At 71.1% G+C, this 54955-nt stretch carries 60 protein-coding genes (2 of these 60 running past the window's edge); 18 read left to right on the top strand and 42 right to left on the bottom strand.

Going from position 1 to position 54955, the window contains the following annotated elements:
* The 3 genes from AB0P18_RS01575 to AB0P18_RS01585 form a co-directional block, all read left to right on the top strand.
* Positions 1-407: the 3' portion of a peptidase M23 gene (locus AB0P18_RS01575; protein ID WP_363358604.1), read on the top strand. 160 nt of this gene lie to the left of the window's left edge; only the last 407 of its 567 coding nucleotides appear in the window; its start codon lies off the left edge, out of view; it ends in the stop codon at positions 405-407.
* 128 nt (positions 408-535) lie between these two features.
* On the top strand, positions 536-1507 hold the full coding sequence (locus AB0P18_RS01580) for an alpha/beta hydrolase (RefSeq protein WP_363358606.1): 972 nt from the start codon (positions 536-538) through the stop codon (positions 1505-1507).
* A 63-nt stretch (positions 1508-1570) separates the two neighbouring features.
* Positions 1571-2617, top strand: coding sequence for a hypothetical protein (locus AB0P18_RS01585; RefSeq protein ID WP_363358607.1), 1047 nt, complete (start codon positions 1571-1573; stop codon positions 2615-2617).
* 5 nt (positions 2618-2622) lie between these two features.
* Here the strand turns inward: AB0P18_RS01585 and AB0P18_RS01590 are convergent, their stop codons facing one another.
* The 3 genes from AB0P18_RS01590 to AB0P18_RS01600 form a co-directional block, all read right to left on the bottom strand.
* The gene (locus AB0P18_RS01590; protein WP_363358608.1) at positions 2623-3498 is read right to left on the bottom strand and encodes an EamA family transporter; all 876 of its coding nucleotides are present in this window, start codon (positions 3496-3498) and stop codon (positions 2623-2625) included.
* Positions 3499-3508: 10 nt separating this feature from the next.
* Positions 3509-4795: a serine hydrolase domain-containing protein gene (locus AB0P18_RS01595; RefSeq protein WP_363358609.1), complete on the bottom strand. Its 1287-nt coding sequence runs from the start codon at positions 4793-4795 to the stop codon at positions 3509-3511.
* Positions 4796-4896: 101 nt separating this feature from the next.
* Entirely contained in the window at positions 4897-6255 is a 1359-nt protein-coding gene (locus tag AB0P18_RS01600; protein ID WP_363358611.1) for an AAA family ATPase, read from the bottom strand.
* A 112-nt stretch (positions 6256-6367) separates the two neighbouring features.
* On the opposite strand from AB0P18_RS01600, the gene AB0P18_RS01605 reads away from it, so the two are divergent.
* Positions 6368-7414, top strand: a complete 1047-nt coding sequence (locus AB0P18_RS01605; RefSeq protein WP_363358612.1) for a hypothetical protein — start codon at positions 6368-6370, stop codon at positions 7412-7414.
* 9 nt (positions 7415-7423) lie between these two features.
* Here the strand turns inward: AB0P18_RS01605 and AB0P18_RS01610 are convergent, their stop codons facing one another.
* The 19 genes from AB0P18_RS01610 to AB0P18_RS01700 form a co-directional block, all read right to left on the bottom strand.
* Entirely contained in the window at positions 7424-9391 is a 1968-nt protein-coding gene (locus AB0P18_RS01610) for a cytochrome c oxidase assembly protein (protein ID WP_363359098.1), read from the bottom strand.
* A gap of 187 nt (positions 9392-9578) precedes the next feature.
* On the bottom strand, positions 9579-9866 hold the full coding sequence (locus tag AB0P18_RS01615) for an HU family DNA-binding protein (protein WP_344050741.1): 288 nt from the start codon (positions 9864-9866) through the stop codon (positions 9579-9581).
* Between the two features lie 266 nt (positions 9867-10132).
* A complete protein-coding gene (rpsN, locus tag AB0P18_RS01620) occupies positions 10133-10438 on the bottom strand; it encodes a 30S ribosomal protein S14 (protein ID WP_344050743.1) in 306 nt (101 codons plus the stop codon).
* A 4-nt stretch (positions 10439-10442) separates the two neighbouring features.
* Positions 10443-10613, bottom strand: a complete 171-nt coding sequence (gene rpmG / locus AB0P18_RS01625) for a 50S ribosomal protein L33 (protein WP_018173550.1) — start codon at positions 10611-10613, stop codon at positions 10443-10445.
* A complete protein-coding gene (rpmB, locus tag AB0P18_RS01630) occupies positions 10613-10849 on the bottom strand; it encodes a 50S ribosomal protein L28 (RefSeq protein WP_344050745.1) in 237 nt (78 codons plus the stop codon). Before rpmB ends, rpmG begins: the two co-directional genes overlap by 1 nt.
* A 142-nt stretch (positions 10850-10991) precedes the next feature.
* Positions 10992-11678, bottom strand: a complete 687-nt coding sequence (locus AB0P18_RS01635; RefSeq protein ID WP_363358613.1) for a DNA-3-methyladenine glycosylase — start codon at positions 11676-11678, stop codon at positions 10992-10994.
* Entirely contained in the window at positions 11675-13081 is a 1407-nt protein-coding gene (locus AB0P18_RS01640) for a hypothetical protein (RefSeq protein ID WP_363358614.1), read from the bottom strand. The genes AB0P18_RS01635 and AB0P18_RS01640 overlap by 4 nt, the downstream gene beginning before the upstream one ends.
* Entirely contained in the window at positions 13071-13832 is a 762-nt protein-coding gene (locus AB0P18_RS01645) for a TIGR03943 family protein (protein WP_363358616.1), read from the bottom strand. Before AB0P18_RS01645 ends, AB0P18_RS01640 begins: the two co-directional genes overlap by 11 nt.
* Before the next feature lie 10 nt (positions 13833-13842).
* A complete protein-coding gene (locus AB0P18_RS01650) occupies positions 13843-14781 on the bottom strand; it encodes a permease (protein ID WP_363359099.1) in 939 nt (312 codons plus the stop codon).
* A gap of 70 nt (positions 14782-14851) precedes the next feature.
* Positions 14852-15262, bottom strand: coding sequence for a transcriptional repressor (locus AB0P18_RS01655; protein WP_344050753.1), 411 nt, complete (start codon positions 15260-15262; stop codon positions 14852-14854).
* 96 nt (positions 15263-15358) lie between these two features.
* Entirely contained in the window at positions 15359-16249 is an 891-nt protein-coding gene (locus tag AB0P18_RS01660) for a metal ABC transporter permease (RefSeq protein WP_344050755.1), read from the bottom strand.
* A complete protein-coding gene (locus tag AB0P18_RS01665) occupies positions 16246-17088 on the bottom strand; it encodes a metal ABC transporter ATP-binding protein (RefSeq protein ID WP_344050757.1) in 843 nt (280 codons plus the stop codon). The genes AB0P18_RS01660 and AB0P18_RS01665 overlap by 4 nt, the downstream gene beginning before the upstream one ends.
* Positions 17085-18074, bottom strand: a complete 990-nt coding sequence (locus AB0P18_RS01670) for a zinc ABC transporter substrate-binding protein (protein WP_363358617.1) — start codon at positions 18072-18074, stop codon at positions 17085-17087. Before AB0P18_RS01670 ends, AB0P18_RS01665 begins: the two co-directional genes overlap by 4 nt.
* Positions 18075-18198: 124 nt before the next feature.
* Positions 18199-18861 (bottom strand): DUF2461 domain-containing protein, encoded by a 663-nt coding sequence (locus AB0P18_RS01675; RefSeq protein ID WP_363358618.1) that lies wholly within the window; start codon positions 18859-18861, stop codon positions 18199-18201.
* Between the two features lie 34 nt (positions 18862-18895).
* Positions 18896-19660 (bottom strand): cation-transporting ATPase, encoded by a 765-nt coding sequence (locus AB0P18_RS01680; protein WP_363358619.1) that lies wholly within the window; start codon positions 19658-19660, stop codon positions 18896-18898.
* 176 nt (positions 19661-19836) lie between these two features.
* On the bottom strand, positions 19837-21189 hold the full coding sequence (locus AB0P18_RS01685; protein ID WP_363358620.1) for a dihydrolipoamide acetyltransferase family protein: 1353 nt from the start codon (positions 21187-21189) through the stop codon (positions 19837-19839).
* A 113-nt stretch (positions 21190-21302) separates the two neighbouring features.
* Positions 21303-22289, bottom strand: a complete 987-nt coding sequence (locus AB0P18_RS01690) for an alpha-ketoacid dehydrogenase subunit beta (protein ID WP_344050767.1) — start codon at positions 22287-22289, stop codon at positions 21303-21305.
* The gene (locus tag AB0P18_RS01695) at positions 22286-23437 is read right to left on the bottom strand and encodes a thiamine pyrophosphate-dependent enzyme (RefSeq protein ID WP_363358621.1); all 1152 of its coding nucleotides are present in this window, start codon (positions 23435-23437) and stop codon (positions 22286-22288) included. Before AB0P18_RS01695 ends, AB0P18_RS01690 begins: the two co-directional genes overlap by 4 nt.
* Positions 23438-23442: 5 nt before the next feature.
* Positions 23443-24555, bottom strand: a complete 1113-nt coding sequence (locus AB0P18_RS01700; RefSeq protein ID WP_363358622.1) for a histidinol-phosphate transaminase — start codon at positions 24553-24555, stop codon at positions 23443-23445.
* Positions 24556-24607: 52 nt separating this feature from the next.
* Here AB0P18_RS01700 and AB0P18_RS01705 point away from each other — a divergent pair, with 52 nt between their 5' ends.
* Complete coding sequence (locus AB0P18_RS01705) at positions 24608-25000, top strand: phage holin family protein (protein ID WP_344050773.1); 393 nt, start codon at positions 24608-24610, stop codon at positions 24998-25000.
* Here the strand turns inward: AB0P18_RS01705 and AB0P18_RS01710 are convergent.
* Together AB0P18_RS01710 and AB0P18_RS01715 are read right to left on the bottom strand one after the other, a co-directional pair.
* Positions 24972-26333, bottom strand: coding sequence for a hypothetical protein (locus AB0P18_RS01710; RefSeq protein ID WP_363358623.1), 1362 nt, complete (start codon positions 26331-26333; stop codon positions 24972-24974). The genes AB0P18_RS01705 and AB0P18_RS01710 overlap by 29 nt on opposite strands.
* The gene (locus tag AB0P18_RS01715) at positions 26330-26641 is read right to left on the bottom strand and encodes a hypothetical protein (protein WP_363358624.1); all 312 of its coding nucleotides are present in this window, start codon (positions 26639-26641) and stop codon (positions 26330-26332) included. Before AB0P18_RS01715 ends, AB0P18_RS01710 begins: the two co-directional genes overlap by 4 nt.
* Positions 26642-26755: 114 nt before the next feature.
* Here AB0P18_RS01715 and AB0P18_RS01720 point away from each other — a divergent pair, with 114 nt between their 5' ends.
* A complete protein-coding gene (locus tag AB0P18_RS01720) occupies positions 26756-27265 on the top strand; it encodes a low molecular weight protein-tyrosine-phosphatase (protein ID WP_344050779.1) in 510 nt (169 codons plus the stop codon).
* A 16-nt stretch (positions 27266-27281) separates the two neighbouring features.
* On the opposite strand, the gene AB0P18_RS01725 is transcribed toward AB0P18_RS01720, so the two are convergent.
* Positions 27282-29969, bottom strand: coding sequence for an ExeM/NucH family extracellular endonuclease (locus tag AB0P18_RS01725; protein WP_363358625.1), 2688 nt, complete (start codon positions 29967-29969; stop codon positions 27282-27284).
* A gap of 153 nt (positions 29970-30122) precedes the next feature.
* On the opposite strand from AB0P18_RS01725, the gene purB reads away from it, so the two are divergent.
* Complete coding sequence (gene purB, locus AB0P18_RS01730; RefSeq protein WP_363358626.1) at positions 30123-31511, top strand: adenylosuccinate lyase; 1389 nt, start codon at positions 30123-30125, stop codon at positions 31509-31511.
* Positions 31512-31544: 33 nt separating this feature from the next.
* On the opposite strand, the gene AB0P18_RS01735 is transcribed toward purB, so the two are convergent.
* The 3 genes from AB0P18_RS01735 to AB0P18_RS01745 all read right to left on the bottom strand — a co-directional run bounded on the left by AB0P18_RS01735 (position 31545) and on the right by AB0P18_RS01745 (position 33221).
* Positions 31545-31877, bottom strand: coding sequence for an amino acid transporter (locus AB0P18_RS01735; protein WP_344050786.1), 333 nt, complete (start codon positions 31875-31877; stop codon positions 31545-31547).
* A complete protein-coding gene (locus AB0P18_RS01740; RefSeq protein ID WP_363358627.1) occupies positions 31874-32551 on the bottom strand; it encodes an acyl-CoA synthetase in 678 nt (225 codons plus the stop codon). Before AB0P18_RS01740 ends, AB0P18_RS01735 begins: the two co-directional genes overlap by 4 nt.
* A gap of 82 nt (positions 32552-32633) precedes the next feature.
* Positions 32634-33221 (bottom strand): AAA family ATPase, encoded by a 588-nt coding sequence (locus AB0P18_RS01745; RefSeq protein WP_363358628.1) that lies wholly within the window; start codon positions 33219-33221, stop codon positions 32634-32636.
* A gap of 56 nt (positions 33222-33277) precedes the next feature.
* Here AB0P18_RS01745 and AB0P18_RS01750 point away from each other — a divergent pair, with 56 nt between their 5' ends.
* On the top strand, positions 33278-34519 hold the full coding sequence (locus AB0P18_RS01750) for an NAD(P)/FAD-dependent oxidoreductase (RefSeq protein WP_363358629.1): 1242 nt from the start codon (positions 33278-33280) through the stop codon (positions 34517-34519).
* 82 nt (positions 34520-34601) lie between these two features.
* Here AB0P18_RS01750 and AB0P18_RS01755 read toward each other — a convergent pair whose 3' ends face one another.
* Positions 34602-35996 (bottom strand): GMC oxidoreductase, encoded by a 1395-nt coding sequence (locus AB0P18_RS01755; protein WP_363358631.1) that lies wholly within the window; start codon positions 35994-35996, stop codon positions 34602-34604.
* A 72-nt stretch (positions 35997-36068) separates the two neighbouring features.
* On the opposite strand from AB0P18_RS01755, the gene AB0P18_RS01760 reads away from it, so the two are divergent.
* Positions 36069-37106: an alcohol dehydrogenase catalytic domain-containing protein gene (locus AB0P18_RS01760; protein WP_363358632.1), complete on the top strand. Its 1038-nt coding sequence runs from the start codon at positions 36069-36071 to the stop codon at positions 37104-37106.
* Here AB0P18_RS01760 and AB0P18_RS01765 read toward each other — a convergent pair.
* The 5 genes from AB0P18_RS01765 to AB0P18_RS01785 form a co-directional block, all read right to left on the bottom strand.
* Positions 37103-37534: an SRPBCC family protein gene (locus AB0P18_RS01765; RefSeq protein ID WP_344050800.1), complete on the bottom strand. Its 432-nt coding sequence runs from the start codon at positions 37532-37534 to the stop codon at positions 37103-37105. The genes AB0P18_RS01760 and AB0P18_RS01765 overlap by 4 nt on opposite strands.
* Positions 37531-38292 (bottom strand): DUF2071 domain-containing protein, encoded by a 762-nt coding sequence (locus AB0P18_RS01770; RefSeq protein ID WP_363358633.1) that lies wholly within the window; start codon positions 38290-38292, stop codon positions 37531-37533. The genes AB0P18_RS01765 and AB0P18_RS01770 overlap by 4 nt, the downstream gene beginning before the upstream one ends.
* A 5-nt stretch (positions 38293-38297) precedes the next feature.
* Complete coding sequence (locus AB0P18_RS01775) at positions 38298-39065, bottom strand: hypothetical protein (protein WP_363358634.1); 768 nt, start codon at positions 39063-39065, stop codon at positions 38298-38300.
* A gap of 170 nt (positions 39066-39235) precedes the next feature.
* The gene (locus tag AB0P18_RS01780; protein WP_363358635.1) at positions 39236-40522 is read right to left on the bottom strand and encodes a hemolysin family protein; all 1287 of its coding nucleotides are present in this window, start codon (positions 40520-40522) and stop codon (positions 39236-39238) included.
* A gap of 222 nt (positions 40523-40744) precedes the next feature.
* Complete coding sequence (locus AB0P18_RS01785; protein WP_344050808.1) at positions 40745-41764, bottom strand: TerC family protein; 1020 nt, start codon at positions 41762-41764, stop codon at positions 40745-40747.
* A 207-nt stretch (positions 41765-41971) separates the two neighbouring features.
* On the opposite strand from AB0P18_RS01785, the gene AB0P18_RS01790 reads away from it, so the two are divergent.
* Complete coding sequence (locus AB0P18_RS01790; RefSeq protein ID WP_363358636.1) at positions 41972-42553, top strand: N-acetyltransferase; 582 nt, start codon at positions 41972-41974, stop codon at positions 42551-42553.
* A 3-nt stretch (positions 42554-42556) separates the two neighbouring features.
* Here the strand turns inward: AB0P18_RS01790 and helR are convergent, their stop codons facing one another.
* The 3 genes from helR to AB0P18_RS01805 form a co-directional block, all read right to left on the bottom strand.
* Positions 42557-44773: an RNA polymerase recycling motor ATPase HelR gene (helR, locus tag AB0P18_RS01795; protein WP_363358637.1), complete on the bottom strand. Its 2217-nt coding sequence runs from the start codon at positions 44771-44773 to the stop codon at positions 42557-42559.
* A 112-nt stretch (positions 44774-44885) separates the two neighbouring features.
* The gene (locus AB0P18_RS01800; protein ID WP_363358638.1) at positions 44886-46133 is read right to left on the bottom strand and encodes an RNA polymerase sigma factor; all 1248 of its coding nucleotides are present in this window, start codon (positions 46131-46133) and stop codon (positions 44886-44888) included.
* Positions 46134-46140: 7 nt separating this feature from the next.
* Positions 46141-46563, bottom strand: coding sequence for a YciI family protein (locus AB0P18_RS01805; protein WP_344050815.1), 423 nt, complete (start codon positions 46561-46563; stop codon positions 46141-46143).
* Positions 46564-46816: 253 nt separating this feature from the next.
* Here AB0P18_RS01805 and AB0P18_RS01810 point away from each other — a divergent pair, with 253 nt between their 5' ends.
* The 5 genes from AB0P18_RS01810 to AB0P18_RS01830 all read left to right on the top strand — a co-directional run bounded on the left by AB0P18_RS01810 (position 46817) and on the right by AB0P18_RS01830 (position 50768).
* Complete coding sequence (locus tag AB0P18_RS01810) at positions 46817-47146, top strand: hypothetical protein (RefSeq protein WP_363358639.1); 330 nt, start codon at positions 46817-46819, stop codon at positions 47144-47146.
* Positions 47147-47174: 28 nt separating this feature from the next.
* On the top strand, positions 47175-48386 hold the full coding sequence (locus tag AB0P18_RS01815; RefSeq protein WP_363358640.1) for an MFS transporter: 1212 nt from the start codon (positions 47175-47177) through the stop codon (positions 48384-48386).
* 20 nt (positions 48387-48406) lie between these two features.
* Complete coding sequence (sigJ, locus tag AB0P18_RS01820) at positions 48407-49285, top strand: RNA polymerase sigma factor SigJ (protein WP_363358641.1); 879 nt, start codon at positions 48407-48409, stop codon at positions 49283-49285.
* A 76-nt stretch (positions 49286-49361) separates the two neighbouring features.
* A complete protein-coding gene (locus AB0P18_RS01825; protein ID WP_363358642.1) occupies positions 49362-50117 on the top strand; it encodes an NAD-dependent epimerase/dehydratase family protein in 756 nt (251 codons plus the stop codon).
* 33 nt (positions 50118-50150) lie between these two features.
* Entirely contained in the window at positions 50151-50768 is a 618-nt protein-coding gene (locus AB0P18_RS01830) for a hypothetical protein (protein ID WP_363358643.1), read from the top strand.
* 12 nt (positions 50769-50780) lie between these two features.
* On the opposite strand, the gene AB0P18_RS01835 is transcribed toward AB0P18_RS01830, so the two are convergent.
* Genes AB0P18_RS01835 through AB0P18_RS01850 form a run of 4 tightly spaced genes read right to left on the bottom strand, consistent with a single transcriptional unit; the run spans position 50781 to position 52887 of the window.
* Positions 50781-51353 carry a YdeI/OmpD-associated family protein gene (locus AB0P18_RS01835; RefSeq protein WP_363358644.1) on the bottom strand — a complete coding sequence of 191 codons (573 nt, stop codon included), beginning with the start codon at positions 51351-51353 and terminating at the stop codon, positions 50781-50783.
* A gap of 38 nt (positions 51354-51391) precedes the next feature.
* Entirely contained in the window at positions 51392-51619 is a 228-nt protein-coding gene (locus AB0P18_RS01840; protein WP_344050827.1) for an RNA-binding S4 domain-containing protein, read from the bottom strand.
* Positions 51620-51628: 9 nt separating this feature from the next.
* A complete protein-coding gene (locus tag AB0P18_RS01845) occupies positions 51629-52180 on the bottom strand; it encodes a thermonuclease family protein (protein WP_363358645.1) in 552 nt (183 codons plus the stop codon).
* 32 nt (positions 52181-52212) lie between these two features.
* Positions 52213-52887, bottom strand: coding sequence for a TetR/AcrR family transcriptional regulator (locus AB0P18_RS01850; protein WP_363358646.1), 675 nt, complete (start codon positions 52885-52887; stop codon positions 52213-52215).
* 124 nt (positions 52888-53011) lie between these two features.
* On the opposite strand from AB0P18_RS01850, the gene AB0P18_RS01855 reads away from it, so the two are divergent.
* Positions 53012-53479, top strand: a complete 468-nt coding sequence (locus AB0P18_RS01855; RefSeq protein ID WP_363358647.1) for a DUF6326 family protein — start codon at positions 53012-53014, stop codon at positions 53477-53479.
* A 53-nt stretch (positions 53480-53532) separates the two neighbouring features.
* A complete protein-coding gene (locus tag AB0P18_RS01860) occupies positions 53533-53829 on the top strand; it encodes a hypothetical protein (protein WP_363358648.1) in 297 nt (98 codons plus the stop codon).
* A 42-nt stretch (positions 53830-53871) separates the two neighbouring features.
* Here the strand turns inward: AB0P18_RS01860 and AB0P18_RS01865 are convergent, their stop codons facing one another.
* Positions 53872-54435 (bottom strand): XRE family transcriptional regulator, encoded by a 564-nt coding sequence (locus AB0P18_RS01865; protein ID WP_363358649.1) that lies wholly within the window; start codon positions 54433-54435, stop codon positions 53872-53874.
* A 66-nt stretch (positions 54436-54501) separates the two neighbouring features.
* On the opposite strand from AB0P18_RS01865, the gene AB0P18_RS01870 reads away from it, so the two are divergent.
* A protein-coding gene (locus AB0P18_RS01870; RefSeq protein WP_363358650.1) for an FAD-dependent oxidoreductase crosses the window boundary here: on the top strand, positions 54502-54955 show its start. It continues 1130 nt past the right edge of the window; only the first 454 of its 1584 coding nucleotides appear in the window; the start codon lies at positions 54502-54504; its stop codon lies beyond the right edge, outside the window.

Below are 54955 nucleotides of genomic sequence, written 5' to 3' on the forward strand. Positions count from 1 at the left end.
CGGTGGGCGCGGGTCTGGGCATGTCGACCCGGGACCAGACGATCGCCGTCATGACCGCGATGGGCGAGTCGTCGCTCCGCAACCTCCCCTACGGCGACTGGGAGACCAGCGGCGTCCGCAATCCCGACGGCTCACCGACCACGTCGATCGGCCTCTTCCAGCAGCAGGACGACTGGGGAACCCGCGAGCAGCGCCTCGATCCGCCGACCGCCGCCACCCTGTTCTACAACGCGATGGCCGAGAGCGTCCCCCAGCCCGAGCGCGACGCTCTCGAGCCGACGCTCGTCGCCCACCGCACGCAAGTCAACGACGATCCTCAGCACTACGAGCGCTTCTGGCCGGCGGCCGTGGCCGTCGTGGAGGAGATCACGACAACGGATGCCGCCACTGCGGCCCCCTGCACCTGATCGGCCAACCGCCATCTGGCGGAACGACGAACCGGATCTGCGCCCCGGTGGCGGTTCACCCCACCCCTCACCAACCCGATCATGGAGTCAGGTCACGACGCCGTGACCCCCGACCAACGGAGGTCCACATGACGCACACCCACCCCGCTCCGCCGTTCGACGTGGAGCTCGGCGCGGTCCTGGCCGCGCTCGGCGAGATGCTTCCCCCGACGCTCACGCCGGAGATGATCGCGCCGATGCGCCAGGGAGGACTGCTCGCGACGCCGATCGACGAGCTCATCGGCGATCGACCGATCCGGCACGAGGAGCACCGTGTGCCCGGTCCCGCTGGTGCACCCGACATCACGCTGTCGATCTTCACGCGCACCGACCACGTCGCGCCGGGCCCGGGCATCTTCCACACCCACGGCGGCGGGATGATCCTCGGCGACCGCTTCACCGGCGCCGAGGAGTACCTGAACTGGGTCGTGGAGCTCGATGCCGTCGTGGTGTCGGTCGAGTACCGGCTCGCGCCGGAGAACCCCGACCCCGCGCCCGTGGACGACTGCTATGCGGGTCTGGTGTGGACCGCGGCGCACGCCGACGAGCTCGGTATCGACCCGGACCGGATCGTGATCGGCGGCGCCAGCGCCGGCGGCGGGCTCGCCGCGGGCGTCACCCTCACGGCGCGCGACCTCGGCGGACCTGCGCTGGCCGGACAGCTGCTCATCTACCCGATGCTCGACGACCGCAACGAGACGGCGTCCAGCCACCAGGTCGACGGGTTCGGCGTGTGGGATCGCGGCAGCAACGACACCGGCTGGGACGCCTTGCTCGGCGACCGCCGCAAGACGGATGCCGTCTCGATCTACGCCGCCCCCGCCCGAGCCGCCGACCTGACGAACCTGCCGCCCGCCTTCATCGACGTCGCCAGCGCCGAGGTGTTCCGCGACGAGGACGTCGCCTACGCCGTGAGGATCTGGGAGCAGGGCGGCGTCGCCGAACTGCACGTCTGGCCCGGCGGCTTCCACGGCTTCGACGCGATGGCCCCCCAGGCGGCCCTGTCGCTCCGCGCCCGCGCGGCGCGCCTGGACTGGCTCCGCCGCATACTCGGCGCGTGAGCCCGCTTCTGCCCCATCCGCCACGGGCTAAGGTGGGGCAGAAGTCCACTCGAGGCGGCGAAGATGCAGGAACTCGTCGGGCGCCTCACGGCGGTTGACGCCGAGGCCACCGAGACGCTCAAGGTCATCGCGTACTTCGACGCGCTCGTCAACGGCCACGCGACGACCGAAGTTCTGCTGCGGGGCGCCGCGATCCTGAGCGGCTGCGCGGCGGGGCAGACGGTCGGCGGCAAGACCATGCGGGTCGACGCCACCGGCGCCCGCATGGTGGCTCCCCCCGGCGACTGGCCGTCGCGCTCGTTCGAGGACGGCGGCGTCGTCTGGATCGAGCGCACGGGCCCCGCGCACGCGAACGATGAGATGATCCTCGAGCGCCTCGCGATCGCCGCGGGAATCGCCTACGAGCGCACGTCCCCGGCAGCGGCGTCCCGCCGCGCCCTTCAGACGATCATCGACGACCAGGCTTCCGCGGAGGCCCGCTCGGATGCCGCGAAGCGGCTCCACGTGGACGTGCGGGCGCGCTACCGCATCGTCGCGACTCCGGATGCCGAGCCCGCCGTCCCCACCGGCCGAGTGCCCGTCGTCGTGGTCGGAACCCCCTACGGTCCGGTGCGCGCCATACTCGCCGCCGACAGCGACGGCACGGCCGACTGCGACGACGCGCGCGACGGGGACAAGAGACAGCGGCAGCCGCGCACGGGGATAGGCATCCCGACCGCGCCCGCTTGGTTGCCCGAATCGTGGGCGTCCGCGCTCGTCGCGCTCCGTCTGTCCTCGCCGCGCGAACCCGTCGTCGACGCCGCCGAGCTCGGTGCGCTGCTGCCGCTGGCACGGGTCGCGGACGAGGCATCGCACACGATGCCGGACGCCGCGGCGCTGTCCGATCTCGTCGCCGCGCACCCCGGTGCTGCCGCGCTGCTCGATGCGATCGCCACGACCGAGAGCCTCCGCGCGGCAAGCGTCGAGACGGGTCTCCACCACTCGACCGTCCAGGCGCGCGCGGGTCAGTACTCCGACGTCCTCGGCTTCGACATCCGCTCCCCGCGCGGGAAGGTGCGTCTCTCGCTCGCCCTGGCCCTCCACCGCCTCGCGACGAGCCGCTTCGACTGAGCCGGCTACGCGAGCGGCTCCTGCTGCCGCGCCGCCGCGCGCGACGAGGCCCGCACCGCGCCGATGCTCGCCGTGATCACGAGCGCGATCCCGCAGACCTCCAGCAACGTCAGGTCCTGACCCAGCAGCAGCCAGCCCGCCAGGGCCGCGGTCGCCGGTGACAGGCTCATCAGGATCGCGAACACCGCGGCCGGCAGTCGCCGCAGGGCGATGAGCTCGAGCGCGTACGGGATCGTGGAGGACAGCACGGCGACGGCGGCTCCGAGCGCGAGCAGGTCGGGGCGCAGGAGCGCGGATCCGGCGGTGAGGATGCCGAACGGCAGCGCGATGAGCGCGCCGGCGCTCATCGCGAGGGCGAGGCCGTCGAGCCCGCGGAACTCACGCCCGACCCGGGCGGAGGCGAGGATGTAGAACGCCCAGCTCGCTGCGGCACCCAGGGCGAACAGGACGCCGAGCGGATCGAGCCGGTCCCATCTCCCGCCGGCGAGCGCGACGACTCCCGCGAAGGCCAGGACCGCCCACAGCCACGCCGAGCGCCGCTTGCTGGCGACGATCGAGAGCACGAGCGGACCGAGCACTTCGATCGTGACGGTCACTCCGAGCGGAAGACGGGCGAGCGCGAGGTAGAACAGGGCGTTCATGAGCGCGAGGACCAGGCCGAAGCCGAGCACGGCGAGCCAGCCGTCGCGCGTGTGTCCACGCAGACCGGGCCGGGCGATGAGAAGCAGGAGGACCGCGGAGAAGACGAGCCGCAGCATCACCATGCCGAGCGGGCCGACCTCGGGGAAGAGCAGGACCGCGAGCGCTGCCCCGACCTCTTGGCAGGCCAGGCCCACCACGACGAGCGCGATCGCGGGCGTCGTCCCCGAGCGGATGGTCACCGCCGCGAGGTCACGCCGCGGGCGCGGCGCAGATCGCGGCGGCGGCGATCTGGTCGTGGTACTGCTGAGCGGTCCACGGGAGCCCCGCGTCGGGCGCGGTCGCGCCTCCGGACGCGGGCGCCTTCGAGGCGATCGCCGCGAGCTCCCACGCGAGGTATTCGGCGAAGCCGCCGCCGCCACCGGAGTTGTTCAGCACGACCGCGACGGTCAGGCCCGACGACGGGTCGGAGAACGCGGCGGTGGCATAGCCGGGCACCGAGCCGAACTGCCCGATGAGTGTGCCGGCCTGCAGCGTTCCGCCGTCCGCCGTATACCAGGACGGCGCCCCGCCGTAGACCGGCAGCGGGTTCTCGATGCGGTCGACGCCCTCCGGCAGCAGCGCGCCGGTCGCGAGCGCCTGCGCGTACCGGCCGAGGTCGCGGATGTCGGTGACCACGCCGGCATCGGTGTAGCCGATGCTCGCGGACAGCGACGTGATGTCCATCGGCTCGGTGCAGTTCATCGCCCCGTCCGCGCCGGGCGAGGAGTGGTGACCCTTCAGCACGGATCCCGACGTCGAGGGGGCGGCGGCCTTCTCGCCGGGCAGCCGCGTCGCGGTCAGATCCAACGGCTCGGCCACGTAGTCCTGCAGAAGCTGCGCGGCGCTCTTGCCGGTCGCGCGCTCGAGCGCGAGGCCGAGAAGCACGTAGCCGGCATCGGAGTCGCGGTAGGCGGCGCCCGGCTCGCCTTGACGAGGCTGGCCGACGCCATAGCTCGCGAGCTCGCGCGGGTTCCACACCCGCGCCGGGTTGGCCAGGAACAGGCCGGAGAGCTGGCTGCTGTACGACCCGATGCCGGACGTTCCGTCGCACAGCTCGCCGAGGGTCACATCCGAGAGGTCGGGGAAGCCCGAAACCCACTTCGACACCGGGTCCTTCAGCCGCACGAGACCTTCATCGGCGACGGAGTACAGTACGTCGCACGTCATGGCCCGCGTGACCTGCGCCGCCCGGAACTGCATGTCGTCGGTGACCGGCTTCGAACTCGTCGCCGATTCGACGCCGACGCCGGTGACGAGCGACCCGCTCCACGGCGCCCAGACCCCCACGATCGCGCCTGAGGAGCGCGATGCCGTCATCGCCTGAGCGATCGCGTCCTGCAGCTGCTGCGCCGTCTCCTCGGGGAAGGCGGCATCGACCTGGGGCGGCAGATCGAGCGTCACCTTCTCATCGGCGGTGCAGCCCGCGACCGTCAGGGTGAGCGCGGCGATCGCCGCGACGGCGAGCGCGACACGCCCTCGTGTGGGTCGAACCCGCATCCTTCACCCCCAGATAGCTGCATTGAATTCAAACACACGGATGCCGCGCTTCCCTCACTGCCCGCCGTGGTGTCTGCGAGCTTTCAGCCTGCGGCGGGCCGTCACGACGCCGAGGCGCGGACGCCGGCCATGAAGCGCTGCACGTCGGGGTCGACGCGGATGTCGCTCGGGCGCAGCGGCCTGCTGAGGTAGAGGCCGTCGAGCGAGGTGAGTCGGGAGAGCGCGACATAGGTCTGTCCGGGGGCGAACGCGCCCGACCCGAGGTCGACGACGGCGCGGTCGTACGTCTTGCCCTGGCTCTTGTGGATCGTCACGGCCCACGCGAGGCGGAGGGGGAACTGGGTGAATTCGGCCACGATCTCGCGGGTGAGCTGCTTGGAGCCGGGGTCGTAGGCGTAGCGGAATCTCTCCCACACCGCCGGTTCGACGTCGAACTGCTGCCCGTCGACCTCGACCCGCACCGTTCCGCCGGCGATCCGCACGACCGTTCCGATCGTCCCGTTGACCCAGCGCGGCGGCTCGCCGAAGGATCCGGTGTCGTTGCGCAGGAACATGACCTGGGCGCCGACCTTGAGCTTGAGGTCGACATCGGCCGGGTAGGACGCGTCCCCGCGCCCGAAGTCACCGCTGATCTCGGCCGACGCGGTCTGCTCGCGCCCGACCAGTTCGCCCAGGTGCCTCCGGTTGATGCTGTTGACGATGTCGTTGCGGGTCGCGAGCGTGATCACGGGGTGTTCCCCGTCGGCGGGGTCGGGCGGTGTGCGGGCCCCGGTGTCGTTCAGGATCTGCGCGATGTCGGCCGTCACGCGTCCGTAGCGCACGGCGTTGAGCATCGCCTTGAACGCCGGGTCCGCCTGCCGGTGGATGTCCACGAGTTCGCGGATGTTGAGGTCGGCCCCGTACGCGCCGATGTCCATCAGCCCGTCGCCGCCGACGCTGCCGACCCACACTTTCGCGTCGAAGAACCAGAACGACCGGTAGTGGTCGCTGATGTAGCGCGCCTCGTCCCCCCGCGGCGGCACCGGCGCGAGCTGGTACGGATCGCCGAACATGACGATCTGCACGCCGCCGAAAGGCTCGGCACGACGCCCGCGCGCCTGCCGCAGCGACCGGTCGATACCGTCCATCAAATCGGCGTTGACCATCGAGATCTCGTCGATCACGAGCGTGTCGATCGCGTTGAGGATCTTGCGCGTCGCGTCGGTCTGATCGATCTGCCCGTTCGCGATCAGTCCGATCGGAAGGCGGAACAGCGAGTGGATCGTCTGCCCCTCCACGTTGAGGGCGGCCACGCCGGTCGGCGCGCAGACCGCGATCTGCTTCGACGTGTTCCAGGCGAGGTGCTGCAGGAGCGTGGACTTGCCGGTGCCGGCGCGGCCGGTGACGAACACGTGCTCGCGGGTATCCTCGATCAGGCGGAACAGAGCCTCCTGCTCGGCGGAGAGCGGCGGCGTGTTCACTGATTCATGCTAACGACCCGCCGCCGCACGGGGGCACGCCGTGCACAGTCCCCGCGCGACGGCGGATGACGGCATCCGTGATCGTCGCAGCCGGCCTTCTTAGACTGGGGGCGTGCAGACGACGAACGGACGCCGCCGCCTCGGCGTCGATCTGACCCTGCTCGCGATCATCGGAGTGCTGCTGATCGCCGCGATCTCGGCCGGTGCCGCCGCGATCTACCGCGAGTTCTACAGCCCCACCGCCTTCGTCCAGCGCTACCTCGATCTCCTCTCCGCCGGCCATGCCGCCGACGCGCTGACCGTTCCGGGCGTCGCCGTGGACTCGGCCGAGCTCGAAGCCGCCGGGCTGCCGGCATCGGCATCCGATGCCCTGCTGCGCTCCGCGGCTCTCGCGACGCTGACCGATGTGCAGATCGGTCCGGAAACGGTCCGCGAGGACGGCACGGTCCTGATCACCACCACCTACCGCGCGGGCGCCTACGCCGGGTCGACGACGTTCGAAGTCGCCCGCGACGGATGGATCGGCGTCGCCCCGACCTGGACGTTCGCGCGCAGCCCCCTTGCGCTCATGGACGTCGCGGTGAAGGGCTCGATGACGTTCGAGGTGAACGGCTTCGCGCTGGACAAGCGTCAGGTCTCCCCGGAGGGGACGGATGCCGACCCCTCTGCTCCCGTGTCGCTCCTCGTCTTCTCGCCGGGCATCTACTCCGTCTCGGTCGACAGTCCGATCTCCGCCACCCCGGGCGTCGCCGTCCTCTCCGACAGCCCGCTCGCGAAGGTCCCGGTCGATCTGCAGGCCCAGCCCACGCCGGAGTTCGTCGCGATCGTGCAGCAGCGGGTCGAGGAGTACCTCACCGCGTGCGCGACCCAGCAGGTGCTGCAGCCCACGGCGTGCCCGTTCGGCTACGTCGTGCAGGACCGCATCACCGAGCCGCCGGTGTGGTCGATCCTCACCCAGCCGACCGTGACGGTCGTGCCCGAGGGTGCCGACTGGCGGATCCCGCCTGCCGAGGCGGTCGCGCACATCGATGTCGGCATCCGCTCGCTCTTCGACGGCTCGGTGGAGGATGTCTCCGAGGACGTGCCGTTCCTCGTGACCGGGACGATCGCCGTCCTCCCCGACGGCACGGCGTCGATCACGATCGGCGGACCCAGCTGAGGTCGGGGGCTACCGACGCTGCGCGTCTCGCTCCGCGAGCGCCGCGAGCTGGGCGTTGTAGGCCTCCAGCTCGGCATCGCCGGTGCGGTCGGCGTGGCGGTCCGCACGCTTCTGCGCGCGGTCGTCGCTGCGGCTCCACTGGATCGCGACGGTCACCGCGAGGATGAGGGTGGGGAGTTCGCCGATCGACCAGGCGACGCCGCCGCCGATGTACTGGTCCTCGAGCGGGGTCGGCCCCCACATCCGGCCCATCGCGCCGAACCACTCGGCGACCATGAGACCGGACTGGCTCATGATCGCGATGCCGAAGAACGCGTGGATCGCCATGACCGCGATCAGGAGCACGAGGCGTCCGGCGTACGGCAGCCGGTACGGCACCGGGTCGATGCCGATCAGGGTCAGCACGAACAGGTATCCCGTGATGAGGAAGTGCGCGGTCATCCACTCGTGCCCGAGGTGGTCGTAGAGCGACCACCGGAACAGGTCGGTGAAGTAGAAGACCCACAGCGACCCGACGAACAGGCCCGCCGCGACGAACGGGTTGGTGAGGACACGGGCGACCGGGGAGTGCACGGCCCACAGGATCCACTCGCGGCCGCCGCGCGTGCCGTCGGTGCGCTTGTGGATCGCGCGCGCTGCCAGCGTGACGGGCGCCCCTGCCACCAGGAGCAGCGGGATCGCCATCGTCAGCAGCATGTGTCCGACCATGTGCACGCTGAACAGGTAGTCCTGGTACGCGTTCACGGGGCCGCATGTCACCCAGAACAGCAGTGCGAGACCGGCGACCCACAGGATCGTGCGGAAGAGAGGCCACGCGTCGCCGCGGCGGCGCAGCCTCCATACGCCCGCGAGATAGAGGAAGATCCCGAATCCGGCGGCGAACGCCCACAGCAGGTCGACGTTCCACGACGTGAACCAGCGTTCGAGCGTGAGCTCGGGAGGCAGCGCCGCACCGGTCAGGTACTCGGCGGGAGTGCGCACTTCCGGAAGCGCGGAGGTCGTCGGGGGCGCGGTGCGACCGAGCGCCGCAGCGGCGCCGCTCGCGATCCCCATGAACGCCAGCTCGAGCACGACGAGTCCCCAGAAGAGCCGCGAGGCGGCGTCCGCCGCCGCGAGCCGGCCGATCATGCGCTTGCGATACCAGGCGCCCAAGATGCCGAGGGCGATGAGCGCGCCGACCTTGACGAGGAGGATCGCGCCGTACGGCGAGGCCAGGTTCTCCCAGGCGCCGACGCCGATGCTCGCCCGCACGGTTCCCGACACCGCGACGACGACGAACGCGGCGAGCGCGATGCTGGAGTACCGCGAGAGCGCCGCGGCGATGCCGTCACGGCCGTGCTCCCGCTCGAGGATCGGGCGGATCACGACGAGCAGCACGAGCCCGCCGAGCCAGACGGCGGCGGCGATGATGTGCAGGATGATCGCCATGACGGCGGCGTTGTGGTTCGCCTCCTCACCCGAGTGGCCTTGCGTGCCCATCGGCACCATGGCCGCGATCGCGAGGATCGCCACGAACAGGGTCGGCGTCCACGAGCGCACGGCGAACGCGAGCACCGTGATCGCGGCGCCGGCGATCGCGGTGAGCAGCCAGGTGCGACCGCCCTCGGTCTCGACGAGGAACCGTCCGAGCTGGGCGCCGAACTCGGGGCCGAGGCCGACTGCCGGATTGAACGCGTTGACGAACGTGAAGAAGCCCGTGGTCGCCGCGGCGAGCGTGAAGATCGCCGCCGAGACGGATGCCGTATCCAAGGCCGCATCGAACGACCGGTCGCCGGCCTTCAGGCTGAACAGGGCGACCACGAGCGCGCCCACCATGCCGGCGGCGGAGAGGTTGACCGCGAGCGTCGCGGTCGGCAGACCCCAGCGCACGAGCGGACCCGGATCGCCGATCACGAGCGGCGCGGCGCCACCGCCGACGATGAGGCCCCAGATCAGGGCCACGACGGCCGCGACCACGAGGATCGCCGGTCCGGCGATGCGCAGTGCCGTGGCCCGGTCCGCCGGCAGTCCGCGGCGCGCGCCGGCCTCGCGGAGAGTCGGGGTGGAGGTCACCCGTCCAGCCTAGGCTCCCGGCCTGAGCGCGGACCCGAGAGCCGAGTGGGCGGCGGGCATGCAGAAGGGGGATGCCGCGGGTGCGGCATCCCCCTTCTGGAAGAACGTCGGATTACTTGACGGCGGCCTTGAGCTTCGAGCCCGCGGTGACCTTGACGCGCTTGCCGGCCGGGATCTTGATCTCGGCGCCGGTCTGGGGGTTGCGGCCCGTGCGAGCGGAGGTCTCGACCTGCTCGAACGAGATCCAGCCCGGGATCGAGACCTTGCTGCCCTTGGCGACGGCCTCGGAGACCGTGGAGAAGAGGGAGTCGAGCACACCCGACACAGCGGCCTGGCTCTGGCCCGTCGCGCTGGCGATGCTCGCGACGAGTTCGGTCTTGGTGATGGACTTGTCAGCCATGTGGTTGTCCTCCGAGGCGGCGAGGATGCCGCCTGTCATTGCTCGGACCGGAGACGGATGCCTCCGGCTGGTCGTGTAGACCGGTCCCGAATATACCCACGTTCCGCGGAATTCCGCGGATTTGCGCCCCGCTTGACGTGGCCGACCGGCGTGTCGCTGTGACTGATGTGACTTCTGTGACTGGTGTGACAGCGTCCCGCTCTTCCGGGGATGCCGAAGGCCCGGCGTTCCGAGGAACGCCGGGCCTTCGGGCGGAAAGCGGGTGCTTACCAGCTGGACTTGGTCACGCCGGGCAGCTCGCCACGGTGCGCCATGTCGCGGAAGCGGACACGCGAGATGCCGAACTTCGTCAGCACACCGCGCGGGCGGCCGTCGATGACGTCGCGCGAACGCAGACGCACGGGCGACGCGTTGCGGGGCAGCTTCTGCAGGCCGATACGAGCGGCCTCGCGCTGCTCGTCGGTGCTCGTCGGGTCGACGAGGGCCTTCTTCAGTTCGGCGCGCTTCGTCGCGTAGCGGTCGACGACCACCTTGCGCTGCTCGTTGCGCGCGATCTTGCTCTTCTTGGCCATGTGATCAGCGCTCCTCTCGGAAGTCGACGTGCTTGCGGATGACCGGGTCGTACTTCTTCAGCACGATGCGGTCGGGGTTGTTGCGGCGGTTCTTGCGCGTCACGTAGGTGTACCCCGTGCCCGCGGTCGAACGCAGCTTGATGATCGGACGGACGTCCTGAGCCTTCTTGGCCATCAGAGCTTCACACCCTTCGCCTGCAGGTCACGGACGACGGACTCGATGCCGCGTGCGTCGATCACCTTGATGCCCTTGGCCGAGACGTTGAGCTTGATGTTGCGGCCCAGCGACGGCACGTAATACGTCTTCTTCTGCACGTTGGGGTCGAAGCGGCGCTTCGTCCGGCGGTGCGAGTGCGAAATGCTGTGACCGAAGCCGGGAACCGCTCCGGTCACCTGGCACACTGCTGCCATGGTTCTCTCCTCCTGAATACCGTGGGACCGGACGGTCCCACCCAAGATCCCTTGTCTGCACCCCCACGCCGAACGCGGCCGATGAGGGCCGCAGAAGGAGGAAGGGTACGAACTGCGTGCTGGAGTGCGCGCAGACAAAGAGTCAGTCTAGCACGGGGGCGGTCCCGGCCTGCTCCGCCGCTCCCCTTCCCCACCGGAACGCCGAGACGGTCGGATCCCCCGCGATCCAGAAGCGCCACGGAAAGGCGCTCGTGCCGGCGTGGCCGGCGACACCCACCCTCGGACCGGTGGAGATCTCCGAGACAGGAACGACGGGGACCGACAGGCACGCCGTCGCGCCGGCCAGCTCGCGCCCGGTCACGGCGTCGATGCCGTCGTGGACCGGATGCCGCAATCCCACCGCGGCGCCCAGGCGACCGGGGCCGCGCGCGAGGTCGCGGTCGCGGGTCGCCGCCGGGCGGCGCCGACGTGCGGCATCCGTCCCCGAGATGACCTCGCCGGCGCGCAGCAGGATCCCCCCGGCGACGTCCACCGGTCCGCACACCACGTTCACGCACGAATGGATGCCGTGACTCAAGTACACGTAGAGGTGACCGGGTTCGCCCCACATCGTCGCGTTGCGCGGGGTGGGGCCCATGCGGGCGTGAGAGCCGGGATCGGGCACCGGACCCGTCCCGAGCCCGTGGTACGCCTCGACCTCGGTGATCCGCACGGCGACCCGGACCCCGTCGACCCGCGTCTCCAGGACTCCGCCGAGAAGCCTCGGGGCGACCTCGAGCGGCAGCGCGGCGACATCCGCACGGGTGACGGGACGCAGTGCCTCGGTCATCCGGGCGGCACCTGGCACCAGGACATGTCGAACCCGGCGAGGGTGACGACGCTCTTGCCGGTGCCGATCTCGACGATCCGCGACTCGAGTTCGCTCGGCAGGGGGAGGCGGTACCGGTCGTAGGGATTCTGCACGATGTCGGGTGCGACCAGGACGGCGGCATACCGACCGCTCGGCGACACGCACGTCTGCAGGACGACATCACCCGCGGGGAGGTCCATGAGCTCGATCGTGGCCCCGTCGGCGTCCACCGCGGCGACCGTCGTGCTCACCGGAAGACCGGCGTCGTCCGTCGGGGCCCCGACGCGGACCGTGCCGCCCCCGGGGATCGGCGTGATCGCTCCGCGGAGCCCGAGATCGGCGTCGGGGGCGACGAGGTCGGTCTCGGATGCGTCGGCGAGGTCGATGACCTTCATGCCCTCGAACCGCGCGACGATCGCCTCGGACGAACCGCGCGCGATCCCCTCGATCGCGAGCGCGTCGCCGAGCGCGGTGGCACCTTCGCCCGACGAACCGGTCAGCAGCAGCGATCCGTCGAAGGACAGCAGCAGGATGCTGTCGGTGTCGGGCACGAAGCGCCACTCCGCGACCCGCTCATCGGCGCCGGTGACGGCCACGGGCGTGGGATCGGCATCCGCTTCACTCTCCTTGAGCGAGGCCGTGAACAGGGCGCTCTCCAGGCCGCCTCCCGCGCCCAGATCCGCGTCCGAGAACGTGTAGCCGATGAGCTCGCCGCGGTCGGCGCTCTGCAGATTCGAGACGAAGCCGTCACCGGGCAGCGGCAGCTCGCGCTCGGAGTCGCCGTAGAGATCCGTGACGATCAGGGCGGATTCGTCGCCGTCGAGCACCGAGACGACCAGGTGGCTCGAGGTCGCGCGGAAGTCCTCGATGTGGTCGTTGCGGAAGACCGGCACGGCTTCTTCGCCGGTGAGGTCGGTGCGGAAGATCGTGTCGCCGCTCGAGGTCCGCTGCAGCAGGTAGACGTGGGTCGACGGCGTCTGGAACGTCTGCGTGAACGTCGCCGCCGGCCCGCCGCCGCGGCCCTCGATGTCCCGGAAGGTCACGGTGTACTCGGTGTCGTCGAAGAGCGGCAGCGTGAACCGCACGCCGACGCTCCGGCCCGATGTGTCCACGGTGAACGGCGTCGCGGGGCTGACGGTCACCTGCGCGGGGTCGACCTCGGCGAGGGACTGCGACGTGGTGACGATCAGACGTGATCCGGATGCCGCCACCGCGGCGGCCGGATCCACCTGCACGCCCGAGACCCGCGGCCCCTGCGCGACGCCGGCGGCCGCGCCGACGAGCCCGACCGCGGCGAGGGTCGCCGCGACGATCGCGAACGTGCCGAGGAACACCCGCCCGCGCCGCTTGCGCGCACGGCCGGCGCGCGTGTCAGTACTCATACGGGTCGGACGGCTCGTCGATCGGGTCGACGGCGGTGGCGTCGATCTCCAGGCCCCCGGCCGTCGTCGAGCGGATCGTCCCGGTGATCGTGACCCACTGTCCGGTGTCGAAGTCCGCGGTGCTCGCGGTCACGGGGACGCTCGCCGGCTGCGCGTCGATCACGCAGTGCGTGATCACCAGACGGGTGAGGTCGAATCCGCTGCCGCCGTCGGCGGGGGTCACGAAGCCGGTCAGGGTCACGGTGTCGCCGTCGAACGCGTCCGGGTTCGTCGCGGTGGCGAACACGGTGGCCCACTCCCCCACCCCGAACGACGCCGTGTCGCCGGTCGAGGCCAGGGTGACGGCATCCGCCCCCGCGAACAGCGGCGGAGCCCCGACGTCGCGCGACATCGCGAGCTCGGCCGACAGCGACGCCGGCGGCAGGAGCAGCGTGAGCACCACGACGCCGGACGCCGCGACGCCCCCGGCCACCGTGGCCGCCAAGGCGACGGGGTGTGCCGGGTGCGCGTGTTCGTGCGTGTGCGTGTCGGACTCGGGATGATCGCCGTGGTCGTGCCCGTGGTCGGCTTCGGCCCCGAGCGGCAGCGCGAAGCTCAGCGCCGCACCGACGAGCACGAGGACCGCCATGCCGACCGCGAACCAGGCCGAGTCCGGGTTGATGTACAGCGCGAGACGTCCGGTCAGGGCGAGGCCGATCGTGAACACCGCCAGGAGCGCGGCCAGCCCCACGCCCAGCCACCTCGTGCCCACGAAGCCCGCCTTACGCAAGGAGGTTCACCACCGATCCGATCGCGAACGCCGAGAGCACCACGATCACCACGAGCCCCGCGAGGGTGCGGGTCGTGAAGGTCGTGCGCATGAGCGCGAGCATCTTGATGTCCACGAGGGGTCCGACGAGCAGGAACGCGACGATCGAGCCCGGAGTGAAGGTCGACGCGAACGACAGCGCGAAGAACGCGTCGACGTTCGAGCAGATCGACACGACCATCGCGAGCGCCATCATCGCCACGATCGACAGTGCCGGGTTCGATCCGATCGCCAGGAGCGCCTCGCGCGGAATGAGCACCTGCACCGCGCCGGCGAGCGCCGATCCGATCACGAGGGCCGGCATCACGGCGCGCAGCTCGATCACGAACTGCGCGAGGCTGCGGCGGCCCCGGCCGCCGGGCTCGTCGAGCACGAGCTCGCACGTGTCGCGGAACCGGTCCGTCAGCAGGGCGTCCGGGTCGGGGTGGCGGCTGTAGAGCCAGCCGATCAGGTTCGCGATCGCGTACCCGCCGAGCAGACGGGCGATCAGGATGCCGTCGCTGAAGCCGAACGCCTGGTTCGTCGTGATGATCACGATGGGATTCACGACCGGCGCGGCGATCAGGAACGTGAGGGTCTCCGGGACGGTGAACCCGCGCATGAGGAGTCCGCGGGCGAACGGGACATTGCCGCACTCGCACACCGGGATGAGCATGCCGAGGAGCGAGAGCACCATGCGGCGCGCCCACGCCCGGCGCGGCATCCACCGTTCGATCGCTCCGGGTGGCACCCACACCTGCACGACGATCGAGAGCACGACGCCGAGCGCGACGAACGGCAGCGACTCGATCAGGACGCTGATCGCGAGCGTCAGCCCGTCCTGCGCCCGGGTGGGCAGGGAGGCGGGGAAGAGCGTCGGAGCGACCGCGTCGATCACGAACAGCGCGGCGATGACCGCGACCCCGATCGCGACGGCGACCAGGGTGCGTCCCGTCCGCCGCGGCGCGGCGACCGGGCGGCTCTCAGTCCGCGTCACGCTCGCTCGCGGCAGCCGTGCACGCCGCGCAGAGGCCGAAGATGTCGACGATGTGCTCGGCCTGGGTGAAGCCGTTGCGCTCTGCCGTCGCCCGCGCCCACTGCTCGACGTCGGTCGCCTCGATCTCGACCGTGAGACCGCACGAGCGGCAGATCAGGTGGTGGTGGTGTCCCGATGTGGAGCAGGCGCGGTAGAGGGCCTCACCCTCGGGACTCTGCAGGGAATCGGCCTCGCCCTGAGCCGCGAGACCGGCGAGAGCGCGGTAGACGGTGGCCAGCCCGATGCCGGTGTTCTCGTCGCGCAGGGTCGCGTGCAGCGACTGGGCACTCACGAACCCCGGAGCGTCGGCGAGCGCCTCGCGCACGCGATCGCGCTGCCAGGTGTTGCGCTGAGCCATGCCGGCGAGTCTACCGAGCGGCTCTGAGCGGGAGCCGGGAGGGGGTGGCTGCCGCGCTCGGTGAAACGCCGGGGGGATTTCGCGGGCCCGGGGAGCTCACGCGGCCGCAAGTGTGGATTTCGCCCCGGGCTTCGACCGCGTGACCCGGCCACGGCGTGCGCCGATCACCCGGCAGACGACGTAGATGAGGAACGAGATCGTCGTGATGTACGGGCTCACCGGCAGGGTCCCGGCGATCGCGAGCAGGATCCCGCCCACCGCCGAGACGAAGCCGAACGCCGCCGAGAGCAGCGGCACCGACAGCGGCCCGGTCGCGACCCGCATGGCCGCGGCCGCGGGGGTGACCAGGAGCGCCATCACCAGGAGCGCCCCGATGATGTGCACCGCGACGGCGACGATCAGGCCGAGCAGCAGCATGAAGCCGAGCGAGATCGCGGTGGTCGGCACGCCGCGCGCCGCGGCGGACTGCGGATCGAGCGAGTCGAACCGCAGCGGACGCCAGATGAACAGGATGCCGAGCAGCACGACCAGGCTGATGCCGATGAGCCAGCCCAGCTGCCCGGTCTGCACGGAGACGATCTGACCCGTCAGGAGACTGAAGCGGTTCGCGCTGCGCCCGTTGTAGAGCGAGAGGAACAGGATTCCGAGGCCCAGACCGAACGGCATGAGGACGCCGATGATCGAGTTGCGGTCGCGCGCCCGGGCGCCCAGCCAGCCGATGAGGGCGGCGGCGATGAGCGAGCCGACGATCGAGCCGGTGACGACGTCCACGCCGATCAGGAGCGCGGCCGCGGCGCCCGCGAAGGAGAGTTCGCTGATCCCGTGCACGGCGAAGGCCATGTCCCGCTGGATCACGAAGACGCCGACGAGGCCGCCGACAAGTCCCAGGATCGCTCCCGCCCACACCGAGTTCGACACGAGCGCGAGGATCTCGCCGTAGACGGGCAGCCCTCCGAACATCGCGGTGCCGATGTCGTCCCAGTTCATGCGTGCGCCCCGCCCTCGTGGTGCGAGTCGTGGTGGTGGTGCGAGGCCTCCGCGTCCGGCGCGCCGACCACGACGAGCCGGTCGCCGGCGCGCAGGACGAAGACGTGGGCACCGTAGAGGTCGGTGAGGACATCCGAGCGCAGGACCTCGCCCGGCGTCCCGAGCGTGAAGCGCCCGTTCGCGATGTACAGGATGCGGTCGACCTTGCCGAGCAGCGGGTTGATATCGTGCGTCACGAGCAGCACGCCCGCGTCGCGCTCCCGGCGGTGCCGGTCGATCAGCCCGATCACGGCCTGCTGGTTCGCGAGGTCCAGACTCGTGAGCGGCTCGTCGCACAGTAGGAGCGCGGGGTCGTCCGCGAGCGCCTGCCCGACGCGCAGACGCTGCTGCTCGCCGCCGGAGAGGATGCCGATCGGACGGTCGGCGAACGCGGCGGCGCCGACTTCGTCGACGAGCGTCGCCACGCGTGCGGCATCCGCTCGCCGCGGGATCGGCAGACCGAACCGGTGGCCGTTCACGCCGAGCGCGATGAGGTCGCGGCCGCGCAGGGCGGTGTCACGCGGCAGCGGGCGGGACTGCGGGATGTAGCCGATCGTACGGTTTCCGGGCCCGTGCACCGGGCGCCCGTCGACGGTGATCGTGCCCGCACTGAGGGGTTCGAGGCCGAGGATCGAACGCAGCAGCGTGGTCTTGCCCGAACCGCTGGGCCCGAGGACCGCGACGAGCTCGCCGGGCTGCACGTCGAGGTCCAGCCCCGCCCACAGCTCGCGGCCCTCGCGCCGCAGCGCCGCCCCGCGGATCTGCAGGACAGCGCCGCTGAAGTCGGCGGTGCCGCTCACTCGGCCAGCGCGCCCGCCAGTGCGGCGATGTTCTCCTGCATCCACGAGAGGTAAGTCTGGCCCTCGGGGAGCGTTTCCGAAAACGCGATGACCGGGATGCCGAGTCCCTCGGCCTCGTCGGAGATCTGCGTCGTCTCCGCACCACCGGTCTGGCTGTTGACGATCACGACGCGGACGCTGCCGTCCTTGACGAGGTCGAGCGCCTCGAGCAGCGTCGCGGGCGGAACGTCCTGCCCCTCCTCGACGGCTTCGCTGAACGCCTCGGGAGTGAGGTTCTCCAGTCCCGCGGCGGCGGTCAGGTAGATCGGCACCGGCTCGGTGACGAAGACGCCGTCGCCTGCGTGCGCGGCGTCGATGTCGGACAGGCCGGCTTCGAGGTCCGCGATGCCGGCGACGAAGGTCGCGGCGTTGTCCTGGAAGGTGGCGGCGTCCGCCGGCAGCAGGGCGGAGAGCTCCTCGGCGATCGCTTCGGCGACGTGCTCGATCGTGTGCGGGTCGTACCAAACGTGCTCGTTGAAGCCCTCGACGTGGGCGTGGTCGTGGTCGTGGTCGTGGTCGTCCTCCTCGGGCGCCGCGCTGTCCTCCGGGGCCGCCGACTCCTCGTGCCCGGAGTTCTCCGGCCAGTCGTGGGAGAACTCCACCGCGGTGATCACGGGCGCCTCCGTGCCGGTCGCCTCGATGAGCGAGTCGATGAAGCCGTCGTAGCCGCCGCCGTTCTCGATGATGAGATCGGCCCTCGAGACGGTCAGCTGATCCTGGGCCGTGGCCTCGAACGAGTGCGGGTCCTGTGCGGCCGAGTTCACGATCGCGGCCACGTCGATCAGGTCTCCGCCGATCTCCTCGGCGATCTGGCCGTAGACGTTCGTGGAGGCCACGACCTGCAGCGTGCCGTCGTCCGGGGACGCGGCATCCGTCCCGGTCGCGCACCCCGCGAGGACCAGAGCGGACAGGGCGAGCACGGGAAGCATTCGGCGCGGGTTCGTCATACCCCCAGGCTATCGCTATTGATAATCGTTCTCAAACCCGCCCGCCTGCTCCTCCGCGAGAGGGCACGAATGTAGGGCGACACGCCGCTGGGACCCTACATTTCTGCCCTCTCGCGAGCGGCAGTCAGGGGCGGCGGGAGCGCTCGGGCCGGATCAGCAGGTCTCCGAGGTTCTCGGCGACCCAGGTGCACCACACCGACACCGAGCGCCACGTGTCGCTGATGATGTCGAATGCGTCCGCCGTCCACATCCAGTCGGCGAGCTCCTCCTCGTTCCCGACCGCGAGGTGCTTCAGGCGCAGCAGCTCGATGCGCGGATGATCGACCGGGTAGCCGCGAGGCGCGGTGCGCAGCGCGTCGTCCGTCATCGGCGCGAGGTGCGCGGCATCCATCTGCGCGAGCACGGCATCGAGCTCCGCCGACAGCCGGTCATGATCGACGATCTCGCGGAACCGAGCGAGCGCCGCGGGCGGGACGTCGTACACCCCGCCCCCGATCAAGAGACCGTGCTCGCTCAGCTGCAGATAGTGCGCGATCGGCGCGCGGGAGACCATCCCGATGTGCGTCTTGTACGGCGTCTTGTCGGGGCTGAAGCGCACATCGCGGTACGGGCGGAAGATCTTCACATCGCCGAACTCGGGTTCGAGCTGCATCGCGAGCTCCTCGAACGGACCGCGGACGTGCGCGAGATAGCGCTCGTTGTTCGCCGTCCACCACGCTTTCGTGTTGTTCACCGCGAGATCGCGGAAGAACACCGGAGCGTCGGGATGCAGTCCTCCGAAAGCCATGCGGCGATCGTAGTCTCCGGAAATCAGCGGCGGATCAGCGTCCGAAGAGGTCGCCCAGACCCGGGATGCCGAAGTCGGACAGCCCCTCGCCGAATCCGGTGACCTGCTCACCGAGGCCCGAGACCTGCTCGCCGACCGCGCCGAGCCCGTCGCCCACGAGCGCCTCGGGATCGATGCCCGCCGCCATCGACTCGAAGTCCACGCCGAACGACGCGGCCTGCGCGAGGAGCGGAAGCGCGACCGCACTCGCGATCGCGCCGCCCGCGACGAGTCCGAGCACACCGCCCGCGGCAGCACCCGCACCCACGAGTCCGGCTTTACCGCCGGCGCGACCGAGGAGGCCGCGCATGCGTCCCGGCTGCATGGCCTCGGTCCGGGCGGCGGCTCGGGCGAGATCGGCCGGGTCCGCCGAGCGCGGCTGCTCGTAGGACGGCAGCTCGGCGTTCATCCGCGCCTGCACCTCGGCACGCTGGGCGGGCGTGAGCCGCGCGAACGCATCGCGGTGGATGCGCTCGATCTGCTGCGGGTCGGCGGTCTGCATCAGATAGTCGTACCGGGCGATCGCCGCGCGGTCGGCATCCGTCATCGCGGCATTCGAACCCGTCGTCGCGGCGGGCGACCCGGGAGCCGGCGGCGGCGTGGTCGAGACGGGACGCTTCTCGCCCGTGAGCGAGTCGGCGGCCTTCTGGACCATCGAACGCCAGTCGGTGGATGCGGCTCCCCCGGAACCGGCGGATGTGCGGGTCTTGTCGCCCAGGGCCTTGCCGGCGAGGTCGAACAGACGGTTGAAGGTGCTCATGAGGGGCCTTTCGAGACGTTGGCGATCGGGTGATGCCAAGGTCTCCTCCACCCGGAATCCGGGCCGGCGAGCCGGGATGCTGATCGCATCCGTGATGACGGCTCCACCGCGTCGGGAGTACTCCCCTTGATGCGACGATCGTATGCGCTCGTCGCTATGAATCCGCTGAACCCGGCTCAGTCCAGCAGCAGCGCGGGCTCCTCGAGGACCGAGGCGACATCGGCGACGAAGCGCGAGATGCCGTCGCCGTCGACGACGCGGTGATCGAACGAACCGGAGACCGTCGTGACCCACCGCGGACGGATCTCCCCGTCGACGACCCACGGCTTCTGCCGGATCGCGCCGAGCGCGATGATGCCGACCTCGCCCGGGTTGATGATCGGGGTGCCCGCATCGACGCCGAAGACACCGATGTTCGTGATCGTGATCGTGCCGCCCTGCTGGTCGGCGGGGCTCGTCTTGCCGTCGCGCGCCGTGAGGGTCAGCTTCTCCAGCGCCCGGGCGAGCTCGCGCGTGTTGAGATCCTGCGCGTCCTTGATGTTGGGGACGAGCAGGCCCCGCGGAGTCGCCGCCGCGATGCCGAGGTTCACGTAGTGACGCACGCGGATCGACGCTCCGTCCTCGCCGTCGACCCACGCCGCGTTCACCATGGGGGTGCGGCGCACCGCCCAGATGACCGCGCGGGCCATGATGAGCAGCGGCGAGACCTTGACGTCGGCGAAGTCCGGTGAGGTCTTCAGCCGCTTCACGAGCTCCATCGTGCGCGAAGCGTCGACATCGACCCAGACCGATACGTGCGGTGCGGAGTACGCACTGCTGGTCATCGCGCTCGCCGTCGCCTTGCGGACACCGCGCACCGGGATCGACTCCTCGCGGTCATCGGCCGCCGGTGCGTGCGGCTCGGGCGTCGCGGGGGCGGATGCCGCGGCATCCGTCGCCGGGACGGGGATCGTCTCCTCCCGCACGGCACCCCACTCGGGCGTCTGGATGTTGCGGAAGACGCTCGCCTGCGACGCGTGCTTCATGACGTCGTCGCGCGTGACCTCGCCGGCCGCGCCGCTCGGCGCCACGTCGGCGAGGTCGACGCCGAGGTCGCGGGCGAGCTTGCGGATCGGGGGCTTGGCGACCACGCCGACCGACGCGCGAACCGGACGCTCGGCGGGCTTGCGGCGCCGGGACTGCACGTGGCCGGCACTTCCGTAGCCGACCAGGACCGAGCCGCCGCCGTCCGGCTCGTGCGGCTCACCGTGCTCGCTCTGACCCGCGGTCGCGGGAGGTGCGGCGGCATCGGCGCTCGCGATCGTGATGATCGCGGCGCCGACGTTCACGGTGGCGCCCTCGTCGGCCAGGAGATCGCCGACGACGCCGGCGAACGGCGAGGGGAGCTCGACGAGCGACTTCGCGGTCTCGATCTCGACCAGCACGTCGTTCACGGCGACGGTGTCACCGGGCGCGACCCGCCACGACACGATCTCGGCCTCGGTCAGGCCTTCGCCGACGTCGGGGAGAAGGAAGGTCTGGGTGCTCATGTTCGATCCTCTCGCACCTTCTTCGTACCGTGAGACTGCATCCGAGCGCCGAGACCTCGGGGATTCCCCTTGCTCTCGACGTGCTGTTGCAGTTTCGCGGGGTAGGGCATCGGTCAGTACGCCAGGGTGCGGTCGACGGCCTCCAGGATGCGGTCCGCATCCGGGAGGTAGGCGCCCTCGAGCTTGGCCGGGGGGAACGGGGCGTCGAAGCCCGAGACCCGCAGCACGGGCGCCTCGAGTGCGTAGAACGCCTTCTCCATCACGGTCGCGGCGACCTCGGAGCCGACGGAGGCGAACCCGGGCGCCTCCTGCGCGTAGACCATGCGCCCCGTACGACGGACCGAGTCCAGGATCGGGCCGTAGTCGACCGGCGACAGCGAGCGCAGATCGATCACCTCGCACGACGTGCCCTCGGATTCGGCGAGTGCCGCGGCCTGCAGGAGCGTCGCCACCATCGCGCCGTGGCCGACGAGCGTGACGTCGGTGCCGCGGCGGACGAGCCGGCTCGCGTGCAGCGGCAGCGCGCGGGCGGTGGTGTCGACCTCGCCCTTCTGCCAGTACCGGCTCTTGGGCTCGAGGAACACGACGGGGTCCTTCGACGCGATCGCATCCTGGATCATCCAGTACGCGTCGTTCGGGGTCGACGGGCTCACGACCCGGAGGCCGGGCGTGTGCGCGAAGTAGACCTCGGGACTCTCCTGGTGGTGCTCCACCGCGCCGATGTGCCCGCCGTACGGGATGCGGATCACGACGGGCATGCTCACAGCGCCCTCGTGGCGGTTCGTGATCTTCGCCAGCTGCGAGGTGATCTGATCGAACGCGGGGAAGACGAACCCGTCGAACTGGATCTCCACGACGGGGCGGAAGCCGCCCATCGCGAGACCGATCGCGGTGCCGACGATTCCGGATTCCGCGAGCGGGGTGTCCAGCACCCGCTGCTCGCCGAACTCGGCCTGCAGCCCCTCCGTGACCCGGAACACCCCGCCGAGCTTGCCGATGTCCTCGCCCATGAGCAGGACCCGATCGTCCTCGCTCATCGCGCGGCGGAGCCCGGCGTTGAGCGCGCGGCTGAAGGGCAGGGTCTCGAGCTGCCCGGTCACGCGGCACCGCCTTCGAACGAGGACTCGTAGTCGGCGAGCCACGCCTTCTGCTGATCGATGAGCGGATGCTCCTCGCTGTACACGTGGTCGAACATGAGGTCGGTGGGGATCCCGCCGAGTTCGACCGTCCGGACGCGCGCGTCCTCCGCGACCGCGGCGCCCGCCGCCTCGACCTCGGCGAAGAACGCGTCCGACGCGCCCCGTCCCCGCAGGTAGGCGCGCATCCGCGAGATCGGGTCACGGCGGGCCCACGAGTCCTCCTCGTCCGAGGTGCGGTACTTCGTGGGGTCGTCGCTCGTGGTGTGCGCGCCCATGCGGTACGTCATCGCCTCGATCGCCCGCGGGCCGCCACCGGCACGAGCCTCGTCGAGGGCGACGCGGGTCACGGCGTAGCTTGCGAGCACGTCGTTGCCGTCGAGCTGCACGCTCGGGATGCCGTACCCCTCCCCCCGGCGGTACAGCGGTGACCGCGACTGGGTCGCGACCGGCACCGAGATCGCCCACTGGTTGTTCTGCAGGAAGAACACCTCGGGGGTGCGGTAGCTCGCGGCGAACACCATCGCCTCGTGCACGTCGCCCTGGCTGGACGCGCCGTCGCCGTAGTAGACGATGACGGCTTCGTCGCGCTCGGGGTCGCCCGATCCCGACTTGCCGTCGAAGACGAGGCCCATCGCCAGGCCCGTCGCGTGCAGCGTCTGCGAGCCGAGCACGAGCGTGTAGATGTGCGTGTTGCCGTTCTTCGGGTCGTACGGGTTCCACCCGCCGTGCGTGAGCCCGCGCATCACGCGGATGATGTCGACCGGATCCACGCCCCGGATCGTGCAGACGACGTGCTCGCGGTACGAGGGGAACAAGTGGTCCTGCGCGCGAGCCGCCCGGGCGGATCCGACCTGCGCCGCCTCCTGCCCGAAGCTCGGGGGCCAGAGCGCGAGCTGGCCCTGGCGCTGCAGGTTGGTCGCCTGCTGGTCGAAGGCCCGGATCACGGACATGTCACGGTAGAAGCCCTCGAGGTCGGCATCCGTCAGCGCGTCGATGATCTCGAGGTAGCGCTCGGCGGCCGGGGTCGGCGCGAGGGATCCGTCCGCGGCGAGGACGCGCACGAGATCGGGCGCTGCGGAATCCGGCACGGCGTTCTCGGGCACAGTCACCCTGCCTACGCTAGCCCGCGCCCCGAGTGGTCCTCTGGGAGGTCCTTCACAACGGATGCCGCGATCCATAGGACCTTCTCGACAGAGTCCTCTTCGCCCACACTGATCCGCAGACCGTCGCCGGCGAACGGGCGCACGATGAGACCCGCCGCGCTGAACGCCTCGGCGATCTCGAGCGTCTCGCGTCCGGCGGGGAGCCACACGAAGTTCCCCTGGGCGTCGGGGATCTTCCAGCCGATCGCGCGCAGGGCGGCGGCGAGACGGTCGCGGCGCTCCGCGAGCACGCGCACGCGCTGCATGAGCTCCTCCTCGCGGTCGAGGCTCGCCAGCGCCGCCTCCTCCGCGTGCGCCGTGACCGAGAGCGGGATGCTCGTGCTGCGGGCGGCGTCGAGGATCCGCGGGTGGCCGATCGCATAGCCGACGCGGAGCCCGGCGAGCCCGAATGCCTTCGAGAAGGTTCGGAGCACCACGACGTTCGCCCGGCCTTCGCCGCCGAGCACCTTCAGCCCGTCCACGGAGTCCGGCCGCGTCACGAACTCCGCGTACGCCTCGTCGAGGATGATCAGGACATCGTCGGGAACGGCATCGGCGAACGCATCGAACTCGGCCTGTGTGACGATCGGGCCGGTCGGGTTGTTGGGGGTGCACACGATGATCGCGCGGGTGCGTCCGGTGACGGCCGCGGCCATCGCGGGCAGGTCATGCCGGGCATCCTCCGTGAGCGGCACCTGCACCGGCGTCGCACCGGCGACGATCGCGAGACCGGGGTAGGCCTCGAACGAGCGCCATGCGAAGACGATCTCGTCCCCCGGACCGGAGGTCGCGAGGATGAGCTGGGCGAGGATCGACACGCTGCCGGCGGCGATGTGCACCGCATCGTCGCCCACGCCGAAGCGCTCGGCGAGTCGGGCGCGCAGCCGGGAAGCGGTGGCGTCGGGATACCGGTTCAGCTCCGAGGCGGCATGCACGGCCTCGAGGACGCCGGGCAGCGGGTCGAAGGGGTTCTCGTTGCTGGAGAGCTTGAACGCGTCGGCCGCGGCCTGCTTTCCCTGCCTGTAGGCCGGGAGCGCGGCGATCTCGGGGCGGATCCGGACGGGGATCTCGGGGGCGTCGGTCACCCTGCCGATTGTAGGCCTGGCATCTCGTGGCCATCGTGGCAGACTGACCGCCATGGGTTTCCTCATCCGTGTCGTCGTCAACGCGTTCGCGATCTGGGTCGTCACCCTCATCCCGGCGCTTCAGGTCTCGGTGATCGCATTCCCGCCGGGCGAGACGCTGCAGTTCGTGATCACCCTGCTCGTGGTCGCCGCGATCTTCGCCCTGGTGAACACCGTGATCGGCACGGTGATAAAGATCCTGGCGTTCCCGATCTACATCCTCACGCTCGGTCTGATCGGCCTGATCATCAACGCGTTCCTGTTGTGGCTGACCGCGTGGATCACGGGCTTCTGGAGCTGGGGCCTGCGCGTCGAGGACTTCTGGTGGGGCGTCGTCGCGGCGATCATCATCTCGCTCATCAACTGGATCTTCGGCATCATCCTGCGCCCGAAGCGCCGGGACTGATCGCCGCCGGTCCCGGCTCCGGTGCCGGGACGGCCGGGACGCGCACGGCCGCATACTCGATCACCTCGGCGGATGCCGCTCCCGCGAGCCCTGCGAAGACCTCGCGCACGGCATCCATCCGCGGATCCGCGGAGTCGTCGAGCAGCCGCGCCGTGTGCGCGTAGGTGTCGATCCCGTGCCCCGGGATCCCGAAGTCGTGCACGCCACCTGCGGGATCAGCGGTGCGTTCGGCGACGAAGCTCCCGGGTGCGCCGACGGGCGCGTTTCCGCCGCCGGCCAGCGCGGTCACGGGGTCGTCGCGGTGGCGGAGCGTCACGCTGAGCGTCCCGGCGTCGACATCCGCCTCGACCGGCGAGCCGAACGAGACGAGGGTCGCGGTGTCGTAGCCGCTCTCCACGGCCAGGTGTGCGGTCACCATGGCGCCCTGCGAGTGTCCGAACGCGTGCACCATGTCACCGGGGTGCGCACCGGCGTCGCGCAACGCCGCGAGCGTGGCGTCGTACGAAGCCGAGCGCTCTCCGCTGTAGAGCTCGATGTTCGACTCCATGTCGAACGGCTCCGTCGTGCCCGGGGCGATCGTGCGGGTTCCGGTCACGTAGACGGCGAACTGACGGGAGCCGTCCGCCATCTCGTAGCGCTCGACGCGGATGCGGCTCTGCCCCGACGGCATCCGTGCCGCCGCATCCGCGAGCGAGACCGGCGCATGCACGGGAGCGGGACGCGCGAGGGCCGACACGACGACGGGCTCCGCAACACCACGGAGGCGTGCGGTGGACGCAACGGCGCCCGCCCGGGTCGCCCCGATGCCCTGGAGCACGGTCCAGGTGACCCCGGCGGCGACGGAGCCGAAACCGGGAGCCAACCACCACAGTGCACCCGGCGCCTGGCGGGCGAGCTCGGCCGGCCAGAAGGCACCGTGCGCGAGGACCTCCCGGCGAGCGGATCCATCCACGTCCGGGTCAGCTTGCAGCAGCCCGCCGATGCGCGCGTCGAGCTGAGCGACGCGGGCCGCATCGTCCGCGGCCGCCGCCACGGCGCGCTCCGCCCGCAGCTCGATGAGCTCGTACACGTCGGCGGCCAAGCGGAGCTCACGGACGATGCCGTTCCCCTGATCGACGGCGGCCGCGATGAGGCGGCGGGCGCCCTCGACGGTCTCCGCCGGACCCCAGATCGCCGTCGAAGCGTCCCACAGCGCCCGCCCCGCAGCCGCGACCGATGTCGCGATCTCGTCGAGGTCGGCGGCGAGGACGGCGAACGCGGCGCTCGCATCCCGGAGCGACACCGTGTCCACAGCGACCGGGCCACCGCCGCGGATGTCGAGGTCGTCGCTCACTCCAGTCCCGTCCAGACGCGGGACTCGATGCGCAGGCGCGCGCGGACCGTTTCGTCGCGCGCGGCGGCCACCTCGCTCGGCAGGACGGCCACGGCGCGGCGCCACGCGTCGGCGGCGGCGAAGAACCGGGTGGCGGCATCCGTCTGCCATCTCGTGCGCTCGGCCGCCTGCACGGCGCCGACCGCGATGGTGTCGAGTCGACGGACTGCGTCATCGAGGCGTCTCTCGGCGCTCGACAACGCCTCGAGAGCTCGGGCCCACGCGCCGGCGTCGGCCGCCGTCAGAGCTTCGTCGAAGGGGCTCGCCATGGAAGGAGTCTGACCGGCGTCGCGAGCCGCACACGGCGCGCTCGGCGCGATTGGGGACAACGGGTGTCATGACCGCGTTGTGCAGGAACCGCCTCCCGGTCGCAGAATGGGTGGATGACCGTTCGCGCCGTGGAGCCCTTCCACGTCGTCTTCGTCTGCACCGGCAACATCTGCCGCTCGCCGATGGCGGAGGTCGTCTTCCGGTCGCTCGCCGACGCGGCCGGGCTCAGCGACCGGGTGGCATCGACGAGCGCCGGCACCGGGGACTGGCACGTCGGCGAACGAGCCGATCAGCGCACGATCGACGCGCTCGACCGGCACGGCTACGACGGCACCAGGCACCGCGCGAAGCAGTTCACGCACGCGGATTTCGCGCGCAACGACCTCGTGGTCGCGCTCGACCGCAGCCATGAGCGCATTCTCCGCGGGTGGGCGAGGACGGATGCCGACGCCGACAAGATCGCGCTGCTCATGTCCTTCGAGCAGGGCGGACTCACCCTCGACGTGCCCGACCCCTACTACGCGGGCCCCGCCATGTTCGACGACGTGCTGGAGATGATCGAGCGCGGCAGCACCGCACTCTTCCGGCAGCTGGAGCCGGCGATCCGCCCCGTGAAGGGCTGACCGCCGGCACCCGCGGCTACTTCTCGACGCGGACCGTGACCGTCTCGGTCGTGGCGTTGCCGGCGGCGTCGGTCGCGCGGTAGGTGAAGGTGTACACCGAGCGGTGTGCGGCGATGACCGTGAACCGCGTGTCGCTCAGCTGCGTCAGGGCCGCCTTGCGGTTTCCGGCCGCGACCGCCGAGACGAGCTCCACGCTCACATCGCCGGAGTCATCCGCCGCATCGACCGAGATCGTGACCTGGCGCGGCTTGCTGTTCGGCGGCCACACCGAATCCGGAGACGCGGTCGGCTCGAGCGTCGGGGGTGTCGTGTCGGGCAGCGTGAGGTCGAGGCCCACGACGACCGGGTCGTGGTCGCTCGAGCGGTACGCATCGGGCGCGTACAACTCGGCGACCTGATCGGCCGACTTGAACTCGGTGTTGTAGTCGAGCACCGTCGGCTCGTCCGCGTTGATCAGCCAGTGCTCGGCACCTGTGACGTCCTCGGCGAGCGACGTGCCGGCCAGCGCGTAATCGAGATACCCGAGCTGACCGTCGAAGACGTACGAGTACGCGTTCTCACCCTGGAACTCCGCGACCATGTCGGTGAAGCCCGCGTCGCGGAGTGCGTCGATCGGGTCTTCCTTGTCGTACGAGTTCAGGTCGCCGATGATGAGCTCGCGGCCGGCGCCCTGACCGGTCGGGTCGCCCGCGAGCCAGTCCGCGAGCGCTGTCGCGGCCAGCGTGCGGGTGATGTTGCAGTTGCCCGCACCGTCACCGAGGTCGGGGTCGCCCAGCGCGTTGCAGTCCGATCCCTTCGACTTGAAGTGGTTCACGACGACGGTGACCGGCTCGCTTCCCCCGACCTGCGCGAAGGTCTGCGCGAGCGCCGGCCGGTTGTTGTCTCGGAACCGCGGGTCGATCGCCGAGGTGAGCACCGCGACGTCGCCCTGCGGCTGCACGGCAGCCGGCTGGTAGATGAGTGCCGTGGTGATCGCGTCCGTGCCGACCACTCCGGTCGGGATGAACGCGTACGTGCCCGCGCCGGCGGCGGCGTTGAGCGCGTCCACGAGGGCGGCGACCGCCGTCCCGTTGTTCTCGATCTCGATGAGCCCGGTGATGTCCGCGTCGATCTGGGTGATCGCGCTGACGATCTTCGCCTGCTGGCGCTCGAACTCCGCCGCGGTGTTCGCACCGCGGTCGCCGAGGGTCGTGAAGTAGTTCAGCACGTTGAAGCTCGCGACCGTCACCTCGCCGCCGACCTCCGGCACGCCGCCGCGCGGGTTGGCGGCCGTGTACTCGGCGGCGCCGGTCGGCTGGATCGCCCATCCGCCGAAGCGGTAGTCCAGCACTCCGGTGATGCCCGTGAGCAGGTCGCCGCCGCGGAACGAGTTCGCCAGGGTGAACTCGGCGCCGTCGGGGTGGCGGAGCGGATCGGGGTTCTGCGCGCCCAGGCCGTCGTCGAGCGTGATGCGCTCGAGGGAGTTCTGCGCGGCGAGCGCGGTCGCCTCGGCCGAGCCGGGCTCGAACACCGCGGTCGGCTGCATCTGTCGCGTGAGGCCGACCTCGACGCTGCCGAACCGGCTGTACTCGAAGTACTCGAGGATCGACAGCGACTGCGGGAGCGTGACCGCCATGCCCTCGAGGGCCTCACGGGCGCCCACGTCGGCCGGGAGGGTGAGCGCCGTGGGCGCCGGCAGCGCGGCGCCGGTCGCGCAGACCTCCACCCCGCCCACGGTGATCTCCGTGAGCGACCCGCCGGCGGAGGCGAATTCGCTCACCGTGCCGGCGACGTTCACCACGTCTCCCGTGGACACATCGGTGGCGGCACCGGGTGCATAGATGAAGACACCGTCGGACGTGGCGGGATCGCCGTCACCGGCATCCTGGATGAAGTACCCGGTGAGCCCGCCCGCGGACTGGAAGTCGCCGACGACGACGCCCTCCACACGGACGACCTGCCCGACCACGGGCGAGGTGTCGCCGCTGCCCTGCACGGAGCCGATCGTGACGGTCTCGGCGTCGCAGTCCGCGTCACCGGGCTGCGGGCCGGGGTCGACGAAGGTCGCGTTCGCGCCGCCGGGGGTGTTCAGTGCCTCACCCGCGACGAGCGTGCCGGCGGAGCCCGGGATGCCGGCGAGGTCGAAGTCGTTGCGCACCCAGTCCGACGTGGCATCGGTGTCGGTGCCGTCCGGGATGCGCGAGGCTCCGCCGGGAGTGAAGGACAGCCCGTCGTAGCCCTGGGTGAGAGTGGTGCCGCCGTACGTGCGGTCGCCGGCGCCGCCGTCGTTCACGGCGATCGCGTCCACGACCGTGAGACCGAACGCCGCGTCGATCGTGCCGTCGTCGTCGGCGTCGAGATCGACGTTCAGCGCGGGGATCGCGCCGGTCACCAGCAGCAGGCTGAGCGTGCCGTTCTCCAGCGCGTTCGCGGGCAGCGAGGCGAGGGATCTGCCGGACGCGTCCGGAGCGGGGAAGGAGATGACGTCGTCGACGACGCCGAAGACGGGGGAATCGCCTTCGATCTCCAGCACGCGGTAGCCGGACAGGTCGGTGCCCGGCGGGGCGAGGAGTTCGACGTACTCGACGTCGGTGCCGGCGGTGCTGGCGGAGAACTCGTTGATCACGACTCCCCCGGTCGCCGCGGTGGCGGGCGCGGCGGGGAGGGATCCCGCGAGGGCGAGGACGAGGGCGGTGGATGCCGAGACAACGGTGGGACGGCGCACGAAGGCACTCCGATCGATGGGGGGATATCGGATACGCGCCCAGGCTACGTGCGACCGCCGACATGCGAAACCCCCTCTTCGCGGACCGTCGGGTGACCACCGGGTGAACACCGCCCGGGGCGTGCGGAGGCCCGCCCGGTAGGATCGCCTTTCGTGACCTCCCTCCCTCCGCAGCCGCTCAGCCCGCTCGACGGCCGGTACGTCGGTGCCGTGGGCGCCCTCTCCGAGTACCTCTCCGAGGCGGGCCTGAACCGGGCCCGCGTCGAGGTCGAGGTCGAGTGGCTCATCGCGCTCACGGACCGCTCGCTGTTCGGCACGTCCCCGCTGACGGATGCCGAGAAGGAGAGCCTGCGTGGGCTCTACCGCGACTTCGGGCAGGCCGAGATCGACTGGCTCGCCGAGAAGGAAGCTGTCACGCGCCACGACGTGAAGGCCGTCGAATACCTCGTCCGCGACCGGCTGTCCGCCCTCGGACTCGACGGGATCGCCGAGCTCACGCACTTCGCGTGCACGAGCGAGGACATCAACTCCGCCTCCTACGCCCTGACGGTCCAGCGTGCCGTGACCCGGGTGTGGCTGCCGAAGCTGCAGGGTGTGATCGACACGCTCCGTCGCCTGGCCGAGCAGCACCGCGACGCCGCGATGCTCTCCCGCACGCACGGCCAGCCCGCGACTCCGACCACGATGGGCAAGGAGCTCGCGGTCTTCGTCTGGCGCCTCGAGCGCGTCGCGGCGCAGGTGGCGGCATCCGAGTATCTGGCGAAGTTCTCCGGGGCCACCGGAACATGGTCGGCGCACCTGTCCGCCGAGCCCGACGTCGACTGGCCCGAGCTGTCGCGCCGCTTCATCGAGGGCCTCGGCATCGGATTCAACGTCCTGACCACCCAGATCGAATCGCACGATTGGCAGGTGGAGCTCTACGACCGCGTGCGCCATGCGGGCGGCATCCTGCACAACCTCGCGACGGATGTGTGGACCTACATCTCCCTCGGCTACTTCTCGCAGATCCCGGTCGCCGGCGCCACCGGATCCTCGACGATGCCGCACAAGATCAACCCGATCCGCTTCGAGAACGCCGAGGCCAACCTCGAGATCTCGGGCGGGCTGCTCGCGACGCTCGCCGCGACGCTCGTGACCTCGCGCCTGCAGCGCGACCTCACCGACTCCACGACGCAGCGCAACATCGGCGTGGGCCTGGGCCACTCGCTCCTCGCCCTGGACAACCTCCAGCGCGGCCTCGGCGAGATCGCCCTCGCGCAGCCGGTGCTGGATGCCGACCTCGACGGCAACTGGGAGGTGCTCGCCGAAGCGATCCAGACCGTCGTCCGCGCCGAGATCGCCGCCGGCCGCTCGCAGATCACCGACCCGTACGCGCTGCTGAAGGACCTCACGCGCGGCCGCCGTGTCGGCGCGCCGGAGCTCGCGGAATTCGTCCGGGGCCTCGACATCGGGGATGCCGCGAAGGAGCGCCTGCTCGCGCTGACCCCCGCGACCTATACGGGCCTGGCCTCGGCGCTGGTCGACGAGGTCGCAGCGCGCTGAGGCCGGGCCGGGCTCGCGAGGCGGACGGGCGACTCAGCGCTTCGTCGAACCCGCGGCGTCCGGGCCCGTGCCGTCGGCCGGCTTGTCCTTCGGCAGCAGCACCGGAGTGTCGATCTGCTTCTTCACCTGCGCCGGGTCCACCGCCAGGAGCATGAGGGCGACCATCACGAGCACGACGATGAACGTGATGCCGGCCACGATCAGGGCGAGCTGAAGCGCGGCGGGCGCCTGCTCGGGGCCGCGCTGCTGGAAGAAGCCCATCGAGACCAGCGTGACGATCCCGGCGAACAGCGCCGAGCCGAACGCGAGGCCGAGCAGCTGGACGGGCTTCATGAGGTCGCGGCGGGTGGGCTTGTCGTCGGTCATGCCGAGCCCCTCTCGTGTTCGGGGGCGGGAAGCGGCTCGGCGTCCACGGCATCGACCGCGCGGCGCGGGGAGAGTCCCGCGATCGCGAGGTACACGGCGAGGATCGCCGCGTAGCCGCCGAACAGGCCGACCCCGATGATGATCGCGGTGAGCGTGAACGTCTGATCGGCTTCGGTGATCGTGTACTGCAGTGCCGGGAATCCGGGCACGAACATGAGCGCGACGCCGAGGACGAGGGTCAGGATGCCGACCGTCATGCCGTCGCGGGGTGCCGTGCGGGCGGCAGCCGTCTTCGGCAGAGCCTTCGCCTCCCGCAGGCCGCGCGCGCCGACGATCGCCTCGATCAACCCGGTCAGCAGCGCCCAGGAGATGAGGATCACGAAGAACATCGCGTCGGTGCGCAGCTGCGCGACGCCGGCCGCGAGGCCCGCGATGACCGAGAGCGAACCGGCCGCCACCGACGGCCAGCGCGTGTCGACCGTGTAGACGAGCCAGCCGGCCGCGATGAGGACGAGGCCTGTCGCGAGCGCGAAGCCGCTGAAGATCGACAGGCCGATCACGGCGGAGTGGTCGGAGGAGAAGGTCACCATGATCGCCGCGATCGCCGCGAACGCCGCACGTGCGAGCTGCACGTGGCGCAGTTCGAAACTGCGGGTGGCGGACGGTTTCGTCACGGGATCTCCTGCTGCGGAGCGGGTGTGGGAACGCCGTCCAGTCTACGGCGTGCGGTGCACCCGGCAGCCGGTGCCGGCGGCGTCAGGTCCGGCGGGCGCCGTCGGCGGCACGGGCGCCCGCGGTGCCGTCCACGACGACGTCCGCGCGCGCGGCTGTGCCGTCGGCGGCGAAGAACGCGGCCTCCTCCGGCATCCACCGCTCCCACAGGTGACGGTGGCTCTCTCCGTCGCGGGCGATGCCGCGCCGCATCCGCTCATCGGCGGGCGCGTCGACCCACACCCGCACCGCGAGCCGGTCCGCGATCGCGCGACGCGTGCACGTCACGCCCTCGAAGATCACGAACGGCGCCGGCTCGACGCTCTTCCATCCGGCGAGGCCGTCGCCGAACTCGTCGCCCTGCCAGTCGCGCACCCGATATCGCGCCGTGCGGCCGGCCAGAAGCGGTTCGACGACCTCGGCGTCGAATCTCGGCCACCAGCCCGCGAAGTTCCCCCACGAGACGAAGTCGTCGATCTCGACGATCGGGGCGTCCAGTTCGTGCGCGACCGCGCGCGCGATCGTGGACTTGCCCGCGCCGGACGGCCCGTCGATCCCGATGAGCCGCACGCCCTCGAGGTCCGACGTGCGCGCCGCGTCGGTGATCGCGGCGACGATGTCGTGGTCGGGCATCGGACCATCCTGCCAGGCCGGGCCGCATGTGCCGGTGCGGGCATATCGTGAGCATCATGCACGCACACGAGGTGATCGTCGTCGGTGCCGGGCTCGCGGGGCTTCGCTGCGCGGTCCGGCTCGCCGCCGCGGGCGTCGACGTCGTGGTGCTCGAGCGGTCCGACGACGTGGGCGGTCGGCAGCGCACCGACCGCGTCGACGGCTTCCTGCTCGACCGGGGCTTCCAGGTGCTGAACCCCGCCTATCCGGCGGTCCGGCGCTGGGTCGACGTCGATGCGCTGGAGATGCGGTCCTTCCCGGTCGGGGTGCGCGTGCGCCGCGCGCACGGGGTGACTGAGCTGCACCACCCTCTGCGCCATCCCGGGCGTGTGGTGCCGACCCTGCGCAGTGGTCTGGTGAGCGTGCCGGATGCCGCCGCCCTGGCCCGCTGGATCGCCCCGGTGATGCTGCGCCCGCGTTCGGCGCTCCGCGGGACAGACCGGTCGCTGCGCGAGGGGTGGGACCGCGCGGGGCTCCGCGGAGCGCTGCGCGCAGAAGTGCTCGAGCCGTTCCTCGCGGGTGTCCTCGCGGACGACTCCGGCGCGACGTCGGACGCGTTCGCGCAGCTCCTGGTGCGGATGTTCGTCCTCGGCCGGCCCGGAGTACCGGCTCGGGGGATCCGCGCTCTGCCGGATCAGCTCGCCGAGGCCGTGCGGGCGGCGGGGGGCGGCATCCGCCTCGATCGCCGGGTGGACGGCGTCCGAGCCCAGCCGGGCGGTGTCGAGGTGTCGGTGGACGGTGGGGACCCCCGCACGGCCCGGGCAGTCGTCGTCGCGGTGGGGCCGGATGCCGTGTCCGACCTGCTCGACGTGCCGCGGCCGCGGACGCGCGGCCTGCAGACGTGGTGGTTCGCAGCGGAAGCGCCGCCCTCGGCATCCGCTCTCCTCAGCGTCGACGGGGTACGGTCCGGGCCCATCGTGAACACGGTGGTGATGACCCGCACCGCGCCGTCGTATGCGCCGACCGGCATGCACCTGATCGAGGCGACCTGCCTGATGCCCGGCGCGACCGAGCCGGAAGTGCGCCGGCACCTCGCGTTCATCTGGGGGCGGAGCGTCGCCGACTGGCGGCTGCTGCGCCGGGACGACATCCCCGACGCCCTGCCCGCGCAGGATCCGCCGCTGCGGGTGACCTCGCCCGCCCGCCTCGCCCCGGGTGTCTTCGTGGCCGGCGACCACCGGGACACCGCGTCGATCCAGGGCGCCCTCGTCTCGGGCGACCGGGTCGCGCGCCGAGTGCTCGCCGCGCTCCGCGCCTGACTGCTCCCCGCGAGAGGGCACTTTTGTAGGGCAACACGCCGTGCGAGAGGTGCATTCGTGCCCTCTCGCGCGCGGCAGAGGGCTACATCTGGTCGGCGACGATCGCGCCGACGGCCATCACTGCGGCGACCGGCCCGCACGAGGGCACGACGGGGAGCACGGACGCGTCGGCGATGCGCAGACCCGGCACACCCCGGACCCACCCGGCGCCGTCCACGACCGCAAGCGGGTCGTCCGCGGCGCCCATCGGCGCGGTGCCGCACGTATGCGCGGCGCTGCTCAGGTGCAGGGCGATCCACGCGTCCAGCAGAGCATCATCGTCCAGAGTGGCCGGATCGAGGTCGGCGAGCTCCTCCACGAGCTCGGCGAACGCCGGTGCGGCGAGGATCCCAGCCGCGCGGCGCACCCCGAGCCGCAACGCGGCCCGATCAGCCTCGTCCTGGAGGTAGTGGTACGCGATCGCGGGTGCGGCGAGCGGGTGAGCGGATGCCGGACGCACCGTCCCGCGCGAGCGGGGGCGCTGCAGCCCGACGATGAGCCCGAGCGTGCGGGCATCCGGCTCGGGAGCGGGCGGCTGTGTGCACGCGAGGATCTCGATTTCGTCCCCCGCGCCCCCGTCCGCGCCGATCCGCAGCGCGACCGGGAACGCTCCGTGCTCGTCCTCGGGACGCGGGCCTGGAACGGGGGCGCCGGGGCGCGGCATCCACTCGACCCACACCGTGGGGTGATCGCTGAACCCGGTGCCCACACCCGGCAGGTCGACGACCGGCTCGACCTGCAGCATTCCGGCGGGACCGAGGCCGGACGCGAGCAGCAGGCGCGCCGTGCCGAAGGCGCCCGCGCACAGCACGACCTCATCGGCGTCGATCACCGACAGCTCGCCGTCGGCGTCCGCGACCTCGACGCCGACCGCGCGGCCGTCCGCGAACACGACCCGCAGAACCCGGCAGTCGCTGCGCACGTGCACGCGATCATCGAGGAAGGCCTCGGCCGCCGTCCGGGGGGCACCGCCGACGATCGTGGTCGGCACAGCCACGGCGCTCCCGCCCGCCGCATCGGCGAACGCACGCGCTACCGGGTGCGTCGCCGGCGACGGGTGGGCCTGCATCCGGTCGCCGAGGTCGCGCATCACCGCCCGCACCCGATCGGGATCCCATGCGTCGCCGCCCGCGTCATGCCACGCCTCCAGGTCGACAGCATCGGGAAGCAGCCAGTACCCGCCGTTGACCACGGACGACCCGCCGACCGCTCGCCCGGGCCGCGCCCTGCCCGCGATGTCGTCGGTGAGTCGCGCGGGCAACGCCCAGGTCTCGGGGTGCGCGACCGCGGCGTCGAGCGCCCGGTCGGCGCGTCCCGCCATCACGGGTCGGCCCGCCTCGATCAGCGTGACGTCGTAGCGATCGGCGATCCGCGCCGCCAGCACACACCCTGCACTGCCGGCACCGACCACGACCACGCGCGGCAGTTCAGCATCCACCGTGCCATGATGCCCGATCGGGGCGACTCCGACCGACCGCGACGCCCGCGCGCGCCGTGCGAGGATGACCGGATGCGAGCCGTCCGCTTCTCGACCTTCACCGCCACCCCCGTCGTCGTCGAGGTCGCCGACCCCACGCCTCCCGCGCACGGGGCGGTGATCCGCGTGACGGCGACGGGCGTGTGCCGCAGCGACTGGCACGCCTGGCAGGGGCACGACTCGACAGTCGCTCTCCCCCATATTCCGGGACACGAATACGTCGGCGTCGTCGAGTCCGTCGGCGCGGACGTCCGGGACTGGGCTCCGGGCGCGCGCGTCACCGCGCCGTTCGTGAACGCGTGCGGCACGTGCCCGACCTGCCTCGAGGGCCGTCAGAGCATCTGTCCGCGGCAGACCCAGGCGGGTTTCGACCGCGACGGCTCCTTCGCCGAACGCGTCGTCGTGCATCACGCCGACATCAACCTCGTCGCGGTGCCGGATGAGATCGACGACGCGACCGCCGCAGGACTCGGCTGTCGCTTCGCCACCGCCTACCGCGCAGTGTCGAACCGCGCGCGCGTGGCGCCCGGCGAGGAGGTCGTGGTCTTCGGATGCGGCGGCGTCGGTCTCGCGGCGATCCTCGTCGCCCGCGCCCGCGGCGCACGTGTCGTCGCGGTCGACGTGTCTCCGGCGGCGCTCGAGCTCGCCGGGCGCCTCGGAGCGGCGGAGCTCCTGCAGGCCGCAGCACCCGGCCTCGACGAGCGCCTCCGCTCGGCGACCTCGGGCGGCGCCCACATCGTGATCGAGGCGATCGGCCGCGCCGAGCTCGTGCGGCACGGGCTCGGCTGCCTGCGCCCCGGCGGTCGGCACGTCCAGGTCGGGCTCCTCGCCGGCCGGGACGCCGACCCCTCGGTCGACCTCGGCCGCATCCTGGCGCTCGAACTCGAACTGCTCGGCAGCCACGGCATGTCCGCGCACGAGTACCCGGCGATGCTCGATGAGATCGCGCGCGGCATCCTCGATCCTGCCGCCCTTCTTGGGCGCACGATCACCCTCGATGAGGCCCCCGCCGCGCTCGTCGCGATGTCCGCGCCGTCGACCGCAGCGGGTACGACGGTGATCGTGCTCTAGGCCTCCAGCAGCGCCTTCATCCGCTCCAGCCCGGTCGCGAGGTTGTTGCGCACGCCCTCGCCGATCACCGGTTCGAACAGCCGCATCATCCCCGACGGGGTCGCCTCGATCGTCGCCGTCAGCAGCGTCGTCTGCTCGGACGCCGCCAGCTGGAGCACCAGCGACGTCTCCAGCGGCCCCTCGGTGCTCACGAAGGACATGAGCCGCGGCGGCTCGTAGGCCGTGACGCGCCAGTGGAACTCCACCTCCCGTCCCATCGCCCGCAGCTGCGAGCGCAGCGTGCTGCCGGCGCGCAGCGGAGGATCCGAGGTCAGTTCCTCCGACACGACGGTCTCGTCCCATCGCGGCCGGTTGGTGGGCTCGGCGATGAAGGCGAACACCCCTTCGGCGGGGTGGGCGATCTGCACGGTCTCGACGACGGTGATCATCGGTGTCCTTTCGAGGTCGGGACGATGACGGGCGCGGCGAAGCTCGTGAGGAATCCCGGGTGCCGGGCCGGCATCGCCAGCACCGAATCGGGAGCCCTGCCGGCGAGTTCGCCGAACCCGGCGTCGAAGACGAGGTCGTCGGAGAGGGCGAGGAGGTCGGCATCCACGAGAGGCCACGCCGGGTGCTCGTTCGCCGCCCACCGCGTGCGACCGAGGTGCGTCTCGTGGAAGCCCCAGCGGGCGGTCAAGAAGCGCGAGAGCGGGGTGTCGACAGGGGTGTCACCCACCCGGACGGCGATCCGGGTGCCGGGGCCGGTCGCGCGCCCGTCGACGCGGCGACGGCGCGACCGGTACTCGATCACGTCATCGCTCGCACGCACGCCGATGCGCGCCCAGCGGTACGGCAGGCCGAACAGGACACGCGCCGCCAGCACGGGGAGCAGGTGCTCGGCCTCGAGAGTGCGGAAGACGACACTCCGTCGCCCGGCATCATCGATGCCGTACGTGCGGACGTTGATCTCGGCGAATGTGCCGAGGAGCGGCACGGTGGGGAGCGGCAGGAAGCGGAAGTCCGACAGCACGAACGGCACGAGCCCGACCCACGCGGACCCGTCGAACGTGTCCGGGCGCACCCCGTGCGGCAGCATCCTCTCCACCGTCTCCGGCGGCACGCGCCAGTGCACGAACACCGCGCCGCTCCACCGCTGCGCGATCACCGCACGCCCGGGCAGGGCCGGGGCGTCCGAGCTGAGCGTCATCGCCGTCACCCGACCAGCACCGCGACGGTCAGGACGAGCGGCGCGAGCGGAATCGTGAGGGCCAGCATCCGGTCGACGCGCCCGCCGACCTCGGGCGAGCGCTCTCCCCGTCCGAGGGCCCACACCCCCACCCACACCGCCGCGATCGCGAGCAGGGCCGCGATCGTGATGATCCGGGTCGGGATGCCGACCCCCACGCCGACGATCGTCCCGCCGATCTGCGCGAACGCGATCACGCCCCACGGCACCACGGCCACGGCCACGGCGGACCCGAAGCCGAAGGCCCAGAGGCCCGCGCGTCCGGTCGCGGTCCGCCGGTCGTGCAGCGACAGCAAGAGCCCACCGGTCGCGCCGAGTGCGTAGAGCGGCACGAGCGAGGTCACCTCGGTGATGCCGTTGAGCTGGGCGACCAGGAACGTGACGACGCCGCCCACCTGAGAGTACTCGATCCAGCGGGACGCGTGGTGGTCGGCATCCCTCGCCCGCCCGCGTCGGATGCGGACTGTCGGGACGAGCGAGAGCAGGCGCATCACCGCGAGGAAGAGCAGGAGGACGGCGACGGCGGCCGGCAGCTGGACGTCGGCGACCGGGACCGATGCCCCGGCGAGCGCGAGCTCCGCAGACGAGCGCACCGGCGCTTCGGGCGGGCGCGCGAAGGTCGCGGTCACCGGAAGCGCGAGCCAGGGCTTCGCCTGTCCGACGACGAGCACGACGACGGCGGTGGTCCCGAGCACGACGGCGGTCACGGCGTCCGTGCGGACCGTGCGGGTCATCCGGCCTCCTCATGCGCGGCGTGGGTTTCGAGCGTACCCAGACTGCCGGTCGCCCGGGTCAGCGCGCGCGGCCGTGCACAACTCCTCGGATTCCGACGCGGAAGGGGCTGGACAGCCGGAATCCACCCGGATCGGCCGAGATCAGAGGAGTTGTGCACACGCGGGCTGGGTCAGCCGGCGGCGTCCTCAGCGACCGGAGCCCGGTGCGCCACCCGCACGGCGGCGATGCGGCGCCGATCCAGCTCGGTGACCTGGATCGTCCCGCCCTCGACCTCGATCGTGTCGCCGACGACGGCGAGCCGTCCGAGCTGCTCCACGACGAAGCCCGCGATCGTGTCGGACGCGCCGCGCGGCAGCTGGAGGCCGGTGAGCTCTTCGAAGTCCTGCAGGTTCAACCGTCCGTCCACCTCGCCGCCGGAGGTCGCCGGGTCGGCGGCGGTGTCGTACTCGTCGAAGATCTCGCCGACCACCTCCTCCACGAGGTCCTCGAGCGTCACGATGCCGTCGGTGCCGCCGTATTCGTCGACGACGACGGCGATCTGATGTCCGCCGGCGCGCAGGCGGGTCAGCGTGGGCAGCACGCGCGCGGTCGCCGGCACGTACGCGATCGGCCGCGCGATCCGCTGGATCGGCGCGCCCGGGTCGTCCGCTTCGAACAGATCGCGCACGTGGACGAAACCGGTGATGTCGTCGATCGAGCGATCCGACACCGGGAACCGCGAGAACGGCAGATCGCGCACCTGCACCAGGGCGTCGGCGATCGTCGCGGTCTCGTCGAGCGCGACGACCTCCGGGCGCGGTCGCATGACCTCGCTGATCTGACGGCCGCGGAGGGACAGGACGTCATCGAGGATGCGGCGCTCGTCCTCCGGAAGACCCTGGTGGCTCGCGACGATGTCGCGGATCTCCTCGTCGCTCATCTCGTCGGCGGTCTTGTGCGGATCGCCGCCGAGCAGGCGCACGAGCGCGTTCGTCGACACCGACAGCAGCCAGATGACCGGCTTCATGACGGTGGCGAAGCCGTCGAGCACCGGCGCGATCGCGTACGCGAACTGCGCGTTGCGCTGGATCGCGAGGCGCTTGGGGACGAGCTCGCCGAGCACGAGCGAGAGGTAGGCGATCAGCAGGGTGAGCACGAGGGTCGCCAGCGTCAGCGCCAGCGGCTCCGCGGCGCCGAGCCAGACGAACAGCGGCGCGACGGACGGCGCGATCGAGGTCGCGCCGTACGCCGCCGAGGCGAACCCGGCGACGGTCACGCCGATCTGCACCGCCGAGAGGAACGTGTTGGGGTTGCGGGCCAGATCCGCGACCTTCCGGCCCCGGCGACCGCGGGCCGAGATCGCGTTGATCTGGCTCTCGCGCAGCGTCACGAGGGCCATCTCGGTCGCGGCGAAGACGCCGCCGATCAGGACGAACAGGATCACCAGGCCGATGTTCCACAGCAGGTCGGCGGTCATCGGCCATGCTCCGATCCGGTGGCGCCGGGGGTCATCCCGGCACCGGGTCTATCGGGGTCGGCGGACGCGTCGGTTCGGCGCGCGGTGTTCACGGGGTCTCCTTGGTCGGTGAACGAGGTGGGCGGGGAAGGGATGCAGAACTCCACGGATCCGGTAGCGTCGGCGCCGATCTGCGGCGCGATCCGGCCCGGACGGCTCGGATCCGTGGAGTTCTGCAGACGGCTAGCGCGGGTCGCGCGCTTCGGCGATCTGCTCGGTGACCTCTTCGGGCTCGCGGATGCGGTCCTTGCGGGTCTTGATCAGGCTCGCGACGGTTGCGACGGCGATCGTGCCGGCGATGAACAGGAGCGAGACCCAGATCGGGATCTCGGGGATGACCTTCCAGGGCTCCCCGCCGTTGATGAACGGCAGCTCGTTCTTGTGCAGCGCGTGGATGAGCAGCTTCACGCCGATGAAGGCGAGGATGACCGCGAGTCCCTGTGCGAGGTACACGAGGCGCTCGAGCAGCCCGCCGATGAGGAAGAACAGCTGGCGCAGCCCCATGAGAGCGAAGGCGTTCGCGGTGAACACGATGTACGCCTCATTCGTGAGTCCGTAGATCGCGGGGATCGAGTCGACGGCGAAGATCAGGTCGACGAAGCCGATCGCGACGATCACGAGGAGCATCGGCGTGACGAAGCGGCGGCCGTCCTTCACGACGGTGAGCTTGTCGCCGTTGTACTCGTCGCTGACCGGCAGGTGGCGGCGCACGAACCGCATGAACTTGCCGTTCGCGGGGTCGGACTCGCCGTGCGCGAACGCCTGGCGGTAGGCGAGGAACAGCAGCAGACCGCCGAAGATCCAGAACACCCACGAGAAGTTCTCGATGAGTGCGGCACCGACGGCGATGAACGCGCCGCGCATGATGAGCGCGATCACGATGCCGATCATCAGCACCTTCTGCTGGTAGATCTTCGGCACGGCGAAGCCGGCCATGACGATCAGGAAGACGAAGAGGTTGTCGATCGACAGGGCCTTCTCGGTAAGGTAGCCGGCGAAGTACTCGCCGCCGTAGGTCCAGCCGGAGACCATGCCGATGCCCACGCCGAACAGCAGCGCGAGGCCGATGTAGAAGGCCGACCAGCGCGCCGATTCGCCGATGGACGGCTCGTGGGGCTTGCGGACGTGCGCGTAGAACTCGTAGACGAAGAAGGCGATCGTGACCGCGATCGTGATGATCCAGACGAGCGGAGTGACGTTCACAGCAGGGGTTCCCATCCTTGGCGTTGACGATTCAGCGCCAAGGTCTTCTCCATCCTCGAGATCGAGGACCGGGGGCCCGGGATGCGATCGCATCCGTAGTGACGAGCCGGCCGTGTCGGAGTACTCCCCTTGGTCCGACGATTCTATGCGCCCGAATGGGCCTCTTCCTGAGAACCGTCTGAGTGCCGAACGTGCGAGGGTGGTCGGATGCCGTTCCCGATCGTCCCGAGATCCTTGGCGACCGAAGAGTTCGTCCTGCGCCCGATCACCGCCGCGGACGCCGCGCGCGACCACGCGGCGGTGATGGAGACGCGCGCCGATCTGCGCGTGTGGGAGCAGTCGACCTGGCCGGCGGACGATTTCACCATCGATGCGAACCGCGAGGACCTCGTCGACCTCGAGCGCCGGCACGCCGAGGGCCGCGCCTTCACGTTCACGGTCGTCGATCCGTCGGACTCCGAGTGCCTGGGATGCGTCTACGTCTTCGCCCCGACGGCGTCGTTCCTCGCGCAGGCGACGGTCACCCCGCTGGCCGGAGAAGTCTGGCTCGAGCAGGATGCCGTCGTCTACTTCTGGGTCCGGGCGAGCCGCGCCGCGACCGGGATGGACGCGCGGCTGCTCGCGGCACTGCGGCCGTGGTTCCGCGACGAGTGGAAGACCCCGCGGACGGTGTTCGTGACGAACGAGCTCTTCACCCACCAGGTCGGACTCCTCGAACGGGCGGGCCTGACGCCGGCCTTCCGGTTCATCGAACCCGACAAGCCCGGCCCGTACGTCGCGTTCGCCTGACGGTCAGGACAGCAGCACGAGCTGCTGGGTCGCGCGCGTCATCGACACGTACCGGTCGACCGCGCCGGTCAGACCCGGGCCGAACGACTCCGGATCCACGAGCACGACGAGATCGAACTCGAGGCCCTTGACCAGCTCGGGCGTGAGCACGCGCACCCGTTCGCGCGGTGAGGCGTCGGCATCCCCGATCACGACCGCCGTGCCGTCCGGCGACCGCTCCTCCCACGCGTCGAGGATGGCCGACAGCTCGTCGCGGCGAGCGCGCCGCACCGGCACCCCCGTCCGGCGGATCGAGACCGGCACATTCGCGTCCGGCAGCGCGGCGCGGATGACCGGCCCCGCGACCTCCATCACCTCTTCGGGGGTGCGGTAGTTCACGCCGAGCGTGGACACCGTGACCCGGTCGACGCCGATGCGCGACAGGCGCTCGGTCCACGACTCTGCGAATCCCGCGCGGGCCTGCGCCCGGTCGCCGACGATCGTGAGGCTCCGCGACGGACACCGCCGCAGCACCATTCGCCACTGCGCCTCGGTGAGCTCCTGCGCCTCATCGACCACGATGTGCCCGAACGGCCCGGCGAGCACGTCATCGGGCGCCGCGTCGCGGCGGGCGAGCGTCCGGCGCAGATCCTGCCCGCGCAGCATCGACATGATCTTCAGGTCGCCGTCGTCGGCGGCGATCAGATCGCCGATGACGTCCGCCCGCACGCGCTCCTCCGCAGCCGCCTCGCGCCGCGCCCGCTCCGCCCGCACGTGCGCGTGCGGGTCTCCGACGGCGAAGCGGGCGGCATCCCGCAGCGGTCCGTCGACGTCGGTCCACGCCGCCGGTGCGTCGACGAGCGCGCGGATGCCGGCCTCCCCGAGCCCGGGCGCGCATCGTCGCAGCATGTCGGCCGACGACAGGAGTCCCCGCAGCAGCGCGTCCGGGTCCAGCAGCGGCCACATCCGGTCGAACGCCGCACGTATCGCCTCGTCGCTCTCGAGCGCCTCGCGCACGGACTCCTCCTGCCCGGCATCCCGTCCGTACGCGTCGAAGTCGCGCTCCCGAGGCCGCGACGCGTCGCCCCATCCGTCGCTCCACCGGTCGTCGGCCGGCGTTGCGAGGTCGTCGACGCGCTCCGTGAGCAGGTCGATCAGCCGCTCCCACGCCTGCGCGCGGACGGTGTTGTGCGCGGCGCCGTCATCGGCCTCGAAGATCTCCTCCCACTCCGCGGGACCGATGACGACATCGCCCCAGGCGGTGTCGATCGCGAGCGTACGACCGGGCGGCCGCTGCCACAGCCGCACCGCCGCCTCGATCCCGTCGACGAGCACGGCACTCTCCTTCGCTCTCCGTACGGCCGGATCCTCCTCGCGTCCGACCGGACCCGCGTCCGGCACGAGATCGCCGATCGCGCATACGAGGGCACCGTCCTCCCCGAGGCCCGGCAGCACGTCGTCGACGTAGTCGACGTACGGCCGGTGCGGCCCGACGAACAGCAGGCCGCCGGCCCCGGCGAGCGTCGGATCCGCGTACAGCAGGTACGCCGCCCGGTGCAGGGCGACGACGGTCTTGCCCGTCCCGGGACCGCCGTCGACGATGCGAGCACCGCGGGCGCCCGCCCGGATGATCGCGTCCTGATCGGTCTGGATCGTCGCGAGCACATCGCGCATCTTCGCCGACCGACTCGCTCCGAGGCTCGCGATGAAGGCGGACTCGTCATCCAGCGCCGCCGAGTGATCGACGCCGTCCGCTGCGAACACCTCGTCCCAGTAGTCGACGATGCGCCCGCCGCTCCATCGGTAGCGCCGCCGCAGCGCGAGCCCCATGGGGTGCAGCACGCTCGCGGCGAAGAACGGCTCGGATGCCGGCGCCCGCCAATCCGTCAGCAGCCGGTCCTCGTCGTCATCGGCCAGGCCGAACCGGCCGATGTACGAGGCGCGGCCCTCGACATCGACCATCTTGCCGATGCACACGTCGACGCCGAAGCGACCGAGCACCCGCGCGCGTGCGCTGAGTCGCTGCACGTCGAGGTCGCGCTCGAGTGCCCGCTGTCCGGAGCCGGCAGGCGCCCGACGCGCCGCGGCGAGCCGGACCTCCGCGTCCGCGCGGGTCTGGGCAAGAGCGGCTGCGACGCGGGCGAAGTGCCTCCGATCGTCTCCGATCAGCGCATCGGTCGCCTTGGCATGCAGCCGCGGCGGCAGGGCGAAGATCTCGTCGGTCTCGGTGGAGTGCGGCATCCGGCCCCCTTGTCTGGCGCACGGATTACCCGCGCGACCTGCGATTCTCGCGCGAGGAGGGGGTCTTGCCGCAAGCCCCCCTCCGCGCGGGATAATGGAGAGGGAGGACACGTCACCCGCGCAGGGCGTCCGCTTTCGCGGTGAGCACCTGCCGCTGGGCCTCGTTCGCGGTGAGCGCCGCGGCCGTCAGCAGCTCCGACCGGGCCTCGTCCGCGCGACCGAGACGCGAGAGCAGTTCGCCGCGCACGCTCGGCACGAGGTGCGAGCCCGGCAGCGCGCCGGACTGCTCGAGAGCGTCGACGATCGCCAGGGCTTCTGCCGGGCCCGACGCCATCGACACCGCGACCGCACGGTTGAGCTCCACGATCGGGTTCGGCGCGATGCGGCCGAGGACGTCGTACAGCAGCACGATCCGCGCCCAGTCGGTCTCCTCCACACTCGGCGCGATCGCGTGGCACTGCGCGATCGCCGCCTGCAGCGCGTAGGCGCCGCGCCCGACACGACGCGCAGCCGCGGCGGCGTCCGCGCGGGCGAGCAGCAGGTTCGCGCGCGCGATCTGGCCGTGGTCCCAGCGGCGGCGGTCCTGGTCTGCCAGGAGCACCGGTGTCCCGTCGCGCTCCTCGCGCGCCGCGAACCGCGAGCGCTGGAACTCCATGAGCGCAACCAGCGCGATCGGTTCGGGTTCGTGCGGCAGCAGCACGGATACCGTTCGGCCGAGGCGGATCGCCTCATCGGCGAGATCCGGCCGCACCCACCGGTCGCCCCCGGTCGCGGCATAGCCCTCGGTGAAGACGAGGTAGATCACCCCGAGGACCGCCGTCAGCCGCGCTTTCCACTCCGACGGATCCGGCGTCTCGAACGGCACATTCGCGGCCGCGAGCGACTTCTTCGCCCGGGTGATGCGCGCCTGCACGGTCGGGACGCTCGTGAGCATCATGCGCGCGATCTCGTCGGTCGACAGCCCCGCCACGACCCGGAGCGTCAGCGCGACCTGCGATTCGCGCGAGAGGACGGGGTGACACGCGGTGAAGACGAGGCGGAGCACGTCGTCGTCGATCGGCATCCATTCGTCGTCGGATGCCGCGTCCAACGAGTGCGCGATCTGCCGGTACCGGTCATCCAGCGCGCCGCGCCGGCGCCACGTGTCGATCGCGCGACGCTTGGCGACCGCGGTCAGCCAGGCGCCTGGATTGCTGGGGACACCTGTGGCGGGCCACGCGCGCAGCGCCTCGAGCACGGCATCGTGCGCGACGTCCTCGGCGAGGCCGAGATCGCCGGTCTTCTTGGCGACGGATGCGACGATCCGGATGCCTTCGATGCGCCAGACGGCCTCGACCTCGCGGCGAGTCTCGTCGGTCATGCCGAGGTCACGCCTTGGCGGCCTCCTCGGCGCGCCACTCCTTCTCCTTCTGGATGTACTCGTTGTCGGCGTAGTCCGCGAAGTCGGACTCGTCGGTCACGCGACGCACTTCGAGCTTGTTGCCGGGTCCGAGCGGGCAGCGCTTGGCCCACTCGAGCGCCTCCTCGGCGGTCGAGGTCTGGAGGATCCAGAAGCCGTTGAACAGCTCGTGCACCTCGCCGTAGGGGCCATCACTGACGACGGGCTCCTCCGCGGTGAACTCCACGACGTAGCCCGGCTCAGGCGCGAGGCCGTCACCGCCGACCATGACGCCGGCTTTCATCAGGGCCTCGTTGTAGGCGCCCATCGCGTTGATGACGGCTTCGAAGTCCATGTTCTCGTAGTTGTCCACGGCCTCCTGCGTCGCCCGCATGATCAGCATGTGCTTCATTTCGACTCCTTCTCAGCGCCTCTGCGCTTCGCTCCGAGGGCTCTTGTTCGCCCTTTCACTATCGCGTCGATCGGCGCGGAGCGGAATCGACATCGGCCCTGAAACTTTTTCGCGCCGATGTCGTCGCGCTCTCAGGAGAATCTGCGCGCGGGGTCCGGTCCGAGGCTCGGAGCCGCGCATTTCTCCTGACGACGCGACACCGCCCACCCGTAGGATCGCAGAGTAAGCCCGCGCCGCACAGGAGTTCACCGACATGACGACGCCCCCGGCCGCCCCCGTGCAGAAGCGCCGCCTCGACGTCCTCGGCCTGATCGCGATCGTCGTCGCGAGCCTGGCGCTCGTGCCGTCGCTCCTGGTTTTCCTCATCGGGCTGATCCCCGAGATGAATGCGATCTGGTGGCTCGGCATCATCCTGATCCCCGCGCTCGGCGTCGCCGGTGTGATCGCCCTCGTGCTCGCGATCATCGGTGTGATCGTCGCGGTGCGCCGCGGCACGCGGTTCGTGCTGTCGATCGTCGGCGGCGTGCTCGGCATCCTGCTCCTGCTGCCGATCGCGGCGATCTTCATCGGCCCGTCCACATGACCGTCTCGCGGGGAGACGAGCACGGAGGGTGAAGACCGGGGCGTTCGCGCGGTACTGGGCGGCAGCGGCGATCAGCTCGTTCGGCACCGCGGTCACCGCGGTGGCCATGCCGGTGCTCGTCGTTCAGGTGCTGGGTGCTTCGCCGCTGCAGGTGGGCCTCGTGAGCGCCGCGCAGTTCCTGCCCTACGGTCTCCTCGGCCCGTTCGCCGGCGTCTACGTCGACCGATGGAGGCGCACGCAGACGCTCATCTGGGCGAGCGTCGGCCGCGCGCTCTCACTCGGCGCGATCGTGGTGCTGTGGCTCACCGGTGTGCTGCAGATCTGGATGCTCGTGCTCGCTCTGCTCGCCTTCGGGTCGTTCTCGGTGTTCGGCTTCGCGGCCACGCAGTCGCTGCTCCCCCGGCTCGTCCGCCGAGAGGACCTGGTCACGGCGAACGCGCGTCTGGACCAGACGGATGCCGCCGCCCAGACTCTCGGGCCGACCCTGGGCGGCGGCCTGGTGGGTCTGCTCGGCGCCCCGATCGCGATCGCCGTGGATGCTGTGAGCTACCTGATCGAAGCGGTGCTCGTCGCCGGGGTGAAGGTGACCGACCCGCGCGCGAGCGCGCCGCGGCGCAAGCTCTGGACCGAGATCGGCGAAGGCTTGCGCTTCGCCTACCGCCACCCCACGCTGACGCCGCTCGCCGTGTCCACCCACATGTGGTTCCTCGCGAACGGTGCGGCCCTGACCGTGCTGTCGTTATTGGCGCTGCGCACCCTCGGACTCTCCCCGTTCGCTTTCGGTCTGCTGTTCACGGCATTCGGTCTCGCGAGTCTGGTCGGCGCGTCCCTGGCCCCCGCGGTCGGGCGCCGGCTCGGTTCCGGTCGCGCCGTGATCTTCTCTCGTTGGGCGTATCCGCTCGCCTGGCTGCTCGTTCTGGTGGCGCCGACGACCCCGATCGCGCTGCCCCTCCTCTTCACGGGACTCGCCGTTCAGGGCCTCGCTGCCGGCGTGGAGAACGCCCACGAGATGGGCTTCTGGCAGAGGGAGACTCCTGACGAGCTGCTCGGGCGCACCAACGCGTTCCGGCGATCGGCGAACCGCACTCTGGCGGCTGTCGGCGCGCTGCTCGCCGGCGTCCTCGCCGGCGCGGTCGGCGAGGCACCCGTCCTGGCGGGCGTCACGGTCGTGTTCGCCCTCGCGGCGGTCGCGCTCAGCCTCTCTCCTCTGCGCCATCGGTCCGGAGCGGCGGCCGAATGAACGCATCCGAGCCTTCCGACGTGGCTGTCCACGAGCGTCGACGACTCCTCTCCCTCGCCTACCGGATGACGGGGACGCTGGCGGACGCCGAGGATATCGTCCAGGAGACCTATATCCGCTGGTACCGACTCGATGATCGGGAGCGCAACGCCATCCGGGTTCCCGCCGCCTGGCTCACCCACGTCGCCTCCCGCATCGCTCTGGACCTGATCGGGTCGGCGCACGCGCGCCGGGAGCAGTCGTCGGGGCAGTGGTTGCCCGAGCCGATACCGGCCGGGTTGTTCGCCGAAGGGACGCCGGCGGACCCTCTGGAGCACGCGGTGCGCGACGATGAGGTGAGCACGGCGCTGCTCCTGGTGCTCGAGTCGATGACTCCCTTGGAGCGCGTCGCCTTCGTGCTGCACGATGTCTTCGCCGTGCCCTTCGCGGAGGTCGCCGAGATCATCGGACGCTCCGCGCCGGCAGCCCGGCAGCTCGCCACCGCGGCGCGTCGTCGCGTCCGGGCCGGACGCACGCGAGTCGTCGAGCCCGGCGAGCACGAGGACGTGGTGCGCGCGTTCCAGGTCGCGGCGCGGGAGGGTGATATCACCGCACTGCTGCGGACCCTCGCCCCCGAGGTCGAGGCCCGCGCGGACGGTGGCGACGTGGTGCGCGTGGCACCCAATGTCGTGCGGGGGTCGGACCGGGTGGCGCGGTACCTGCTGGGCGTGCTGCACAAGCAGCCCGACATCCGATTCGAAGAGCTTCGCACTGCCGACGGCCTCGCGTACGGGATGCTGGGCGGGGACACCTTGGTCGGCATCACGGCGTTCCACGTCGAGGATGCGCGGATCACCGACGTGTGGATCGTCATGGATCCGCGAAAGCTCACCGCATGGATGCCACTCGAAGCCGACTGACCTCACATTTCGCAGCGCTGCGTCGTCAGATCAGTGAGGTGGTTCGGGAGGGTCCCGTCGCCTCAGGAGGAGCAGCATGAGAATCGCCGTCGCCGGAGGAACCGGCACCGTCGGCCGCCATGTCGTCGAGACGGCTCGCGGACGCGGACACGAGGTGGTGGTGCTGTCACGCAGCGTCGGGGTCGACGTGCTGACGGGACAGGGTCTGGACGCGGGCCTCCGGGGAGCGGATGCCGTGATCGATACGGTGAACGCGACCACACTGTCGACCCGGAAGGCGGTCGCCTTCTTCGAGCGGAGCACCACGCAGCTCCTCGACGCCGGAGCGCGTGCCGGCACCGGTCATCACGTCACCCTCTCGATCGTGGGCATCGACGGGATCGACACGTCCTACTACGCGGGCAAGCTCGCGCAGGAGCGCCTGGTGGCGGCATCCGCCGTGCCGCACACGATCGCGCGCACGAGCCAGTTCCACGAGTTCGCGCAGCAGATCGCGCGCCAGACCACGCTCGGCCCGCTGACCATCGTGCCGAAGACGCTCACGCGACCCGTCGCCGCGCGCGAGGTCGCCGAGCACCTGGTCATGATCGCCGAGGGTGCGCCGCGGGGGCGGGTGACCGATCTCATCGGACCGCGTGACGAGGTGCTCGCCGACATGGTGCGCCGGATGTATGCCGAGCGCGGCATCCGTCGTCGCGTCCTCGAGATGCGCTTCCCCGGTGCGTACGGGCGCGGCCTCGCGTCGGGCGCGTTGCGCGGCGACGGCTCGGCCGAGACGGCGACGATCGGCTTCGACGAATGGCTCCGCGCGAGGCCCCTCGCGGAGTCTTGATCGTCGGCGTCGCGCGGGAGTACCTTCGAGCCGATGCCGCTCGCCCAGCCCGAACTCGACCTGCTGTGGGACTTCTCCGACGCCCCCGCCTCAGAGAAGCGTCTGCGCGAGGCCGCCGAGAGCGCGGTGGACCCCGGTGTCCGGGCAGAGCTTCAGACGCAGGTGGCGCGCGCCCTCGGTCTGCAGGACCGGTTCGCCGAGGCGGACGCGTTTCTGGACACCATCACGTCCGACGCGCCCGCCGTGCGGACGCGGGTCGCCCTCGAACGCGGTCGGGTCCGCAACTCCCGCGGTGAGCCCGACGCGGCGGTGCCGTACTTCCGCTCGGCCACCGAGGTCGCCGCAGCCGCCGACCTGGTGTTCCTGCAGGTCGACGCGCTGCACATGCTCGCGATCGCCGAGCCGGCCCACGCCGGTCGGTGGACGGCGCGGGCGCAGGAGGTGCTCGCCGACGTGACCGACGAGCGCACCCTGCGGTGGAACGTCGCCCTGCACAACAACGCCGGCTGGACGTCCTTCGACGCCGGGCGCATCGATGAGGCGATCGCCGCGTTCGAGCGTGCACGGGAGGCCGCCGTCCGGTGGGGCACCCCGCAGCAGGTCCAGTGGGCGGACGAAGCGCTCGAGGAAGCTCGGGCCGCGCGCGGCTGAGCCCGCCGCGTCTCAGTGCAGGCTCTCGCCCCGCTTGAGCATCTCGACGTACTCGGCGACCCGCGCCGCTCGCGACTCCGGTCGCTTCAGGTTGGCGACGCGGAACGACATCGCGAACCTGTTCTGCGCCGTCTGGCGGGCGAAGGCTTCAGCGAGCAGCGGGTCGGCATCCAGCGCCGCCTGCAACTCGGGCGGGAGCTCGCCGTCGCTCTGCCGGTAGGCGCGATCCCATCGCCCGTCCTCTTTCGCGCGGTCGATCTCGCGCTGCCCTTCGGGCCGCATCCGCCCCTCGTCGATGAGCCGCGCGACGTGGCCGATGTTGACCTTCGACCACGGGCTGCGGGCCCGTCGCGGGGTGAACGCCTGCAGGAAGTAGTCCGCGTCGAGGGACTTCGACTGCCCGTCGATCCAGCCGAAGCAGAGGGCGACGTCGAGCGCCTCGCCGTAGAGGATGCCGGGCCGCGTGCTCGCCTTCTTCCTCAGGCGCAGTCGGACACCGTCCGTGTGGGGATCGGCATCCAGCCAGGCCTCCCACTGCGCGACCGTGTCGACGTGCAGCACGGGCTTGTCGTCGAAGCTGGCCATGACGGGAGGCTAGTGCGGTCCGCCGACGCTCGACAGGTTCAGGCGCAGACGCGGACGCGCCGACCCTCGAACCCGATGACGTCGCCGAGCTGCAGCTGGCGTCCGCGGCGGCGGTCGACCTCGCCGTTCACGGTCACGAACCCGTCGATGATCGCCTCTTTCACGTCGCCGCCCGAATCGAGCAGCCCGGCGAACTTGAGGAACTGTCCCAGGCGGATGCCGTCACCGCCGATCGAGACGTCGGTAATGGGGGCGGGCGTGGCCATTCAGACAGGCTAGCCGGTGGGGGCCGGATCGGGATCGAGGTGCCCCCGAGCCGCGTCGGCCGCGGCCTGGCACGCGACGGTCGTCACCGCTCCGTCCGCAGTGAGGGTCGCGGTCTGACCCGCGCGGTACTGCGCCTCCCGGGGGTGCGCGGGATAGCCGTCGATCGAGTCGTAGCGGGCGACCGCGAGACCGGCGGTGAGGACGGACATGCCGACGTCGACGCCGTCCGCGGTGTCGACGTAGCGCAGGAGCCGCCCATACCGATCGGTGTCGTTCTCGCCGTCGGGCAGGGTCAGCGTGATCGCCGCCCCCGGGCTGAGCAGGGCCGAGACCTGCGCCGCGGCCTCGGCGTATCCGCACTCGTCCCTCTCGGGGGCGTCGATGCCGATGATGCGCACCGTGCCGACGCTCGACTCGATCGTGTCGCCGTCGATCACCGACACCAGGGTGGCCTCGGCTGCCCCCGGCGGCACGGTCGGCTCAGGAAGCTCCGCCGGCGCGCACCCCGCGAGGAGGACCGCGAACACCACGACGAGCGCGGCTCCCCCGACCTTCCCCATCTGCCTGAGCCTAGGGGACCGGTCCCCCGCGCTCACTGCGGGGCGGCATCCCTCAGCGGCTCGAGAGCGTCCAGCAGGAGGTCGAGCCCGAAGAGGAACTCCTCGGAAGGGTCGTAGCCCGACGCGGCGAGCGCGAGCGCGGCCTCGTGGAGATAGGGGAACTGCTCGGGGGGCAGCTGAGGGAGGAAGACGTCCTGCGTGATGTCGGGCAACTCCTCCGCCGTGTCGATGGGCAGGCTCGCCTCCTGCAGGGCGAAGCCGTACACGTGGCTGTCGAGGAGCCAGTTCGCGTGCGTCGCCATCACGACGGAGAAGCCGGCTCGGCGGAGGCACGCGGTGACCGCCTCGCGGTGTCGCAGATTCGCGGGACCGGGTGAGGTTCGCGACTCCATCAGGCCGATGGCCCACGGATGCCGGGCGAGCACGTCCCGCGCAGAGACCGCGCGCCCGCGCATGGCCGTCCGCCAGTCGGCCTCGGCGGACGGAAGCTCGATCTCCGCGAAGACGACGTCGATCATCGCGTCGAGCAGCTCCTCCTTGTTCGCGACGTAGTGATAGAGCGACATCGCTCCCGCGCCCAGCACGGTCGCCAACCGACGCATGCTCAGCCCGTCCACGCCCTCGCGATCGGCGAGGCGGATGGCCTCCTCGACCACACGCGGGGTGCTGAGCCCCGACTCCGTCGCCAGCCGGCGTCGCTCGCTCACTGTTTTGGGTCTCCTCGCTCGTCGGATCGACTTGACAAGCGTACGGTGTACGACTCATAGTACAGCGTACGACGTACAGTGTACGAAAACCCGGCGTGAATGCGCCCGAGAAAGGACCGCTTCCATGAGCGATCGAACCCGACCCCTCGACGACCCACGCATGCCCGTGCGCGCGAAGCTCGCCGCGGCGTGGACGAGCTTCATGTTCTTGTACATCTACGTGGACTACTACCACCTGTATCGTCCCGGCATCCTCGACGACATCGCCGCGGGGATCGTCTTCGAGTTCGACATCAGCCCCGCGCTGATGACGGGCTTCCTCGCCCTCGTCTCGGTCCCGGCGCTGATGGTCGTGCTGTCGATGGCGTTGCCCGCGCGGGTCAGCCGGGTCGTGAACCTCGTCGCGGCATCGCTGTACATCCCGGTGACGATCTTCAACGCGGTCGGCGAGTCGTGGGAGTGGGCCGCGTTCTACACGCTCTCGATCGGACTCGAGCTGGTGCTGCTGGCGTTCATCCTGCGGTCCGCCTGGACGTGGCCGCGGGTCCCCGTCGACGCCGACCCGCGGATGCCGCTCGCGTCGACCCGCTGACGCAATCTCGGCCAGAGCCTCGGCACCGCCCGAGAAGATGCGAAAATCGATGTATGACGAGCACAACCGCCCCTTCCGCCCGCCCCGCCATGCCGTCAGAACTGGCTCGAGAGGAGCGGGCCTCGAAGAACGGCCGCGGAATCGCGATCGCCGGCCTCGCCTTCGGGATCTACTTCCTGCTGATCTCCCTGCTGATGCTGTGGCCCGACCCGGCTGCCAACGTCGTGGGCACGCTGCTGATCGCCGTCATCGGCCTCTTCTTCACCGTCGTCGGCGCGGTCGGCCTCGCCCGGTCCTCGCAGCGGATCCGCGAGTTCAAGGCCCGCCGCGGGACCCCCGCCACGAGCTGAGACCCGATCCGGCCCGCCGCCCGACGGGCGCCCAGGCCGGCCTCAGAGGTCGCCCGCGGCGCCGTGCGTGTGCATGCGCTCCCCCGATGCACTGAAGATGCTGATGATCTCAGCCGGTCCGTCCGCGGTGGCGCTCAGACTGTGCGGCAGGCGGGTGTCGAACTCGGCCGCTTCTCCTCGTTCGATGACGTGCTCGTGTCCGTCGAGCATGAGGCGGAGGCGACCGCGGAGCACGTACAGCCACTCGTAGCCGTCGTGGATCCGGGGCGGGGGCGCCTGCCCGCTGGCGGCGTACGTGACCTTGAAGGTCTGTACCGGCGAGTGGTCGAGCGTCAGCGGCGCGATGATCATCCCATCGCGGCGCTCGATGGCCCGGCGCACGCGCGGATCGCTGGACCCGTGCGGCACGAGATCGTCGATGCGGATGCCGAGCTGGCGCGTGAGCGGCAGCAGCAGTGCGAGCGACGCCTGGCGCTTGCCTGACTCCAGGCGGGACAGCGTGCTCGCGGACATCCCCGCGCGCGCCGAGAGGTCATCGAGGGTCCAGCCGCGCTCTCGACGAGCGGCGCGCAAGCGGGGACCGATCTGCTCCAGGGCGGCATTCATGGGCTCATCTTGCCACTTCAGCAAGGAAACTTGCGTTATGGCCGATCGGACATCAAGTCTGGACCCATGACAGACGAATGGGATGCGGTGATCATCGGCGGCGGCGCGGCTGGGCTGAGTGCCGCGCAGATGCTGGGGCGGTCGCGTCGCCGCACCCTCGTGATCGACGGCGGGATGCCGCGCAATCGGTTCGCCGCGCACATGCACGGTGTGCTCGGGCACGACGGTGTGGACCCCGCCGATCTGATCGAGAGAGGGCGCGCGGAGGCCCGCGCGTATGGCGTCGAATTCGTGAAGGGCGCGGTCGCCGGCCTCACCGACGACGACGACCGGATCCGCGTGCATCGCACCGACGGTGTGGTGCACACCGCACGCGCCGTCATCATCGCCTCCGGCGTCCGCGACGAGCTGCCCGCCGTACCGGGCCTCGAGGGGGAGTGGGGCACGCGCGTTCTGCACTGCCCGTACTGTCACGGCTGGGAGGTCGCCGGCACACGTCTCGCGGTCCTCGCGACCTCGC

The sequence above is a fragment of the Microbacterium sp. NPDC064584 genome (assembly GCF_040687315.1).
Taxonomy (GTDB): domain Bacteria; phylum Actinomycetota; class Actinomycetes; order Actinomycetales; family Microbacteriaceae; genus Microbacterium; species Microbacterium lacus.

What these genes read in the sequence shown, in the direction of transcription:
- AB0P18_RS01580 (WP_363358606.1), top strand. Translation starts at nt 536, where the DNA reads ATGACGCACACCCACCCCGCTCCGCCGTTCGACGTGGAGCTCGGCGCG.
- AB0P18_RS01585 (WP_363358607.1), top strand. Translation starts at nt 1,571, where the DNA reads ATGCAGGAACTCGTCGGGCGCCTCACGGCGGTTGACGCCGAGGCCACC.
- AB0P18_RS01595 (WP_363358609.1), bottom strand. Translation starts at nt 4,795, where the DNA reads ATGCGGGTTCGACCCACACGAGGGCGTGTCGCGCTCGCCGTCGCGGCG.
- AB0P18_RS01615 (WP_344050741.1), bottom strand. Translation starts at nt 9,866, where the DNA reads ATGGCTGACAAGTCCATCACCAAGACCGAACTCGTCGCGAGCATCGCC.
- rpsN (WP_344050743.1), bottom strand. Translation starts at nt 10,438, where the DNA reads ATGGCCAAGAAGAGCAAGATCGCGCGCAACGAGCAGCGCAAGGTGGTC.
- rpmG (WP_018173550.1), bottom strand. Translation starts at nt 10,613, where the DNA reads ATGGCCAAGAAGGCTCAGGACGTCCGTCCGATCATCAAGCTGCGTTCG.
- rpmB (WP_344050745.1), bottom strand. Translation starts at nt 10,849, where the DNA reads ATGGCAGCAGTGTGCCAGGTGACCGGAGCGGTTCCCGGCTTCGGTCAC.
- AB0P18_RS01635 (WP_363358613.1), bottom strand. Translation starts at nt 11,678, where the DNA reads ATGACCGAGGCACTGCGTCCCGTCACCCGTGCGGATGTCGCCGCGCTG.
- AB0P18_RS01640 (WP_363358614.1), bottom strand. Translation starts at nt 13,081, where the DNA reads ATGAGTACTGACACGCGCGCCGGCCGTGCGCGCAAGCGGCGCGGGCGG.
- AB0P18_RS01655 (WP_344050753.1), bottom strand. Translation starts at nt 15,262, where the DNA reads ATGGCTCAGCGCAACACCTGGCAGCGCGATCGCGTGCGCGAGGCGCTC.
- AB0P18_RS01660 (WP_344050755.1), bottom strand. Translation starts at nt 16,249, where the DNA reads ATGAACTGGGACGACATCGGCACCGCGATGTTCGGAGGGCTGCCCGTC.
- AB0P18_RS01670 (WP_363358617.1), bottom strand. Translation starts at nt 18,074, where the DNA reads ATGACGAACCCGCGCCGAATGCTTCCCGTGCTCGCCCTGTCCGCTCTG.
- AB0P18_RS01675 (WP_363358618.1), bottom strand. Translation starts at nt 18,861, where the DNA reads ATGGCTTTCGGAGGACTGCATCCCGACGCTCCGGTGTTCTTCCGCGAT.
- AB0P18_RS01680 (WP_363358619.1), bottom strand. Translation starts at nt 19,660, where the DNA reads ATGAGCACCTTCAACCGTCTGTTCGACCTCGCCGGCAAGGCCCTGGGC.
- AB0P18_RS01685 (WP_363358620.1), bottom strand. Translation starts at nt 21,189, where the DNA reads ATGAGCACCCAGACCTTCCTTCTCCCCGACGTCGGCGAAGGCCTGACC.
- AB0P18_RS01705 (WP_344050773.1), top strand. Translation starts at nt 24,608, where the DNA reads ATGGGTTTCCTCATCCGTGTCGTCGTCAACGCGTTCGCGATCTGGGTC.
- AB0P18_RS01715 (WP_363358624.1), bottom strand. Translation starts at nt 26,641, where the DNA reads ATGGCGAGCCCCTTCGACGAAGCTCTGACGGCGGCCGACGCCGGCGCG.
- AB0P18_RS01720 (WP_344050779.1), top strand. Translation starts at nt 26,756, where the DNA reads ATGACCGTTCGCGCCGTGGAGCCCTTCCACGTCGTCTTCGTCTGCACC.
- AB0P18_RS01735 (WP_344050786.1), bottom strand. Translation starts at nt 31,877, where the DNA reads ATGACCGACGACAAGCCCACCCGCCGCGACCTCATGAAGCCCGTCCAG.
- AB0P18_RS01745 (WP_363358628.1), bottom strand. Translation starts at nt 33,221, where the DNA reads ATGCCCGACCACGACATCGTCGCCGCGATCACCGACGCGGCGCGCACG.
- AB0P18_RS01750 (WP_363358629.1), top strand. Translation starts at nt 33,278, where the DNA reads ATGCACGCACACGAGGTGATCGTCGTCGGTGCCGGGCTCGCGGGGCTT.
- AB0P18_RS01760 (WP_363358632.1), top strand. Translation starts at nt 36,069, where the DNA reads ATGCGAGCCGTCCGCTTCTCGACCTTCACCGCCACCCCCGTCGTCGTC.
- AB0P18_RS01765 (WP_344050800.1), bottom strand. Translation starts at nt 37,534, where the DNA reads ATGATCACCGTCGTCGAGACCGTGCAGATCGCCCACCCCGCCGAAGGG.
- AB0P18_RS01770 (WP_363358633.1), bottom strand. Translation starts at nt 38,292, where the DNA reads ATGACGCTCAGCTCGGACGCCCCGGCCCTGCCCGGGCGTGCGGTGATC.
- AB0P18_RS01775 (WP_363358634.1), bottom strand. Translation starts at nt 39,065, where the DNA reads ATGACCCGCACGGTCCGCACGGACGCCGTGACCGCCGTCGTGCTCGGG.
- AB0P18_RS01780 (WP_363358635.1), bottom strand. Translation starts at nt 40,522, where the DNA reads ATGACCGCCGACCTGCTGTGGAACATCGGCCTGGTGATCCTGTTCGTC.
- AB0P18_RS01790 (WP_363358636.1), top strand. Translation starts at nt 41,972, where the DNA reads ATGCCGTTCCCGATCGTCCCGAGATCCTTGGCGACCGAAGAGTTCGTC.
- helR (WP_363358637.1), bottom strand. Translation starts at nt 44,773, where the DNA reads ATGCCGCACTCCACCGAGACCGACGAGATCTTCGCCCTGCCGCCGCGG.
- AB0P18_RS01800 (WP_363358638.1), bottom strand. Translation starts at nt 46,133, where the DNA reads ATGACCGACGAGACTCGCCGCGAGGTCGAGGCCGTCTGGCGCATCGAA.
- AB0P18_RS01805 (WP_344050815.1), bottom strand. Translation starts at nt 46,563, where the DNA reads ATGAAGCACATGCTGATCATGCGGGCGACGCAGGAGGCCGTGGACAAC.
- AB0P18_RS01810 (WP_363358639.1), top strand. Translation starts at nt 46,817, where the DNA reads ATGACGACGCCCCCGGCCGCCCCCGTGCAGAAGCGCCGCCTCGACGTC.
- AB0P18_RS01825 (WP_363358642.1), top strand. Translation starts at nt 49,362, where the DNA reads ATGAGAATCGCCGTCGCCGGAGGAACCGGCACCGTCGGCCGCCATGTC.
- AB0P18_RS01830 (WP_363358643.1), top strand. Translation starts at nt 50,151, where the DNA reads ATGCCGCTCGCCCAGCCCGAACTCGACCTGCTGTGGGACTTCTCCGAC.
- AB0P18_RS01835 (WP_363358644.1), bottom strand. Translation starts at nt 51,353, where the DNA reads ATGGCCAGCTTCGACGACAAGCCCGTGCTGCACGTCGACACGGTCGCG.
- AB0P18_RS01840 (WP_344050827.1), bottom strand. Translation starts at nt 51,619, where the DNA reads ATGGCCACGCCCGCCCCCATTACCGACGTCTCGATCGGCGGTGACGGC.
- AB0P18_RS01845 (WP_363358645.1), bottom strand. Translation starts at nt 52,180, where the DNA reads ATGGGGAAGGTCGGGGGAGCCGCGCTCGTCGTGGTGTTCGCGGTCCTC.
- AB0P18_RS01855 (WP_363358647.1), top strand. Translation starts at nt 53,012, where the DNA reads ATGAGCGATCGAACCCGACCCCTCGACGACCCACGCATGCCCGTGCGC.
- AB0P18_RS01860 (WP_363358648.1), top strand. Translation starts at nt 53,533, where the DNA reads ATGACGAGCACAACCGCCCCTTCCGCCCGCCCCGCCATGCCGTCAGAA.
- AB0P18_RS01865 (WP_363358649.1), bottom strand. Translation starts at nt 54,435, where the DNA reads ATGAATGCCGCCCTGGAGCAGATCGGTCCCCGCTTGCGCGCCGCTCGT.